Here is a 57,671-nt window from a genome sequence, read left to right on the forward strand (position 1 = left end):
CAAACAAAAGGGTCTGTGCACGGGTTATCACTATCACAAAAAGAAAAAATGAGAATGAGCTTTACAAGATAAACCCGGCCATCATTCAATGTATGGTTGGGTTTGCATGTGTACCATTGATTTAAAATGATGGAGGCGGTTACACCATGCAGATACAGGAGATATCGGTATGGAATCATGACGATTTAATGGCGATGTTGGCCGAGAGCTCCAGTGAGGGGTTCAGACATATCGAGCGATTAATCCATGAATATGAGACAGGAATAAATACATTCGAGCAAGAAGATGAAGCGCTTTTTGAATGCAGAATGCACGATAAGGTGGTTGGGATCTGCGGTCTTAACAGAGATCCTTATTCTGAAATGACGGATACCGGAAGAATTCGCAGGCTTTATGTGATGAGAGAATTTCGAAGACATGGGGTTGGGCGCAGGCTGATGGATGCGGTTATTCAAAAAGCGGAAAATCATTACGCTCGACTGGTTCTGTACACGGATCAACCGGTTGCTGGATCTTTTTATCGCGACTTGGGATTTAGAGAAGTGACGAGTATGGAGAAGATAACGCATGTACTGGAATTGGGGGAGAAGGAAGATGGATCATATTAAAGCGGTTATTTTTGATTTGGATAATACAATTCTGAACAGAACGATGACCTTTGACGGCTTCGCTCGGAGTTTGATTAAAACCTATTTTGCCCATCTTGAGTCCACGGAGGATATTCTCAAAAGAATCATTGAGCTCGATGAAGATGGTTATAAGGACAAACCCTTTCTGTTCAACGAGTTGTTGCATGAACTGCCTTGGGCAGAACATCCACCACATGCAGAACTGATGGAGTTCTATGGCAGAGAGTATGTGCGAAGTTCAGTTCTGATGGAACAGGCGCGAGAAGTGGTTCAGCATCTCCGGGGGAAATATCAAACCGGGTTAATCACCAATGGGCAGACCGATATTCAGTATGGAAAAATCGATCAACTCGGTATCCGGGAGGATTACGACCATATTATTGTTTCAGAAGAGGCAGGAGTCAAAAAGCCCGATCCACGTATATTTCAGCTTGCGCTTGATCATTTCGGCCTAAGCTCAGAGCAATGCATTTACATTGGCGATCATCCCGTAAACGATATTGAAGGAGCGGCAAGCGTAGGCATGAGCACCATCTGGATGAAGGTCAACCAGCCGTGGCAGGATCGCATTACGTCGGGTCCTTTACATACGATTAAACATCTAAGTGAGCTAAAGGAATTGCTGTAGAAGGCAGTTATATAGACAAGTAGATTACTATAATCACAGTCTGGAAAGCGAGGAACATACATATGGAGATTAGACAGATGGCTACAGCGTTTTTGAGCAATGGCTCAGACATGCTGATGATGAAGAAGGCGGGCAGCAGACTATTTGATTTTGAATTCTGGGGTGGCATTGGCGGACATCTGGAACAAGGGGAACTGAACGTACCCATGAGCGCCAGCTATCGGGAGATTGAAGAAGAGACCGGGTTCAAGCAAGAGGATGTCGAACACTTTCGGCTTCGATATATTCTGTTGGAAGTTAACGGTGGTGAGATTTGGCAGCAGTTTGTATATTTCGGAGAGACCAAGCATCGACATTTTGTGCCCTCGGATGAAGGCGAGTTATTCTGGATACCACTGGATGAGATGTTGGACTTACATTCGTCTATTCTGATCAAAGCAACGCTCAGGCACTATTTACAACATCCGGGAGCAGAGGACATCTGGATTGGAAACGTTCAGAGCGGAACAGACCTAAAGGGCACTCCACAGGTAATATGGAACAGAATGCAGGAAACGAAATCATTTGAGCCAAAGGGGGTTATCGATAATGTTGAAATATAGAACTGAAAGAAAAAAATGGAGATGGATAAATTACCTGTTGATCACTGTACTGATTGCTATAATTCTTCCGAGTAGTCATGTAGAGGCAGGCAGCAAGATTACAGTGAAAACGAAGGTCCAATATTACAAAGGACAGCCATACATACATCTAACAGGTGGAAATAAATCTGTGACGGATAAGCTGAACAAGACATTTAAACTCCACGCAGTGAAAGCAGCTCGCCTGGACAAAGAAGAAAAGAAATCAAACAAAAATTATTTCTACATTACCATGGCCAGTGTAAAATACAATGCCAAAGAAAAGTTATCTGTGGTATATGAAGATCATGTGTACACTGGCGGAGCACATGGAATGGATGCGACAAAATCATATAACTATGATTTAAGAACGGGGAAAGAACTGAAGCTAAGCGAGTATGTTAAAGACGATACTCAGATGGAGAAGGTAGAGAAATCAATCTCCAACAGTCTATTAGCCATGTATAATGCAGGAGTCTCTATTTTTGAAGAAAATATTTATGATTTTCAGCTTGATCAGACATCTCAATTCTTTTTATATGACAAAGGGATCGTCATCCGATTCCATCCGTATGAGGTTGCACCCTACGCTAAAGGGTTTGTAGATATCAAAGTCCCGTACAGTAAATTCAATCAATAGATTGTTTGCAATAAAAGGCATGATCCAGTTCAATGAGATCGTGTCTTTATCTATATATACAATCATTCAAAATACTCTAAATAATTTCAATAACTTCGGCTTCTATGTTTCTACATACCGTGTAAATAGCTTAACCCATTCCAAGAAGGAGGTTTTGTTATGAAACGTATGGAAACATGTTTCAGGCTGACCCTAGCAACGTGCACCTGCTATGGCAGCCTGAACGAGCGAGCCGGTTTAACTCTGCATAGGGCATAGGCGGTAGTTATGGGTTGTTGAAAGAAGATGATTTCATCAGACTACGCTGTAATAATTCGATCTTTCGTTTGTCTGTTCCGATGTTCTATCGCTTCCTCATAATCCCCGATCAGTGTATCAAAAATATGCTCCCACGACCGCTGCTCAGCCAGCTTTCTGCCTTCCAATCCCATCATTCGCAATTGGTTCACGTGATTTCCCCAGAGACATATCTCCCGAATTAGTGCATCAGCCTGGCCTGGCTCGAACAATACACCATTACGGTGGTGGGACACCAGATCCTTTACACCTCCGGCATTGGCCGCCACCACAGGAAGCCCTGAAGCCATCGCTTCCAGCACCACATTGCCAAATGTCTCCGTAGAGGAAGGAAACACAAACAGGTCCGCCGAAGCATACATAACAGCAAGTTCTTCTCCATGCATATAGCCTGTAAAGGTGACATTTGGTGGGGAGTGCAGACGCATTTTGGGAAGAGATGGGCCGTCACCAACGATAACCCAGTGTACACGGGACTGCATTTCCTGGGGCAACTGTTGCATCGTAGTCGTGAGCGTAGAGATATCTTTTTCCGGGGCAATGCGTCCAACGTAGAGTAGAATAAGGGGAGCGGTGATGTGGTATCGTTCACGGATATCCGGGCTGCGTTTATCAGGGGAGTACAGGTTGCAATCAATCCCGCGAGACCATAGCTTCAGACGCTGAATGCCTTGGACTTGAAGGGTGTTTAACGTTTCCTGTGATGGAGTTAGGGTTGCATCAGAGGCACGGTGGAACCACTGGATATACTTCCAATAGAGAGGAATCATACTTTTCAACCGGTAATATTCGAGATAACGATCGAAGTGGGTATGGTAGGAGACAACATGCGGAAGATGATGTTTGAGCGCATACCTCAGACCAAGCAGCCCCATATTAAAAGGCGTGGCGATATGCAGCAGATCGGGTTGAAAGGTCTGTAGCTGCTTGTGCGTGTCTGCTCTGTTGGGTAGAGCAATGCGGCATTCGGGATACAGAAAAAAAGGGATGTTGGCAACCGATCGGACTTGAGTCTCATGGCTTCCTTCAATGACGGAGTTCGGAGTAAACAGCAGATGTTCAATTCTTCTGCGGTTCAGATGGTTACTCAAGCGGTGGAGCGTGCCAGCAACACCATTGGTTTCCGGAAGATAGGTGTCTGTGAACAAGGCTAGGCGCATCATTACCCCTCCCAAGACTCGTGATGCCAAGATCATAACAGCGGAACATTTTCCAGAGGTCAAGTGCACGTTAACTTGACGATATTCCCTGTAAATTTGTTAAAAGGATAAACTATACAAACTTCCATAAGTTCAACTTGTATAGCGTATTCTGCTATGATGTAATAACGTGTCGGCGTATATATAGCCAGAGAGATACAGGAGGCAGAGAAAGATGAACAAGTTACAAGAAGAATTGCAGGAGTTGTTACCACTTGATCAGCTTGAAGAGATGTCAGGTGAAGAAGTGGTGGGGAGTATTGCCATGGACCTTTATCGGGCTGAATTTGCGACGATTCGAGAGAGTGGGTCGGAACTTCCGCAAGTATTGCGAGATATCATTCTAATCATTGATCTGGATACCGAGCTGTCCATGAACGGGATGACCGGTTTCCTTGAGAATGCCAGCGGACAGTATCTGGGTGAGACAATAGCAGCGATGGCGAGGACTGGCAATGACGCAGATGTCGTGATCCTGAAGAAAATAGAGCAGATGTTGTCCGAAAGCGGCGTAACGCACGGGCAATTACGAGATAATGTGAATGGACTGTCCGAAGATGACATCACGACAAGCCTGCAAACACACGGGGAACAGATTCATGAGGTATTACAGCAGATTGAACTGGAAGCCGCGAATTTGAGCATGCAATCGGATAACGAAGAAAGCTTTGACCTGCTGTATCAATATGTGGACGAAAATAAAGAACGTTTAAAACAGGAGATGCAGCACATCTTGTCTAATTGAATGGGAAGAGATCTTGTATAAAGAAATCCTTCACAACATTATTTGAGGAGGCAAAATGACAAGCATGAACAAACGATTAGCGACGGAATCCGTTCTGGTTACCCTGTTATTCATCATCGGTTTTGCAGTTTGGAATGTCGTTCAAGGCATGATTATGACTATGAATTACGTACCTGATCTGATGAACACCGCTTCTTCTGGTACCCCATTGCAATCCAAGGTTGCTTTTGGAACTATGGTTCGGTGGGATATAACATCCATGATCATGGCTGTTGCCGGATTCGTTTTGCTCGCCGCAGCATATTACGGGCTTCGATCAGGAATGCAGCGCTGGACACAGCGTTCCTGATGTTTTATCCGCTTAGAGTCCAGGTTCTGTACTTACTTAAGCTGCCTTTGCAGCGCACCATTGAAACTCATTTACAACTGCCCTGAGTCTATTAGACTCAGGGTTTTTACTATGGCTAATGTTTTTCCGCTTCGAAGGGGAAATTTTCTAGATCCAAGGTCCAGGCAGAATCCGTTACAATGATCTTGTAAGCGCTTATCGTTTTGGATAGAGAGAGGAGGAGAGACAGAGATCATGATTACAACCAATCAGATTTATCTCGATCAGACATTGCATAGCAAAGAGGACGTATTTGATTTTATATCTGCGGAGGCAGAGCGTTACAGCATCACTACAAACCGTGCACAACTTGCGGCTGATCTGTGGGAACGCGAACATGTCTACTCCACCGGACTTCAGGATCACTTTGCGATTCCCCATACCCAGAGTGAAGTTGTAACACGTCCGGCAGTGATGGTCATTCGATTACGGGAGCCCATAGATTGGGAATCTCATGACGGCAAGCCGGTAAAATATATTTTTGCCATCCTTGTGCCTAAAGGTCATGTAGATGTATCCCATCTGCAAATCATCTCTTCACTTGCCACCTTATTGCTGGAAGATTCATTCAAAGAGGCCATCGCAGAAGCGGTGCAGCCGGAAGATGTATATACGTTGCTTCATCAATATACGGAAGGACTGGTGTCATAATGAAAATCGTAGGTGTAACGTCATGTATTGCAGGTCTCGCTCATACTCCGATGGCGGCCAAAGCATTGGAGAAAGCAGCTCAGCAACTGGGATATGAGATCAAAGTGGAACAGCAGGGAGCCATGGGGCAAGTCAATAAGCTGACGGAAGAAGATATTGCTGCAGCGAATTTTGTCCTGATTGCAGCGGATCAAACGGTGAAGGACATGGATCGGTTTGGCGATAAAAAAGTCGTACGTGTCAAAATCGGTCATGCCGTAAGTCAGGCAGAAGCGGTATTAACCAAAGCCGTCGAGGCTGTGAACGCACAAGCTTAACCCCACCTTCCACATGAGGAGAGAGTACGATGAGAAAATGGTTTGGTGAAGCAAAAACACATCTAATGACAGGTATCTCCTATCTGCTGCCGGTCATTATCGCGGGTTCCCTGGTCGTTGCCATCTGTAAAATTATCGCACTATCAATGGGCATTACTGATCTTGATCCGTACAAAGATGGAAGCGGATTCTTGCATATTTTATACCTCGTACAAAATGTAGGATGGAGCGGCATCGGACTATTGACGATTGTCCTGTCCGGTTACATCGCGTACTCCATTGCCGACAAACCTGCGCTGGCCGCAGGTCTGATCGGCGGAGTGCTGGCACAGCAGACCAACGCCGGTTTCCTCGGCGCATTGATCTCAGGCTTCTTTGCCGGATATATCACCTTGTGGGTTAAAAACAAAGTCAAGATTACAGGTCCGGCCGCTGGCTCGGTACCGTTAATCATTTTACCGCTGATTACCGTCGGTTTAACCGGATTTCTAATGGCGGTCATTCTGGGTGGCCCGCTGGGCGCACTGAATGAGTATCTCATTGCCTGGGTTCAAAACATGAGCCAGAGCGGAACCAATACCGTTGTGCTTGCCATTATTCTGGGTGCGATGATTGGATTCGATCTCGGCGGACCCGTCAACAAAGCGGCATGGATGGCAGGTAACGCCCTGTTCCTGTCCGGTGTCTATCTGCCGAATATTTTTATCAATATTGCCATCTGCATTCCGCCGCTTGGTTATGGATTGGCGACATTGCTGATGAAGAAACGTTTTTCCAAAACCTATCAGGAAGCGGGAAAAGGTGCAGTGATTATGGGCGTGATCGGCATCACGGAAGGTGCTATCCCGTTCACACTGCGTAACCCTGCCAAGATGATTCTGGTCAACATGTTTGCCTGTGCAACGGGCGCTGCTCTGACCGCATTGCTGGGAGCACATATCATCATGCCACCGATCGGTGGGTTATATGGAGCTGTATCGGTAGGTACCCCAATCGCGTACCTTGCCGGAGGCATCGTCGGCGCACTGATTGTTGCGGGAGGCACCATGCTGGTGAACTTCCGTGATGAAGAAGAGAAACAGCCTGCCAAGACTCAGGAAGCTTCAGTGAAGAAAAACGGGGAAGAAATCGAACTCGTTTTTGACTAAAAGTACATGTTCAAAAAGATCGTTTTTCAGTATCGAGAAGATGGGATGAAGGTAGAAATGGAGTAGCGGAGCGTAGGGGAAGCTACGTGAGCAACTACAATGTTTCCGAAGGAAACATACTTCGTAAGCATCCACTTATTTCGGCTGAATTCCATATTCGATGCTGATGATGCCAACAGGCATCCCTCGTAATCAAAAGCGGACTTTTTTGAACAACCTTTAAAAAAGCATCTGGAGGGATAGAGAGATATGAGTGAGAGCAATCGTACCAAAGTACATGTAATTCCACATACGCATTGGGACCGGGAATGGTATTTTACGACCTCCCGTTCCAAAGTGTATCTTGCCAAACACGTCAAGGAAGTATTGAACGCACTGGAGAATATCGAAGGATTTCATTATTACCTGCTGGATGCACAGGGCTCGCTGCTGGATGATTACATCCGCTGGTGTCCAGAAGATGAGGAACGTATCCGCCAACTGGTTACAGCCAAACGACTGATGACTGGACCTTGGTATACACAGACGGATCAATTGGTGATTTCCAGTGAATCCATGGTCCGAAACCTGTATTATGGTATGAAAACGGCACAAAAGTACGGACATGCGATGAAGGTTGGTTATGTCCCGGATGCGTTTGGACAATCGGCACAGATGCCGCAGATCTATCGGGAGTTCGGCATCGAACGTTTCCTGTTCTGGAGAGGCGTATCAGATAATACGAATCCACATACCGAGTTTACGTGGGAAGGATCGGACGGTAGTCGTGTATTTGCTGTGCAGATGCCGTTCGGGTATTACTACGGCGGTAACATTCCGGAAAATGAAGAAGACCTGATCCCTTATCTGGAGAAACAGATTGGTGCGCTTGAACGGAAAGCCTCGACCAAGCATATCTATTTCCCCAATGGGTTTGATCAGGCACCTGTCCGGTTGAACCTGCCGGAGTTGATTAAACGTTTTAATGCGCTGGATACAAAACGCGAATATGTGATGAATGAACCGGAACGTTTTCTGGCGGAGATCGAAGCGGATAGTCAGGATCTGCCTGTACTTCGGGGTGAATTAATGGAAGCCAAGCACATGCGCATTCACAAATCCATTTTTTCCACCCGTGCGGATCTCAAGCAACAGAATAACCAGATTGAGAATCTGATTGCCAATACGCTCGAACCTGTGCTTGCCATTAGCCATTCTCTCGGGCATGATTACCCGCATCGCATTGTTGAGGACATCTGGAAGCTGTTGTTTGAGAATGCGGCACATGACAGCATCGGTGGCTGTAACAGCGATACAACGAATCAGGACGTTGCGTTCCGTTACAAACAGGCCTATGATATCGCACTGAATCTGCTTGACCTGCATATGCGGATGATTGCTTCAACGATACAGCAGGAGGAGACATTTGCGTTCACCCTGTTCAACACGCTACCGTATGTGCGAGGCGGGGTTACCGAGATCGAAGCTTATATTCCGGAAGAATCCTTTGTGATTCGGGATACGAAGGGACGCGAGCTAGCCTATACCATTTTGGAAAAAGTAGACCAGACCGATTATGTGCTTGGACAGCACATCGATCTCAATCCAAGTCGCAAAGTGCATCTGCCGGAACGGGTATATCGCGCGAAATTGCTGGTGGAACTGCAAGAGGTTCCGGCGATGGGCTACACCCAGATTATCTTTGATTTCAGTCAGGGTGCTGCACCCGTCATGGAGCGGCGTAACGGGGACACGATTGAAAATGAACATTTCACCATTGCGCTGCAAGCGAACGGCACCTTGCAAATTACAGACAAGCGATCAGGCCGAGTGTATGCGGATCAGATGGTCTTCGAAGATAATGGGGATGACGGAGATTCCTACAACTATTCTCCACCCGAGCGGGATCTAATTGTTTCTTCGGCAGGCAGCCAGATGAGTGCGACTACTACCCAAACGTCAGTATCCCAGACACTGTCCCTGCGTTTCACGCTGGATGTTCCCTACGATCTGGAAGAGCGGGCCGCAGGCATCACATCGGGTGCACTGCCAATGCAGGTGGAGATATCCCTTCGCAAAGGAGAGGAGCTGATCCGCTTCCACGTTCAGGTGCAGAATGAGGTGTTCAGCCACCGTCTACGTGTCCTATTTGATACAGGAATTGCTTCCGCCCTATCCATTGCAGATCAGCCTTTCGGTATCATAGCTCGTCCAACTTCATTGCCAGAAGTGGACGTATGGGAGCGCGAACAATGGCAGGAGAAACCGATCACCATTGAAGCGATGCAGAGTTATGCCGGGTTGAACAACGGTTCGCATGGTATGGCTGTGATGACGGAAGGTGTACGTGAGTATGAGATTATTGGCGAGCAAATGGATACCATTGCCCTGACCTTGTTCCGCACATTCGGTTTCATGGGTAAGGAAAACCTGTTGTATCGTCCTGGCCGGGCCTCCGGTGAGAAAATTGTAGCAACACCTGACGCGCAATTGCTCGGCGAGCACTCCGTTACCTTTGGCCTGCATATCCAGGCTTCCGGATTCGACGAAGCGAATGTAGCCCATGCTGCGCGTGAATATTTGACACCAATCAGCAGTTATCAGCTATGCGACTTTTTGAACGGTCGACTGATCTTTGCTTTCCGCGATGAGGAACGTGTTCTTGATACAGACTACAGCCTGATGTCGTTCAGCGACGATTCCAACGTGGTGTTAAGCAGCTTCAAGAAAGCAGAACAGAGTGAGGGTTACATTGTACGTGTCTTCAATCCGTATTTGTCACAGTCTGCTAACGTGAACATACACTTTAATCAGCCTGTACATGCAGAGCGTGTATCTCTTGGTGAACAACCACTAGAGCCTCAGCAGAAGTTAACCGATGGAGAAGAGGTCGTGCGTTTGCCAGAACTTGCTCATTGTAAATTGATGACTGTACTTGTATCGATATAAAGTGAGCTTTAGTTATACACAATCCTGATCAGAAGGGAGGTCGGATATCGGTATGATTTTTCCAACTAAACGGTTGAAAAAGCTGTTCCACCTCATTCATGCTGAAGGACAGGAACAGGCTTGGACGAGCCAAGCACTTGCAGACAAGCTGGAAGTTACGGTGCGTACCATTCGGGATGATCTGAAAAAGTTGGATCATATCCTTGCGGGGCATGGCGGGAGCCTGGAATCCAAGCGTGGGCGGGGTTATTCCATTCGTGTGCATGATGCGAAGCGGTATAATGAGCTGTTGGAGGAACGGAAGGATGATGGGCAAAAAGGTGCGCCAGTACCTGGATCGCCTGATGAGCGTATCCGTTATGAATTGTTCAAGCTGCTTGGTGAACCGGGTCATATCAAGATGGAAGACCTCGCTGATCAGCTGTTTATAAGCCGTGCAACAATGAACAATGATCTGAAAATCATTCGTCAGATTCTGGAGAACTACCAGCTTCGGCTTCAGATCAAGCCAGGACATGGTGTGAAGGTCGTCGGAGACGAGCAAAGGTTCCGTTATTGTCTTGCCGAGTACGCCGATGCGCGAGATGAAGAATTGGGACCGGAGGGAATGACTGCTGCACAGGAACGTTTGCTGTATCCAATCGAACCTGCGCACATCCGAGAGATCGTTATTCACCATGTAGGCCAACAGGATGTTCGTATTGCAGATGTGGCACTGAAAGATTTGATTACGCATCTGGCTGTTATGGTACTACGTATTAAGCAGGGATATGAACTGAAGCAATTCGAGAAAGTGGAGGCCAATGTTCAGGATCAGCAACTTGCACAGCAGATTATTCAGGACTTGGAGTCGTTATATTCCATTCATTGTCCAGTCGGAGAGCGAGATTATCTGCTGCTGCACATTGTTAGCAAAAAAATGACCGCTACCGATTGGAATGGACTTCGAAGTGACCCGTTATATCTTGCTGTACAGCAGATGCTGGGACATATCTATGATCGGTACACCTATGATCTGCGGGATGATGAACGGTTGCCGAATGATCTCTATGCCCATCTGAAGCCCATGATTACTAGATTGGAACATGGCATGAATATGCGGAATCCACTGCTGGGACATATACGTAAATATTATCCACTCGCCTATGAGATTACGATAAGTGCAGTGAAACAGCTACAGACATACGTACCTCATGAAATCAATGACAGTGAGATTGGTTACCTTGCTCTTCATATTGGTGCAGCATTGGAACGTAAATACCAGATTCCTCATCGCAAACGGAAATCCGTATTACTCGTCTGTGGGTCAGGATACGGCACAGCTCGTATTCTTGAATCCAGATTACGCTCTTTATTTGCCGAGCTGGAGGTATCTCGTGTAGTTTCGCTAAGAGAGTACGAGGAGATGGGGAGTGTGCCTGAAGATTTGGTCATTTCCACGATCCGTTTACGGGAGTCCAAAGGCAAACCGTCGGCTGTCATTGCTGCGATTCCATCGGAACGCGACATGGCAACGATCACTCATCTGGTGCGAACCAGTGATGAGCAGGAGGAAATGACGCTGCTGCGTTACTTTGATCCAGCGTTGTTCATGTTTCGGTCGGATCAGCCTGACAAAATGACACTTATGGCTGAAATGAGTGGAGCACTGTTGGAGAAGGGAATCGTGACGGAGCAGTTCTGGCCCGCTGTGCAGGAGCGGGAAAAGATGGCTTCAACGGCGCTTGGAAGAGGTATGGCGATTCCGCACCCCATGGAGCTGAGTTCAACCCGTACAACCGTATCGGTATGTCTGCTCGAGAAGCCGATACCGTGGGATGAAGAGAATGAAGTACATGCTGTATTTATGTTATCTATCTGCAAAGAGGATTACGAACAGGCAATGGGGATCTATGATCTGTTTGTAGAATTGATCCGGCAGGAGGAGCAGTTGGAAAGCCTGCGATCCTGTGACAGCTTCGATGCCTTTGCCCAACTTGTATGTGAAACGTTGAGTCTGAAAAGTACCGAAGTGTATTAATATATAGTTTACTAATTGATAATTACACGGACACTTCGAGTACAGAACAACCTTCCAATCGCTGTTATCCCCCAATTTTTTTGATTCCCTTATTAAAAAAAGGAAAAACCGTCCTTTATCAGATTTGTCTGATAGAGGACGGTTTTATTTTTTCACAGACTATAGATTAGATATGTTTGGATATGATCTCTTCCAGTCCTTGAGCGACAGAATGCGCCCCTCGCGCCAGATGTCTTTCATACAAATGCAGGCGGACAAAGCTCTCATCCGTACCCATGGCTTCGGAGAATATTCCACTGAGTCCACGAGCGCGGCGGTCGATCTGTAATAACAGCTCCAGCGAATCGCCCATGGGATAGAACAGCACTTCCAACTCATCCAGATGCCCACGGAACTTGTTTGTTGGTACAAATTCAAATTCCTGTACAAATGGCAGATTGCCACCCAGCTTTGGTGCGTAGTCATTGGTTACTTCACGCAGCTTGAAGCCAAGGATATCAATTGCATCGAGCACGATATTCATGTCTTTGCTAGGAACAACATGTAGTCTGTCCCGATCTGAGGGGTCCACGGCGCTTGAGATATCGAGGCCTGTCTCTACCCATACCTCTGCACGATGCAGTGTAATTGGCAGGTTTTCTGGGAGGTCAAATGAAAAGTCTTTCTCCAATTTGGCTCCAGGCTGTAATGTAAAACCTTCGGTGAGCAGATATTTGGCTATAACGGCTGTTTCTTTTACTTTACGATCATCGTGCTCCCGTATGTAATGGGTTTTGATTGAAAGATAGATTCGATCTACGTTCTGTTCCACATCTCCACCTTCAATGTACACAACCCCCGAGATGATTCCTCCAGGCGTGACCTCTGGTGTATGCAATTCCGTATTTACTTTGGCTGCTCCAACACCTACACTGGCTAACATTTTCTTAAAAAATGACATGCGCTCAACCTCCAGATTAGATGGTTTATTATATGGGATACATACGGCTTCGACCTTAATACGGAAGCTGGGAGAGAAGCGTTTCATATTTTAGTAAAGATATATCGCATATCCAAACAGGAGAATCGAAGTACCTATGTCGAATGTTTAAATAAAGGGAATTTTTGTCAGGAGGTGTAGTCGATTGAACACAGAATTTTCAGAACAGAAATATGGTGAAACGGGTGTCAAAACCAGCTTCGAGCAGATGGCGAACGGGGAACAGAAATATAAAATGATATCAGAAGATGGCAGTTATTATTGCAGAACCGTTGCTTCATCCCAGGGAGCTTGGCAAAACAGTCATGTACATGTCAATATAACAGAGTTTTATGTGGTGCAAACCGGATGGATTGCTTATGCCAGTTATGGAGATAATCATATGCTTTCCATCCGAGTGATGCGTGAAGGAGAGCACATCGTTTTCCAGCCGGGAGTCCACCATAATATATACATGTCTGCACATAGCGCGATACATACCATCAAGCATGGATTGAATACATCCAGTGATTGGACGGCATCACCTGAGTTGGATAGGTTAACTCAATCCTTAACAGAGAAGGAGCTGCTTCAGAAGTATGACTAACCAGACGGGAGGATCAGACAGATGCGTAAAAGTACAATATTTTGGATTACGGGAATAACGATAATCCTCTTGGTGACTCTGCTCATATACAGCTATGTTATTCCAAGTGTGAGTGCCCAGGATGTTGTGATGGCAGGCACAATCAGGCAGATTGATACGGATGTAGTTGAGGTAGAGTTAGAGATAACGCGAAAAAGAGAAGACAAGGATCAACATATGGTGTATCCCGTTGTCCCTGGATGGGAAGGGGTGACATTCGCTGAAGAACAAGATGATGCGTGGTACATGCCTTCGTCTGTTGGCAGCTCCTATCTTGATCAAGTCATTCTGGAAAAGTATCTGAAGGCGCAGGGGAAAACCATGAAATCAGCTGATAACCTGATAGGATTTGCGATACCTGATGAGATAGGAAGCTACAAGTTGCGGTTAACGCTCAGATCTATGGATGGAACGACTCAGCCGCTTGAAAATCCCATGGTGTATTATGTTCACAACGAGCATTTGTTAGGGAAGGATCTGAGTTGGGTTACGGGTGAGAATCTGGAGATCAATAAGGAGTAATCAGAATGATGAATGTATATGAATCGAATGAAATCACCGTACGTTTCTTGGACACAGAAGATGAACAACATCTGGTGAAGTGGCTGTCAGACCCGGAAGTTCTTCAATACTATGAAGGGCGTGATAGGCCGCATGATTTGGAGCAAGTGAGAGAACATTTTTACAATCAGAAAGATGATGCTACCCGCTGTATCGTTGAGTACGGAGGACATCCGATTGGATACATTCAGTTCTATGAGCTTGAGGAAGAAGAGCGAACGGAGTATGGTTATGGAGACACGGATGAGATCATCTATGGAACGGATCAGTTTATTGGTGAGGTAGACTACTGGAATAAAGGCATTGGTACACAGTTGATGCAATCCATGCTTGCTTATTTGATTAATGAAAAACAAGCTCATAAAGTGGTTATGGACCCTCAATCCTGGAACTTGCGAGCGATATCCTGTTATGAGAAATGTGGTTTCCAGAAGATTAAGCTGTTGGAGAAACATGAGCAGCATGAAGGACAGATGCGAGACTGTTGGCTTATGGAATATACCCTGTAGATCCTGTTTAAAGTTATTTTAAATCATACAAACAAGGAGGAATAATGGATGGATGAAAGATTTCCGATAGGACCATTTCTACACACGGGTGAAGTTACTTTGGCACAACGGGAGAAGTGGATTCAGGACGTTGCTGAGTTGCCTGAACGTGCACGAGAAGCGGTAAAGGGATTGAGTGAAGAGCAATTAAGTCTACCGTATCGAGAAGGTGGATGGATGCTCAAACAGGTCATTCACCACATGGCAGACAGCCATATGAACAGTATGATTCGTTTCAAGTTGGCCCTGACAGAGGATACACCAACGATTCGGCCTTATTATGAAGAGCGCTGGGCTGAATTGAGTGATTCAAGAGACCTGGATGTTGAATTCTCGCTTCAGATTCTGGATGCCCTCCATCGTCGTTGGGTGTTTCTGTTAAACGCGCTGACAGATGCAGATTATGCCAAACAATTTTATCATCCCTCATCGGAAGAAACGACAAGACTGGATTATAATCTGGGCATGTATGCTTGGCATGGCAAACACCATGTTGCTCACATCACATCGCTTCGGGATAGACTGGGAATATAGTTAGAAAAAATATCTTGTTGAGGAGAAATTATCAATGAGTGTACATATCAGACTATTAAATGAGAGCGATCCTGTAATCATATCAAAGGCGTTTCAGGAGCAGGGTTGGGGGAGATTTGCTGAGCAGTATCTTCATTACTTGGCTGAACAACGGAATGGGGAACGCGTAACGTTGGTAGCCGAGTTGAATGGAGAATTTGCGGGATACGTGAATGTATTGTGGTATTCCGGCTACCCGTCTTTTAGGGAACAAGCCATTCCCGAAATTAACGATTTTAATGTGCTGATGAAGTTCCAGCGCCAAGGTATTGGTTCACGGTTGATGGACCGAGCAGAGGAAGTTATTCTGGAACGAACGGATGTAGCAGGTATTGGTGTAGGTGGGTTTTCCGATTATGGCAAAGCGCAAGTTCTATATGCCCATCGCGGGTACATACCAGACGGTCACGGTGTACACAAACATGATCATTACATTCAGCCGGGTGAAGAAACGATTATGGACGACGATGTTGTACTTTATCTTACGAAGAAGTTAAAAGCCACGCAATAAGTCTAATGTTTACTTAGTACTTGCAAACAAAGATGATAAAAAAGCTGTCCCGCATGTTATACTCTATTGGAATTTGAGGAATGATAAGCAGGATGTTGAGAGATTAGATGATGATCAGAGGAGTGATTGATCCATGTTTAGCAAAGTCGGCCAGGTTATGTTGTATGTCAACAATCAAGATGAATCACTGGCATTTTGGACGGAAGTTGCGGGGTTCCATATTGTGGATGAAGTAAACCTTGACGAGGGTATGAGATGGATTGAGATTGCGCCTACCCCAAATTCGCAGACGAGCATTATTCTTCATGACAAGGAGTTTGTGGAGCGGATGTCGGCAGGTGTAAATCTGGGCACACCTTCGTTAATGTTCTTCACCGAAAATCTGGATCAGTTATATGCCGACTTGGCTGGTAAACATGTAACGGTTGGAGAAATTGTCGAGATGCCAACGGGGCGTGTCTTCAACTTTGCTGATAATGAAGGAAATTACTTTGCAGTCTTGGAACGGGCAAAGTAAGTTACAACACAAAACCCCAACCATTGCAAGCGATCGACATTCATGTCGGTCGTTTTTTTGATGGAAAAAAGCTTCTATTTTGGAGTAGATAACACAAGAAAAATAGAGAACTACTGGGTAAAAATGTTATAATAGAGTGTGGCTGATTTAATGAAAATGACGAGGAATGAATAGTCGGAAATGAAGGTTTGGATGGAGCATTGAAGGAGGAATGTGGTTGTGGAAAAGACGATTAAAAGTGTACAGGATCTATATGATATGCTCGATGCGGACTTCAGATCTGCCAAGCAATTTTGGGAACCTTTCTATGAGGATCGGAACAGACCAATCCCCTTTTTTCCAAACAAACCGGATGAGAATCTGGTAGCGCATGTGAACGAAGGTGTGCTGAGCGGCGGCAAGGCACTGGAACTGGGGTGTGGCCCGGGCAGAAATGCGTTGTATTTAACCCGCCAAGGATATCAGGTGGATGCTTATGATCTTTCGGAGACAGCTATTGCCTGGGCAAAAGAGAGGGCGGCAGAAGAGAAACTGGCCGTGCATTTTGAATGTCGATCTGTGTTCGAATTGGCACCAGAGCAAGAATATGATCTTGTCTACGACTCGGGTTGTCTGCACCATCTGTTGCCACATCAGCGTATTCCCTACATAGAGATGGTCCACAATGCACTCCGGCCTGGAGGATACTTTGGAATGACTTGTTTTGCTCCTGGTTTTGGCGATATTGGTGGGCCAGAGATCATCATGACTGATTGGCAGGTGTATCAAGAGAAGTCGATGCGCGGTGGTCTTGCGTTCACGGAGGAGAAGCTTCGCTACATGCTGGAAGATGGCTTTGAATGTGTGGAGTTCCGTGCAATGAAGGCGATGGAGCAGCATGAACCGTGTTTTGGTGTACCTTTTCTCTGGGCCACGTTGTGGAGAAAGAAAAACTCGTAAGAATAGTGAAATAAACATGCATTGAAAATAGAGGAGGAGTGGTATCGGAATGGGAACTGAAACAGGAAAAAGACACTTTATCATTACAGGCACCTCCAAAGGGATCGGTTTACAACTTGCAGAGTTATTATTGGCTAAGGGGGATTACCTTTACGGTATTTCACGCGGGGGTTCGGATCTGTTGGAATCAGGCGAGGAATGGAGCGGGCGTTACCACCATGTTCAGTATGATCTTGCCGACCTGAATGGGATCGATGATTTGATTACACGCATATTGGACCAAATACCTTCTCAGGAAGCTGGATTCATTGGACTCATTAATAATGCAGCGATGCTGGAGCCTCTAAAACCTATCCATCAGTGCAGTGCGGCAGAGATAAGTCAAAGTCTCAACATCAGCCTCGCAGCCCCAATGATATTAAGTTCCTCTTTTATTCAACAAACAAATCACCTGTCCGCCAGACGTAAAATTGTCAATCTCTCATCGGGTTCGGGAAGTTATCCCGCGCCTTCAATGGCAGTGTACTGTACATCGAAGGCAGGGATGAACATGTTCACCCAATGCGTATCTTTGGAACAGACGGGTCAACAGAACCCTGTTGAGATTATTGCTTTTGATCCGGGGATGGTTGATACGGAATTGCAGGCTGTTGCACGAGGCAAAAGTGCAGAGGAGTTCGCCCTTGCAGGTATGTTCAATCAAGTATATGAAGCAGGCCAATTAAGATCGCCACGAGACGTAGCGATGCAGTTGATCGAGCGGATGGACGCACAGAGTGATGCAAGCCATGTAATACACACTATTGAGAGCTAATAGGATATACGTATTTCGGCTTGTTATCTTTACGAAGTATGGATACCTTTTGATATAAGCCCAACTTCCTGTACACTGGAATCAGCGATCGGAAGAACGATTCGTAACGGTAAAGGTGATCCTGCAACAACGGAGTCTAATTACCTTATTCAACCTTAGAAGATCAGAAACGTGGTGAAGTCTCTTGTTTAAAATTATGCTCATTGAAGACGACGAGTCGTTATTCAGTGAAATCAAGGAACGATTGTCCCAATGGTCGTATGACGTGTATGGTGTGCAGGATTTTGGAAAGGTATTGCAGGAGTACAGCGTAATTCAGCCGCAACTGGTCATTATTGATATTCAGTTACCCCAATATGACGGGTTTCATTGGTGCCGGATAATTCGTTCGCACTCCAATGTGCCGATTATCTTTTTGTCCTCACGCGATCATCCTGCGGATATGGTTATGTCCATGCATTTGGGTGCAGACGATTTTATCCAGAAGCCTTTTCACTTCGATGTATTGATTGCCAAAGTCCAAGCGACATTGCGGAGGGTGTACAACTATAACACAGAGCATACTGAACTCCGAACCTGGCGTGGTGCTGCTATTGAATATGTGAAAAATACACTGACCTGCGGGGATGAATCTGTTCTGTTAACCAAAAATGAGATGTTCATTCTTAAAGTGCTGGTCGAGCACAAAAATCAGATTGTTACCCGTGAGGAACTCATCCGGAGCTTGTGGGATCATGAGCATTTCGTGAGTGACAATACGCTGACGGTTAACGTTAACCGGTTACGGAAGAAACTTGAACCCATCGGCTTGGAGCGGTACATTGAAACCAAAGTAGGTCAGGGGTACATGGCAACGGAAGAGGCAGAATCATGATCGTAAAGTACATACGAGAAAGGGCTAGTTGGTTATGGCTACTAGTAAGCATGCAACTTATTATTTTATTGGTGGCCTACCTGGACTCGTCCATTCCATTCCAATCTGTGGTGTATATCGTAGGACTGAATGTAGTGGTATGCCTTGTTTTTATCTGGGCGAGATACCTGAAAGAGACCCGTTTCTATAAAAAATTGAACACCTGGGATCATACCTATGATCTGGGAGAACTCGACATCGCCGAAAGTCCATATGAGCAGATTGTACATGAGGCCGTCAGTTCCCAGACACAACGGTATCGTAAGGAGTCGTCACATCATTTTATCGCTTTGGAACAGGAGAAGGACGAGATGTTGTCCTGGATTCATGAGGTGAAGACCCCACTGACTGCGTTGCAACTGATGATCGAGCGCTTGCCAGATGACAAGCTACAGAGCCAAATGACATATGAATGGTTACGAATTCATCAGTTGCTGGATCAGCAGCTTCATCAGAAGCGTATTCCGTTCATGCATAATGATCTGTTCATCGAAGAGACGGAACTTGAACCGGTATTGAATAGCGAGATACGAGCACTGAAATCGTGGTGTATTTCCAAAGGCATTGGCTTTGATATGTCTTTAATGGTATCGCGCGTGCTCACAGACAGCAAATGGTTAGGATTCATCCTCCGGCAGTTGTTGAGCAATGCGGTGAAATATAGTGATTCATCGGATATCCTCATTGAAAGTCGGGAACAGGATGGACACATCATACTCATGATTCAGGATCACGGGCGAGGGATTGAGACTCAAGATCTGCCGCGTATATTTGATAAAGGATTTACGTCCACCCGAGGCAGAATGGATGGGGCGGCTACCGGGATGGGACTATATTTGGTTCGTCAGGTGGTCCAGACGCTACATATGAGCATTCATGTAGAGTCTTCACTTGGTGAGGGCACAACCGTCACACTTACTTTTCCGCGAAAAAACGACATGGTGCATCTTGCAGGCGTGTGACAACAATGTCACATGCTTTTTGGTTTTGTTCGGTGAATCACACGATAACACTGCACATTCCGCCTATGATATAGACATGAGCATTTTGCAGAAGATCTAAGAGGAGTGAGTGGGATATGTGGATACTGGAAGCCAAAAAAATTCATAAAGTCTATGGGAATAAACTGAATAAACAGGAAGTGCTGAAGGGGATTGATCTTGGGGTAAGTAAGGGAGAGTTTGTTGGTATTATGGGGCCTTCGGGTTCGGGTAAAACGACGCTGCTTAATGTACTTTCCTCCATTGATCGGGTGAGTCAGGGCACGATTGATATTGAGGGCAAGGAATTCACCGGAATGAAGGAGAAACAGCTGGCTGAGTTCCGCAAACATCATCTGGGCTTTATTTTTCAGGAATACAATCTGCTGGATACCCTTACGGTGAAGGAAAATGTATTATTACCGCTCTCGATTACGAGCATTCCAAAGCAGGAGGCACACCGGAAGTTTGAACAGATCGCGCGTGAACTGGGAATCTACGAATTGAAAGACAAGTATCCATCTGAGATTTCAGGGGGGCAGAAGCAGCGGACTTCGGCAGCACGAGCATTTGTCCACGAGCCGAGTATCATTTTTGCGGATGAGCCGACAGGAGCGCTGGATTCCAAGTCCACTTCGGATCTGCTCGGCAAGTTAAGTGATATGAACAGCGCACGAAAGGCGACTATTATTATGGTTACCCATGATCCGGTTGCCGCAAGTTATTGCAGCCGAGTGATTTTTATACGAGACGGTCAGATCTACACCCAGTTGAATAAAGGAGACGAGTCACGGCAATCGTTTTTCAACGATATTATCAAAACCCAGGGCGTATTGGGTGGTGTGCAGCAATGAGCTTGAATTATATTATCTTCCGCAATCTCAGGAAAAATCTAAAGAATTATTATCTCTATGTATTTGCGCTTGTGTTCAGTGTGGCCTTGTATTTTTCCTTTGTAACGTTACAGTATGATCCTTCCATGGATGAGGTAGCAGCTTCAACGAAAGGTGCGGCGGCTATAGGCGCATCTTCGGTACTGTTAATCGTCATTGTCGGCATCTTTTTGCTCTATGCCAATACGATCTTTATCAAGCGGCGTAGCAAAGAAATTGGATTATTTCAATTGATCGGACTGACGAAAGGCAGAATTTTTGGTATTTTGAGTGCGGAGAACAGTATCCTTTATTTTGGCTCCATGGCCATTGGTGTGTTAATTGGGTTTCTTGCGTCCAAGCTGGTATTGATGATATTGTTCAAAATTCTCGGTGTGGACGCGATTACGAAATTGTATTTCTCTCCGATGGCACTGATGCAAACGGTGATTGTCTTTACGATGATATATCTACTCATCATGCTGATGAACTACACTTTTATCAAGAGACAGAGTATTCTCTCGCTCTTTCGGGTGTCGGCCACTACGGAGCAGCAGGTGCAGAAGATGTCTGTCGGACAGATGATTGTTGGCGTCTTGGGTATTGCTCTGATTGTGTATGGATACTTCATGTCTGCACGGCTGTTCAGTGGTGAGGCAATGGATATGCAGCAGTTGATGTATACGATGATCCTGATTCTCTTCTCGGTCATACTGGGGACATACCTGTTCTATAAGGGTTCGGTAAGTTTTATTTTTAATCTGATTCGCAAAAGCAAAAACGGCTACCTATCCATTCATGAGGTGTTATCGTTATCTTCAATCATGTTCCGCATGAAATCTAATGCATTGCTGCTCACGATTATTACAACCGTATCGGCACTTGCTATTGGCATGCTGTCACTCAGTTACATTTCGTATTATTCGGCAGAGGCTCAGGCGAAGGAAAGCTTGCCAGAGGATTTCTCTTTTGCTCAGGTAAATGTGAAAGATCGCTTTGTAGCCGAGTTGAAACACAAACAGATACCATATGAAGAGAAGCACAGAGAGCCTATTTATATTGAAATTGATGCTCACGAAGTGATGGATGAGTCCATGACGGAACAGTACCTGTTCAGTAGTGTGTTGAGTGACAACATGGTAGATAACATTGATTTGCAAGCGGGTGAAGTGGTCTTCATGGGATATGGAAATGCCCTTCAGCAGTTAATTTCCATTCAGGAGAAAGGTCCAATCGTCTTGAGCGGGTTGAAACATACGCTGGCACAACAACTGATCGGAACAACCAAACTTGGAGTTCTTCCCACGTATTATACTGGGGGCACGCCTGTAGCGGTGGTAGATGAGACGGTATACCAGCAGCTGCGGCAGGATCTCAATCCCAAGCTGCAAAAATCCGAGTGGGCTGATTACTATGGTGTACGTATTCTGAACGAGGAGCAGGCTGAAGATGCATATGCCGTATATAAGGAGCTGCAGTTGGAAGCACCGAGCTTCTCCCAGATTGAATTCAGAAATAACCAACGTAACAATATGGGACTAATTATGTTCATTGTTGGTTTCCTTGGTTTGACGTTCTTGATTACATCGGGATGTATCCTGTACTTTAAACAAATGAACGAGAGCGAAGAGGAGAAGGGTAATTATACCATTCTGCGAAAACTCGGATTTACGCAAGGCAATCTGTTGCGTGGCATTCAGATCAAGCAGTTGTTTAACTTCGGTATTCCACTCATCGTGGGATTGAGTCATAGTTACTTTGCCGTGAAATCAGGTTGGTTCTTCTTTGGTACGGAGCTGGCGACACCTACGGTCATTGTCATGATAGTCTATACATTGTTATATTCGATTTTTGGTCTGTTGTCTGTGTGGTACTATAAACGGGTGATTAAGGAAGCTTTATAGAATTAAGTCGAAATGATGATAGAGTCCATGCTTCTGATTCATGTATAACGGTGAAACGAGGGGAGTGGAGTAACGTGCCTGGAGTTCCATATGCCTCGAAGAAAGAATTAAGTGAGACGATTCGACGCACCTATGAATTGTTTGAGGGTGAATTCAATGACATCCATAACAGCGACAAAGATAAGTGGGTTGAAGGTGTAGATAAGACGCCTGCCCAGATGATCGCCTACCAGTTAGGATGGATGAACCTAGTGATGGATTGGGAAAGAGAAGAGCAGTTGGGACATGAATGTCATATGCCTGCACCAGGATATAAATGGAACCAATTGGGGCCGTTAAATGAATCATTTTACGAAAAGTATTCAGATTATACGCTGGAGGAGCTGCGCTCTTTGTTTCGGGAGACAGAGCAACAGTGGCAGAATTGGATTAACTCACTGAGTGAAGATGAATTATTTGTACAAGGGATGAGACAGTGGACGGGTACCAAGCCCGGATGGGCTATGGTGAAGTGGATCCAGATTAATTCGGTAGCCCCTTTTAAATCCTTTCGGACCCGGATACGTAAATGGAAAAAAGGTCAGTTAGCCAACATGGATGAGGGGAGTGGAGATATCTAATGAATCTGGCAAATAAAATCACATTGGCTAGAATCGCGTTGATTCCATTGTTTATGATCTGTTTTCTCAATCAGCAAAGCGTGATGATTGCACTAATTATATTTGTAGTAGCGGCAGGTACGGATAAATTAGATGGATATGTGGCGAGAAAATATAATCAGATCACGAATCTGGGGAAGTTGCTTGATCCACTGGCGGATAAACTGTTGATTGCAGTAGCGCTGGTCATGATGGTTCAGGAGAATATGATCAGTTCATGGATTGCTGTAATCATTATAGGACGTGAAATTGTCATTACAGCTTTACGAATGGTAGCCACAGAGCAGGGCATTGCTCTTGCAGCGGATCGATATGGAAAAATCAAAATGGTGCTTCAGGTGGCAGCGATCATTGCCATTTTGTTGAACAATGTTCCGTTTAGTTTGCTGACTGAGGTGCGGGTTGATGTGATTCTATTGTGGCTTGCGGCAGGCGTTACGCTGTTATCGGGATTAAATTATATTGTAGTAAACTATAAGTTGCTACACATAGGAAGATAGAAAGTGTCGATTGGATCATGGCTTTACAACCCAAATAAACCCTGTATTCAACGTGCAGGGTTTATTTGTCGTTTGTTTCTGTTCAAAAATATATGGGGCATAACCGAGGTTCCTTGTATACTTAGAGTAACTGAATGTACATATAATGAATCGGAAAAAAGTGCACCATGGTGCTGATTCGGGAGGATCTCATGCAACAGGAACATACCGCTGGTCTCCACGGGGACTGGCTTCAATTTATGATTTTAACAACCAAACTGGAACTGCCACCCTTGCCAGCAGATACAATGGACCGTCCACGGCTAAGTTTGCAACGCAAAGAATTGTTCCAATCCAAAGTCACTTTGTTGACTGCCCCGGCAGGTTCAGGGAAATCAACACTGTTAGGCAGCTGGGTGAGAAGTGAAGCTGTTCAAGCAGCCTGTTTTTGCCTGGATGATAAAGATCAGGACCCGCTTCAGTTTTGGCTCTACATTATTCATGCACTGGATCGAGTGATTAAGGAACTCTGCGGTGAGGTACTGCCACATTTTTTGCAACGGTACCCGATAGACCCCAGGTCAGCATTGATATTATTGTTGAACCGCGTTGCCAAGAATAATCAACATACGCTGCTCATTCTGGATGACTATCATGCAGTAACCCAGCCGGAGATTCATGAACAGATGCAATACTTTATTGAAAATCTTCCCCTATCCATTCATCTAGTCCTGTCTAGTCGTACATATCCTCCCTTCAAGCTTGAAAAGCTGCGTCTGAGAGGTGAATTGAAGCAATTTACGCTTCAGGAACTGGCATTTACGCCAGAAGAGGGCATTGAATTTTGCCAAGAGATTATCCAATTGGATATTGCCAGGGGAGATGCGCGTGGTTGGGTACAGCAGACGGAGGGTTGGGCTGCCGGATTGAAGCTGCTCGCTTTATCTCACGCATGGGGTGGCAACGCGTTGGTCAGCCCTATGAATTCGGTATCGTCACCTCTCTCACGTGAAGATCATGGACCAACTGGCGAGAGGACGATTTCGGATTACCTGCTTGAAGAGGTATTCCAGCGTCAGTCACCGGAAATGCAGCAATTTCTGCTCCGGACAGCGATCACGAGAAGAATGAACAGCAGTTTATGTCAAGTATTAAGCGATATGCAAGAAGCTCCACAATTGTTAAGGCAATTGGAGAAGGAACATCTTTTTCTTGTTCCACTTGATCGGGAAGCGCACTGGTATCGTTATCATCATTTGTTCTCTGCATTTCTAAAGCGTGAGCTGGATCGTTGTGGTACTGAACAAGTAAATGAATTACATGCTCTTGCTGCACTTTGGTATGAACAACAGGGATACCCGGCAGAAGCGTTGGATCATTATATTCTCGGTCAGCACATGCAGGATGCAGCGAGACTGCTGGAAGAGTTGTTTGCCCATTTTATTATGGGAGAGTGGTGGACGCTCCGGCGATACTTTGATGTTTTGCCACTGGAGATCGTGAAATCACGTCCCAAATTATATATGTCTTACTTGTTCCTTGCTGCACGTGAAATGCCTTATGGACAGATGGTAAAGCAGCTTGATGAACTGGAACAAGTGATCCGGGTGCATCTTCAAGGGCAGCTGGAACCTGAGATCATCGGGTATTTGTTGCAAGTTATATGTGTGATGCGAGCATACATGGCCTATTTGAATAGAGATTTAGATGGGTTGGCTCATTATTTGGTGTCCTACATCGATCAGGGCTATCCTGATGATATTGCCTTTCAGTATATGGACTATGATCGGAGAGAGAGCATGCGCCTGCGCAGCTTCCATGGCGTTAATGGCTACTTGAGGCGTGGGGAAGCTTGCTTCGGAGCGATTACGGAACGTTGGTATGCTGAACATGCCTATGTAACGTCCTACTATGGTGTTGGATATGGTGAGATTTTAATGGAGCAAAATCAAATTGCAGAAGCGGTCAGATATGCGGACCGAGCGCTTGAAGTGGCTTTGCAGATCAAGGTGGCTGCGTTGCTTGTTCCAGCTTATGTACTCAAAGCCAGACTTGAACTTACACTGGGTCGACCTGAAGAAGGCTTGAAACTGCTTCAGCAGGTCTCAGGATTATTATCTGTGAAGGATATGGAGTACTGGCAGCAAGCACTGGAAGCACATCAATACCGAATTTTAATTGAAATGAGTCCGGTGGAATCCGCCCACACCATTCTGGCTAAGCCTGCAAACGAAGGAGATGTGGCTGCTGAGATCAGCTGTGATCAGATTTTCCTTTCCATGGTTCGCATACGTGCGATGATCATCCTTGAGCAGTATGATTATGCACGAGAGGAACTGAGACGACTCCGTAAACAGGCTGAAGAACGGGACTTGCTTGCTGAACAGGTAGAGTGTGCTCTGTTAGAGTCAATCATGCTGCAAAAGCAGGGATTCACAGATGCCAGTGTTGTGGCGTTATCCCGTGCTCTGGTACTGGGAGGACCCGAAGGGTATATCCGTTCATTTGTTGTTGAAGGTGAACAGATGAAACAGTTGCTGAAGGACTATTTCTATCTGCGTCGTACAAAGGCGATACACGATGATGGTGTGAAAATGGCTTATGTGAAGCAGTTGTTATCTGCTTTTGCAAGAGACAAACGATTGAGAGGCCCCTCATCTGCAGGAGAGGCCAAGCTGGATACAAAGGAAGTGGGACTCAGCCCGATGGAGCAAAAAATATTCGGTCACATCGCTGAGGGCCTGACCAGCAAACAGATTGCTGCCGAGTTTGGCATCTCACCCGGAACTGTTAATACACACATTCGCCGAGTGTTTGCAAAGCTGGGTGCGAGTAGTCGTGCTCATGCTGTTCAAATCGCGGAGCAGCGGGGATTATTATAATTTTGTGAAACAGTGTCTACTCTTTTGTAGACTGTTTTCAAGCCAAGGTCTCTCCTACAATGAAGATAATTAAATAACTCCGAGGAGTCTTTGCTGACACCAGGGTTTATGTTCATGTGGGAGGTAGCGTTAAAAGATGTCAACACGAATATCCAAACGAAAAGTTCATACGAAAAATAAGATCCGTAAGGTCTCGCCTTATCTTGCAGCCCTTCTGTCTTTAGCCGTCATTTCTGTTCCCGGGACAGTGCATGCAGCGTCCGATGCAGTAAACATTCGTGACTTGCAGCAGGCAGCACCGTGGGCCAAGCAAGCCATTGAAAGGGCTGCCGAACAACAGATGATTCTGGCGGACAAAGCAGGAAATTTCAACCCGAGCGCAACGTTAACAAGAGGGGACCTTGCATACACGTTGGCTCAACTATTGGAATTGAACGTGCTGTCGTCCGTCCAACTTCCAGATCAGTTATTCAGGGATCTGAATCGTAACGCTGAGAATGGTTCCTATATTCGTGCACTTCAATTGGCTGGAATTATGAATGGTTATCCGGATGGTACGTTTCGTCCTGCTGGTCTGGTAACAAGGGAAGAGCTGGCAACAACGATTATTCGGGCTCTGAAGGCTAAAGGATATGATGAAACATTAAATTTGACCAAAGAGTTGTCATTTAAGGATACTTCCGAAATTAGTGCCTGGGCTTTGCCAAGTGTACAACAAGCTGTTGAGTTGGGAATTTTGAAAGGGGACAATGTAAACTTTGCGCCGAAGCGTTCTACTTCCAGACAGGAAATGGCCGTGATCGCATTACGTGCAACTGAAGTCATTCAAGCTCTTGATGAAGCTGCGAGTCAAGAGGGCGCCAATTCGGAATCCAAACCTGATGAGCCAGGAAAGGTAACCGAGGTACAGGGTACAACTTCAGGAGGCAATAACGCAGGGAACGGTACAGGAAACGCAAACGGTAATTCCGGGGCGGCACCAGGGAATGGAAATGGAAGCACCGGTGGTGGAGGTGGATCTGCGCCAACTACTCCGACGAATCCTTCCACTCCGTCCAATCCAGGTACGGGGAACAGGGCGCCACTGGTTATTAGTGGCGGTTTGCCTGATCAGGAACTTATACTAGATCATGCTGCATTGGACTTAAACGTCTCGACGTATTTTAGTGATCCAGATGGTGATGAATTACAATTCAGTGTCATAGCCGGAGATGAAACCATTGTTTCCTCCACTGTGGTAGAAAAAGTGATTCGACTTGTTCCACAGGCTGCTGGAGAAACAACGCTGACGATCAAAGCAGTTGATGTCCAGGGCGCAAGTGTTACGGCACAACTCGAGGTTAAGGTACAGGCCAATACGATAAGTCGCCAATTTCCTGATCCACATTTGGCTGGAGCTATTGCTTATTGGTTGCAAAAGGATGTGAATGATCCACTGACCAAAGATGAATTGGTGGAAGCACTCATTCAGACCAATGGAGGATTGTATGCGAGAAATGCGGGCATTTCCGATCTGACAGGAGTCGAGATATTCAAAGGATTGAATGTAACCGAAATTGATCTGTCCGGCAACGCCATAAGCAAAGCGGATGCCTCTGGATTCGATCGTTTGAATTGGCTTGATTTATCCGGTAACGAACTGACGCAAATTAATGTGACAGGACTGGACCAGCTGGAGTATCTGAATCTCGCGAATAATCGACTTCCTTTATTAGATGTGAGGGGACTAGATTCCTTGCAAAATCTAGATATATACAGTAATGAACTTGTTCATCTGCCAGCTGGAATTGCTGGACTGTCTGATCTGCAATACTTGGATGTGAGTAACAACTCCATCCCCCTGAGAGAAGAACCGGACTTCACGCTGCATCACACGTTGCTGCAACGTGTGTACATGTATGATTTTGATGATGCTCCCCCTGTACTGGTGGAGGCACCTGCGGGTAATATCGCTTATGTTCATGGAGATGAGATTGAGATCGACCTGTCCTTTATGTTTGAGGATGAAGATGACACTAGGTCAACTCTCACACTACTGGCTGACTCTCCTGATCCACAATTGGCAGATGTCAGAATGGATGGACAGAAACTATACGTTACTGCACTGGGGACGAGTAGTGAACCTATTCGGATTGAGGTGAAGGTTACGGACCCTCTGGGCAGAGTTGGTGTAGGTCACGTGTACGTGGATCTGAGAGAAATAGAGTAGCGTATTTTAAAACAGCATATGTGAACTAATGCAAGTTACATCAACGTGCCTTCCGCTATGAAGGTGCGTTGTTTTTATTTTGTAAGGGATAAATTTATGTTAAAATATGCAAGAAATGAATGAGGCTGTGAGTAATGACGATAGGGGGAGAAGAGGATGTCCGAAATAAATATCAATCCAAGTACTTTAGAAGATTCAGAGTATGTTCGCCAGCAATTAGTCGCATACAATGCGACCCATGTGAGCGAGGAATTAAGGCATCGGTACGAAGAATTGAATTTTAACATCAAAAATGAGGCTGGCGAAATTGTCGCAGGAGTGCTCAGTACACTTTGCTGGAATTGGGTAGAGCTTGATATCCTTTGGGTGGACTCCGATCAGCGGCATCGGGGATACGGATCCCAATTGCTGCTTGAGGTGGAGCGCATTGCGCGCGAGAAATCCTGTGATTTTATTATGTTGAATACATTCTCATACCAAGCACCGGAATTTTACAAGAAACATGGCTACCAATTGATTACAATGATCGAGAATGCACCGACTGGACACAGTCATTATTATTTTAAAAAGGTCCTCACTTAAGACAAAGCATGCGAAATAGGACAAAATCAGGAGGGTTATCATGGTTACCATTAAAGGAATCGAACTTGAAGATTTACCGGCACTAAGCCAGCTATACAATGAGTTGATGGGAATGCCTACCAATGAGCAGCAGATGAAAAAGATGTTTCATTACATACAGCAGAATGGTCATTATCATGTGCTTGGGGCATTTTACAATGGCAAATTGGTTGGGTCCGTTATGGGGGTTGAGTGTATGGATCTGGTGGGGCCATGCAAACCGTTCATGGTTGTGGAGAATGTGATTGTATCGGATCAGGTACGCAGACAGGGCATTGGGCAGAGGTTAATGCTCCAGATTGAGCGGATTGCAAAAGATCTGGGTTGTGGTTACATGATTCTGGTGTCTGGCGATCAGCGTAAGGAAGCACATATATTTTATGAGAAGTTGGGTTTCAAGGATGAGAAGGTTCAGGGTTACCGGAAGCATCTATAACAGACAGTTCAAGTGAAAATTTCTTACACAAGTGGAAGGATTACTTAAGGAACACGGCGAATAAGGCATAGTCTTAACAAAAGAAACGAATAAGAGGGAGGCACTCTCGTGCTCAAAAAATGGGCTAATGTTTTCATGATTCTAAGCCTGGTATTCACCGTATGTTCCCCAACCTCCTATGCTGCCGCCAAAACGGTTAAGGTAACCGTGACGCTGGTGAGCGCAGAGCTTGTCGAGAATAACTCTGTCGGTAATGAGTGGGCCATCGGAGCAAGTGTGAACGGCAAAGAACTGGAAGAGGGTTCATCAGTTACCTTAAACCTGAAATCCACAGGTACGTTGAAACTGGAGGCCATCGCCGAAGAACAGGACAAAATTCCCGATTACGGGGATAAAAGCACCAACGTCAAACTATCTTCGTTCTCCAAATCAACCAACAAGACACTTTCCGTGGTGGTGACCGAGAACAGAGGTCGGTATTCTGGTAACACAGCGACTTGGGCGTTCAAGTTTAAGATTAGCAAGAAGTAAATAGGAACCAACCGTGAGAAAAGGGAGCTGAGCTCTCTTTTTTTATGCGTAAACAATTGGTGATCTAAAGGAAGACGACGTTTCGAGCCACGTTGATCTTTGTTAAACTAATGAGAACAACAGTTTAGAAATAAAAGATGTATTTTCAAAAAGTACATAGGAGGTTAACACAATTATGCGTATCGTAGATAACATTAAAGTCTGGGGGGAGCCGCTGGAGAACGCCGTAAGTCAGGCGGTGACTTGCTCGCAATATGGAGATGTATTGGGTGTGGCTCTGATGGCCGACCATCACAAAGGTTACTCGCAACCCATCGGTGGTGTTGTCGCTTATCGGAATATGATCAGTCCGTCAGGTGTCGGATATGATATTGCCTGTGGCAACAAGGCTGTGCGTACAAATCTGATGTGGGAAGATATTCGGGATCAGATTGTAACGATCATGGATGACATCAATTCGACCATTTCTTTCGGCGTGGGTCGTAACAATCCAACACCCGTGGATCATGAGCTGTTCGACGACGCGAGCTGGAAGCTGTTTGATACCATTGAACCGGGATTACAACATAAGCTGAAGACACTTGCACGCAACCAACTCGGAACCGTAGGCAGTGGCAATCATTTCGTGGATATTTTTGTAGAAGAGGCAACGGGAAAGGTGTGGATCGCGAATCATTTTGGCAGCCGCGGGTTCGGTCATAAAGTGGCGAGTGGATTCCTTAACCTTGCTGCAGGACGTCAGTTCAGTGGCAAAGCTCCTGGCGAATCGATGGATCAACCGCCTACGTTGTTTGACCTGAACAGCGAAATGGGTGATATGTATTGGGATGGAATGACTTTGGCGGGCCGATACGCCTATGCAGGACGCGACTATGTTATTGAACAGGTGCTCGGTATTCTGGGGGCAAGTGCTGAATACGCCGTACATAACCATCACAACTTTGCCTGGAAGGAACAACACATGGGTGAAGAGGTAGTTGTGGTCCGCAAAGGTGCAACGCCACTTGCACCCGGGCAACTCGGTTTTGTCGGAGGCAGTATGGGTGATATCTCGGTAATTGTGGAAGGGATCCACAGCGAGGAGAACACCGAGTCATTCCGCAGCACCGTACATGGGGCAGGGCGCACGATGAGCCGAACCCAGGCGGCTGGCAAAATGAATTACAAGCTGCGCACACGCATGGGTGGCGAGATTAGCGAAGCACAGATGCATGAGGCGATTCGTGCCTATGGTGTCGAACTGCGGGGAGCGGGCACAGACGAAAGTCCGTTTGTGTATAAGAAACTGCAAGACGTACTGAACGCACATGCGAATACGTTGAAGATCAACCATGTGCTGCGTCCCGTTGGTGTCGCCATGGCCGGAGGTAATGAATTCGATCCGTACAAGGATTAGTCATATATGTTCAACTGAACATTTACACGATAACGGAGAGGGTAGAAATAACTTGAAGAAGCGGAGCGTTCGCCTAAAAGCTTTCTAAAAGAAAGTTACATCGGAAGCATCCGCTATCACCGGATTTCCCCTTTCCAAAAAAAGGAATAAAAAAATCTGGGGATAACAGCGATCGGAAAGTTATTCTGCCATCGGAGTGCCAGTGTAAATATTCATTAGTTGAACTATATATAGAGAGGGTGAACTTCATGAGAAATTGTGCGATATATAGCTCTCAGTTTGACCTGGATCAGCTGTTTGAAGTGATTCAATCCATTTATCCTGAGGGTACGATTGAACGCCGGGAAGAAAAGACCCATATTCAAGTGATTCAGAAAAAATGGCTCAGTAAAAAAACCAAAGGCTTTAATATCATGACCAGCCAGACACATCCTGAGGAATTTACGACAATGATTCAGGGGATGCTTGGATTTTTGAGTCAGATTAAAGGGCGCAATGCTTCGCTCCAGGAAAAGGTATTGATCAAGTGTTCCACATTGAACATGGTGGTTGGTATTGAGACGGAAGAGGACATATCGGAAGAATTCTTCGGCGAGTTATTGCGGTTGGCTGATGCGCTGGATGCCGTCATCTTCTGGGGAGGTGGATCCCTGCTGGATGCACAAGGCCAGCTATTGCTGGATGTGAATGGAGAATCTGAGGTAGAGGATTACACGGTGACAGCGCACACCAGTTTCCTTGACGGTAACAGCCCCCAGTCGGAGTCTGGCATTCAACGTAAAGCGCGTTCAGAGCAACGGTTGACTGAACAAGGCATTCCGTATAATGCGAACTTGCCTGCAAGGGCCGGAGACGAACACACCACGATTCGGAGTAAAGAGGAAGTCGCGCGCCGTGCGGTTGCCCTATGTCTTGCCGCGCTTAAAGGTGAGTGTCTGGGAGCCGGCGAAAGTGCGGATGATACCGCAGCACTGGTTCAGGAAGTGATCAACAAGTATGAGGCTGAATCCTTTTTCTCACCTATAGAGAAGAGGTTTATCGACCAGCACGGAGCAGAGCAGCAGGAGATCATCACCTTCTCTTGGGGATATGAAGCGTACCACGTGATGTTGTGGGCGCTTGGTTATGTGAAGGAACTGGGTGCACCAAAGGAGTTGTGTAACGTAGGGAAGGATGTCGGTTATTTGCAACAGAAGGATAGTTTTACCGACTTTTTCTCCGATGCATCTCTGCGCAGCAAGAGCGAGATTCTGGATGAAGCAGATCTGATCTACCGTTATAACTGGGTGTGCGTGGATAGTCGGGTGAATGACAAAACACCTCCCGCTGACCTGAATGGTGGAGTGGCTTATGAACGTCACCGTGCATTGAACTGGCTGATCTGTTATCTGGATCAGGAGTGGGATGATGTTCGTACAGATACGTAGAACGGGATGATGTGACGGCCTGATGTAATAAACAATAAACATTACACAACATACAACAAAGCAAACACCCCTATAGCCGCACGAATACGGTTAAAGGGGAGTTTGGCGTGCTGTTCTGTGTGGACATAAGCTTTATCCATATATGCTTTTATCCACTATGCCTGCCGAACTGTTCACGAATAACGACATCGGCAAGAATCAACTTTTTCTCGACGTTGCTCTCTGGATTCGCAATGCGCCATAACATCTGATCCACTGCACGCGCACCGAGCAACTCCTTGTTCACATTAACTGTAGCCAATAATGGGATGTTGTCGTATAGATTATCAAATCCCGTGACAAAACACTGATCGGGTACACGAATACCCATACTCTCAAGGGCTTCTATGGTGTATAGCCCATAGAAATCATTCGCACATACAAACACTTCAGGCAGGTTATCCTCACTGATCACCGAAGTGAACGTCTGGCGGAACTCATCCAATGCCTGATTACTCAGCTCGGGAATCTGATGTATTTCCATCCCATGGCCCATAAGCACAGAGGTGTATGCAATCCAGCGTTCATAGAAGCTATGAGCATCCCCGATATTGCCAACGAACTGGAATGTTTTGAAACCCTTGCGGAGCAGATAGAGCATGATCTCCCGCATGGATGCAAAGTTATCGGTGAATATGCTGTCACTGTGAAAAACAGGGTCCAGATGATCCACCATCACAACTGGAATACTAAGACGTTTGATTTCAAGAAGAATCGGGGTCGAAATAGAGCCAACGGTAATGATTCCACGAATGGCATCCGGGTTGAGCAGGGTGAATAGCTGGTCTGCTGAGGGTTCCGTTAAGGTCAGAATATTAATCCCTTTTTGGTTCAGCTTGGAAGAGATCCCGTTAAAGACGGGTCCCCAGTATACGGAGTCTTGATTTTGGTACCGAACATTGGGGAACAAAATCAAGATCGTTCCGCTTGAACGTGTGTTCTTTGGTTCCTGAAGTTCATGGTTGTTATACAGTTCACCAGACAACATGCTGTTATCTTTGAAATATCCAAGTTTGCCAGCGGCCTTAAGAATGACATCCCTCGTTTGATCGCTAACGCCCGATTTTCCAGACAAAGCTCGTGATACCGCGAATTTCGACAAACCCGTAAAATGTGCAATCTCCTGAATTGTTACCTTTGTCTTCATCATACCATCCTTACACTCGTAGTTCTGCCGTATTCCTTATTCGGAGCGATATCCAACTGTTCCTAGTATAACATGATGTATTTCTCTTAATCTAATAACGGACAGAGAATTCAAAATGTTAGTGATGCACAGTATTTTAGGATGAACGTTCAACGTGACGGTAAGCATATTTTCAGATAGAATGACGAATTTTGTCTGCTGAATTAGTATTTTGTTATTTTATAAAAATAACAAAATAAACAAAGTTGCAATCGTGGTTTTAATAAGTGTGTACTTAGAGTCCAGGATGTTGAATAAGCTTTAACACAGGCATATTACAGCTTAACCAGCATTTTATCAGAATAATTAGAAAATGTTAACAACAAAAATGTTGACGCTTACATTTTGCTGTGTTAAATTTTGTTTGTCAAAAACAAACAAGAAAATAACAAATGGTGGTGGTTGTTTATTTTCGATTGGTTGATGAATGGGGTTAATGATTTAGGGTGAACCATGATTGGTATACACATTCGGGGAGGTTGTTAAAATCATGATGAGAAGATGGAATGTTCTGCCTCTGATGTTATTGGCCGTGATGCTTTTTGTATCCGCTTGCAGTGGTGGGGGGACAGCGCAGACGGGGACCGAAGCAGAGGGAACAACAAACTCAGGTAACAGCACCGAAGTCGCTGAGACAGAGAAAGAGGGCGGAGCGGAAGAAGCTGTGGTTAATGTGCCTGATCTGGGTGGGCGTGTCATTAAGGTTGCGGCCTGGTGGGACTTGAAACCAGCGGGAGAGACGGCCTCCGATAAGGCCAGACTCGATAAAATTGCAGAGGTCGAGAAGAAATACAACGTAAAACTGGAGTTTGTTAACGTACCTTTTGAAGAATACATGAACAAATTCACAACGTCTGCACTGGCTGGCGAACCGTTCGCCGACATCGTTCAGATGGAGTACAAATCCGCACTACCCGCCATCCTCAAAGGGCAACTGTTGCCCATCTCCGAATTCACTACACCTGAGAATAACATCAACCAAGAGGCTAACCTGATTGCAAAATTTCCTGCCATTGCGGGCAACGAATACGCCTTCGAATCGCCAACCAGCATTGGTCTGGGACTTCACTATAACCGTGACTTGTTCAAAAAATTATCTTTGCCTGATCCTCAAGAACTTTATAACCAAGGTAAATGGGATTGGGATAAATTCATGGAACTTGCCAAACAGGCAACCAAAGATACCAATAACGACGGCAAAACTGACGTATACGGATTTTCTGGCTGGGCGCTTGATGTCGTTCGTCATTTTACCGCAGCCAATGGTGGAACAATCGTGGATGATACCAATAGCAAAGAAGGATTGTCCGATCCGAAAACGATTGAAGCCGCCGAATTCGTCAAACGCCTGTATAACGTGGAAAATGTCGTGAAGGTCAAAACTGGCGACAAAACCAATTGGGAGGAAAGCAATACGTTCAAAGATGGAGATGTAGCTCTGTTCACCGCTGCCGAATGGCAGTTGGGCGATCTCACCTTTGCTGTTGGTGTTGTGCCGATTCCGAACGGGCCACAGGGTAGCAAAGAGGTAACGTATGCAAACAACGCGGCATCAGCGAAGTTCATTCCAAAAGGTGTGGAGGATCCAAAGATCGTCTACCAAATCTATGAAGAGACCTTCGACATCCCGCAGATTGAAGAGTATCCAGGTCAAGATTATCTGGAGAGTCGTTATACCGACGAGAAGGATATCGCCATCATTCGCGAGCACATCGCCGGAACGGGCCGTATCTTGCTGGATGATGCCTACACAGGATACCCTTTCGGGGATTTTGTGAACGATATCATCAAAAACAATGCTTCCGTAACAGCGACAGCCGAGAAATACAAAGCACAGGCACAAGCGGCCATTGATAAACTCGGCAAACAATAATCGCACTTATCACCAGCAAACGATTCAGGCAGGGGCTCGTGTCGGCAAAGTTGGACGGAGCCCCTTTTCCTGAACCACCAAATCGGCATTGCTGGCATCAGCCTTGATGAGGAGGACTCGTAGGATGGCTGGAATTCTACAACGTAAGACATGGATATTGTCCACAGTAATCATCGTGGCGGCAGCCTGCATCATTCTATATGTAACTTCCGGCGCTGATGTGAAGAGTGCAGACATTCCACCTGGCAGTCTGCCTGCCATTGAAGTGGATGCAATCTTGCAGCAGACCCGCCAGAAGAAGGGATACGAACAGTATCGATCCGGAACGGATCAGGCTACACAGCCGAATGTGGACATCACCATTGAAGCAGGAGATTACATAAGAGCCGAAGGTGAAGACGTCCACAAACTGACTAATTATGAGGGTATGGACGGAGTATCTCTCCATACCGGAGAGACCGGACAAGTCGATTGGACCATTAATGTGCCGGAGACTGGGCTGTATAACCTGTCCGCCATCTATTATCCCGTTGAAGGCAAGAGTTCGGCCATTGAGCGTGCATTATACATTGATGGTGAACTTCCTTTTGCGGAAGCTGCCTATTTGCAGTTTGACCGGGTGTGGGCCAATGAGAAAGATGTCGTGGAGCAGGACAATCAAGGCAATGACCTACGACCGAGACAAGTGGAGCAACCACGCTGGATGGAAGAAACGTTTCAGGACTCCGACGGGTACGAACAGGCTCCATTCAAGTTTTATTTGGAAAAAGGGGAACACAAGCTAACGCTAAAATCATCGCGTGAACCCATGGTGATTCGGTCCATTCGTCTTTTCAATGAGAAGACAGCCGTTCCTTACGCGGAGACTGCGGGGGCACAACAGTCGGATCCCTCCGGGCAGCCGAAGGATGTACTTATTCGCATTGAAGGAGAAGCCGCGATTGCCAAATCTTCACCTACGTTATACCCGACGAGCGAAAGGTCAAGTTCTGCTGTATCTCCTTATAGCGCTTCCCAGGTACGCATCAATACGATTGGCGGGTTTAACTGGCGTTTGCCAGGGCAATGGATTGAATGGGAAGTGGATGTGCCCGAGAGCGGACTCTATCATATCGGATTTACCGCACAGCAGAATTTCGTCAAAGGTATCTATTCTACACGCAAACTGACCATTGACGGTGAAGTTCCCTTTGCAGAGATGGCGAAAGCACCTTTCCGTTACCAAAGCGACTATCGCATTGACGTCATGGGAGGCAAGGAAGCATACAAGTTTCAATTGGACAAAGGGAAACATGTGCTACGGCTGGAAAACAGCCTCGGTGACTTTGCACCCCTTATCCGCAATGTGGAGGACAGTCTGTACAACTTGAACTCCATGTACCGACGTATTCTGATGATTACAGGCACGAAGCCTGATGAATTCCGGGATTATCGGGTGGAGAAACAGATTCCGAACCTGCTGGAAGTGTTCAGCGGGGAAAGTAAACGACTCAAAGACGTGGCTGCACAGCTTCGTCTTCTGTCAGGACAGTCCAGCGATCAGGAAGCGCTGATCAAGACGATGGCGTTGCAACTGGACGAGATGATTGACAAGCCAGATACCATTCCAAGACGGCTTGCGGCATACAAAACCAACACAGGTGGTCTCGGCACATGGGTGCAACAGGCACGAGAGCAGCCTCTTGAGATTGACGCACTGTACGTCACTTCGATTGACCAAGATATTCCCGGAACAGGTATGGGGCCACTTGCCAAGCTGGGTCATGAAGCGAAGATATTCTATCATTCGTTCTTCATTGATTATAACCAGATCGGCAATGTAGCCACATCGGAAGATCAGCGTACGGTAACGGTCTGGATAGGTAGCGGACGTGACCAGGCGAATACGATGAAAGCGATGATTGACAAGACCTTCACACCAGACAGTGGCATTAACGTGAATCTGAAGCTGGTGAATATGGGAACCTTGTTGCCAGCGACTTTGTCTGGTGAAGGACCGGACGTAGCGATGCAGATTGGCAACGATCTGCCGGTGAACTTTGCGATGCGGAACTCGGCTGTAGATCTGACGCAATTCAGTGATTATAGCACTGTAGAACAGGAGTTCAGGGAAAGTGCGATCGTGCCGTATGCCTATGATTCAGGCGTATATGCCCTGCCGGAAACGCAAACCTTTAACATGCTGTTTTATCGTAAAGACGTGCTCGAAGAACTCGGACTTGAAGTGCCTCAGAACTGGGAGGATGTCGAAGCTCTGCTCGCGATTCTGAGCAAAAACCATATGGAATTCGGCATGCCGATTGTGACTCAGGCGAATATGCAGGGTGTTAATATCCCGCCGAACTCGCAGTATGCCACGATGTTGCTTCAGAACGGCGGCGCCTTCTATCGAAATGATGACAAGGAGTCGGATCTGGATTCCCGAATCGGGATCGAGACGTTCAAGCAGTGGACGGAGTTCTATACCGATTACAAGCTGGAGCGGGAATATGATTTTGCCAACCGTTTCCGGACAGGACAGATGCCTATTGGACTAACGGATTACACCATGTACAACCAGTTGTCCGTATTTGCACCGGAGATTCGGGGACTATGGGGATTCGTTCCTGTCCCGGGAACCGTTCAGGCGGATGGAACCTTGAATCGGGACGTACCGGGTGGAGGCAGCGCAGTCATGATGCTGGAGGGTGCCAAGGATCAGGACGCGGCGTGGGAGTTCATGAAGTGGTGGACCAGTACACCGATTCAGGCTGAATTCGGACGAGAGATGGAAGGACTGATGGGTGCCGCTGCCCGTTATCCAACGGCCAACATCAAGGCGCTGGATTCCCTGCCGTGGCCTGCGGAGGATTACGCCAATCTCAAGGCTCAATTCGAAACGGTGAAGGGCATTCCTGAAGTACCCGGTGGTTATTTTACAGGCCGCCATCTGTTCAATGCATTTTACAAAACCGTTGTTGGCCAAGTGGAAGCCAGGGAATCCATCATGGATTATACCCAATATATTCAGGACGAGATTCGCGTCAAACGTAATGAATTTGGTCTTCCGTAAGCAGAGGGAGGGTTAATCGTGCCACAAATATCACTCCGAGACGGACAAAACAGTCCTCCTGAGAAAGCGTCAAGGATGGGCATGAAATCGTGGTGGAGCTGGAAGCTCCAGGAAATGAAGGCCAGCAAACATTCCTATGTTCTGCTTGCACCTTATATGCTCCTGTTCCTCATGTTTACCGTGATTCCGGTTGTCATCTCGATCATACTCAGCTTCACCTACTTTAACATGCTGGAATTTCCACGTTTTATTGGCTGGCAGAACTACACTCGCCTGTTTCTGGAGGATGATGTATTCCTGATTGCGATCAAGAATACGCTGCTGTTTGCCATTATCACCGGACCGATCAGTTATATTGCCTGTTTTGTCTTCGCGTGGATCATTAATGAGTTAACACCGAAATGGAGAGCGTTCATGACGCTGATCTTCTACGCGCCCTCCATCTCGGGCAATGTGTATTTTATCTGGCTGATGATCTTCTCGGGAGATCGTTATGGCATTGCGAATGGGTTGTTGATCAAATGGGGCTTTCTGCTGGAGCCGATCCAATGGCTGAAGACAGAAGCCTACATTATGCCGATCCTCATTCTCGTGCAGCTGTGGCTGAGTCTCGGAACTGGATTTCTGGCGTTTATCGCTGGTTTGCAGACGGTGGACCGGACATTGTACGAAGCGGGAGCGGTGGATGGGATCAAAAATCGCTGGCAGGAACTATGGTACATTACCCTGCCTTCGATGCGCCCACAGCTCATGTTCGGCGCAGTCATTCAGCTGACAACCTCGTTTGCCGTGGCCGATGTGTCGATCGCACTGGCCGGGTTCCCAAGCGTGAACTATGCAGCAGAGACTGTGGTAACCCATTTGATCGACTTTGGTACTACGCGGTTTGAGATGGGATATGCATCAGCAATTGCCACCGTACTGTTCATGATTATGGTGGGCACCAACTTGCTGGTACAGAAACTGCTTCGAAGGGTGGGAGAATAGCTATGGCTGCAATTGCGACAGGCAAAAAGCGGGTGAATCGCTCGCTATCGGGAAGCCTCTCCCTGTTTGCCCTTCTGCTCGTATTTGGTGCCTTCATGGTGCTGCCGCTGATTTATGCAATCAACAATGCGTTCAAACCATTGGATGAGATTTTTACCTTTCCACCAACGCTGTTTGTCAAAAATCCTACATTCAGCAACTTTACGGATCTGCTGAATCTGCTGAGTGACTCATGGGTGCCGTTCTCACGTTATATATTCAACACGGTATTTATTACAGGCATCGGTATCGTAGGCCATGTACTGCTAGCTTCGGCAGCTGCCTACCCGCTTGCCAAACACAAGTTTCCGGGCAAAGTATTCATGTTCCAAGTGGTCGTACTGTCACTGATGTTCACACCTGCGGTAACGGCCATTCCGAACTATATGATCATGTCATGGCTCGGATGGATCGACACGTACTGGGCCGTCATTATTCCGGCATTTGCCTATTCACTCGGGTTGTATCTAATGAAACAGTTCATGGAGCAGATCCCGGATGCACTGCTGGAAGCAGCCAAGATTGATGGTGCCAGTGAATACCGGATCTTCTGGTCCATTGTCATGCCCAATGTGAAACCAGCCTGGCTTACATTGATCATTCTGCTGTTCCAGATGTTATGGGGCAGTGATGGCAATGGGTACATCTACAGCGAGCAGCTCAAGACCCTGCATTATGCAGCAGGGCAGATTATTCAGGGCGGAATATCCCGGGCAGGAGCGGGTGCTGCGGTAGCACTGATTTTGATGAGTGTGCCGATCACGCTATTTATTTTCTCTCAGAGCCGAATCATTGAGACGATGGCGAGTTCGGGCATGAAGGATTAAGGGGGAACGATATGGCACGCACAGTGAAAAGATGGCTTGTTCTCCTGGCGGCAGTATCTCTGCTGCTGGTGAATGCCGTGCCTGCGGCGGCCTCCCCGGCGCCGTATGAGAGTTATAACTACAACTACTGGAAAGAGGCTGTTCCTTCACCAGATGCCTATCTGCCCGAGCGTACTATATCAGGCCGTGACCTCGGCATTAGTGAGTTCAAAGACCCCGGTGATGTGAACGTTTCACCCTCCGGGTTGATCTACATTTTGGATAGCGGCAACAGCAGAATTGTCGTATTGGACCCCGACTTTAAGCTGCTGCGCGTCATTGATGAATTCATGATGGATGGCAGCAAGGAGACCTTTAATCTTCCAGGCGGATTGTTTGTGGATGAAGAAGAACGCATATATGTCGCCGATACGGGAAACAGTCGTGTGGTTGTCCTGGATGGAGAGGGGACGCTGATTCAAACCATTACGAAGCCAGAATCAGATATCCTGTCGACTCAATTCCAGTTCCAGCCTTTGAAGCTGACGGTTGACCATGTAGGCCGAGTGTACGTTGTGGCGCAGGGGGTCTACGAAGGGATTATGCAGTTTGACGAGAGTGGGAAATTTATCGGATACGTCGGTACGAACAAAGTGGAGCGGGACTACGGCGAATATATCTGGCGTATGTTGTCCACCAAAGCCCAACGCGCACAGATGGTCCTGTTTGTTCCAACGGAGTTCTCCAATGCGGATATCGACCACAAAGGATTTGTGTATGCAACGAATATTGATCCCGGCTCGAATGAACCGATCAAACGCCTCAACCCGTCTGGCGAAGATGTACTGAAACGGTTTGGTTATTACGATGTCAAAGGCGATATCCGGTTCCGCAACAATCCGGGTCCCTCCAAACTAATTGATGTAAAAGTGCTGGGCAACGGCATGTACAGTGTACTGGATGCGACACAGAACCGGGTGTTCACGTACGACGATGAAGGTCATCTGCTCTACATATATGGTGGCAAAGGAAATCAGGTGGGCACGCTCAAAACACCTGTCGCGATTGAACAATCGGGTGAGCATCACTTGGTTCTGGATCGGGGCAAGAACAACCTTGTCGTTTATGCGCCAACCCGTTTTGGTGCCCGTGTGAATGAAGCGGTGGTACTCCACTATCGGGGCGAGGACACGGAGGCCGTGAATATATGGAGAGAAGTGCTTAAGCTGAATGCTAACTATGACATCGCTTATATCGGTATCGGCAAGTCCTTATTAATGGAGAAGAAAAACGAGGAAGCGCTAGGTTACTTCGAACTTGGAATGGACCGCAAGAGTTATTCTGTCGCGTTCAAGAGGCATCGGCGGGAGATGATGAAGGAACATTTTGGTACATTCCTGACCGCTGCAATCGCGCTGATTGTCATTCTGATCCTGACCCGGGTAGCGGTTAAATGGAGACGGAGGAGGCAGGTTGATCGTGAAGCAGGATTTCATTAAGTTTCCGCTGCATCTCATTTTTCATCCCATTGATGCATTCTGGGACCTCAAGTCGGATAACCGGGGACGGCTTCTTGTTGCTTATGCAGCACTGGCGCTTACTATTGTCATGATGATTTTGCAAAAGCAGTACGCAGGATTCCTCGTCAATTACATCGACCCTCGCACGATTCACAGCATCATCGAGATCGCCACGGTTGCGGTACCTTTCTTTCTATGGTGCACGGCCAACTGGGCGGTAACGACCTTGATGGAAGGGGAAGGCAAGTTCAGGGAAATCGTTCTGGCGACAGGTTACTCGCTCATTCCGGTTATTCTGATCTATGCCCCAATGATCGTGATCAGCCGGTTCATGGTGCAGGAGGAGACTGCTTTTTATTATCTGTTCAATAGCATCGCGTTTTTCTGGTTTGTGTTGCTTCTGTTCATTGGCATGATGACGGTACACCAGTACACGGTGATTAAAACGATCATTACGATGGTGCTGACACTCATTGTGATGGGCATTATTGTATTCCTTGGCGCACTGGTCTTCAGCATGCTGCAACAGCTGTACGAATTCGGTTATAACATTTACCGCGAGTTGATTTTTCGGACCTAAAGGAGGCGGCATCCGTGAACAAAAGGCAACGATTATATACGGTGCTGGCTGGTGGTGCAGCTGTAATCATGATTGCAGCCGGGCTGCTGTATATAAACAACAGGGGGATTCCTGCCGTAGAAGCCGCGGCTTATCTGGATACGACAACCACAGCCATGTCCGTCATGGAGGACCCGTTGCAGTTCCTTAGTGACTCTTCGCAGGGTGTGCCTGGTATGCAACTGGTCGCTGAAGATCAGAGACTCGCCCTGTACTATAACGAGGAGACAACGGAAATTGCAGTACGTGACGGGAAAAGTGGAGAGATTTGGTATAGCAATCCGAAAGAACGGGCTGAGGATGGTCTTGCTTCTGCATATGAAAAAGAAGTGCTGTCCTCCCAGCTGAATGTGTCTTTCCGGGATGCGATGGGCACACTGGAGAACTTTCCGAATTTCAGTTCCAGTATCAGCAACAAACAATTCACAGTGGGTCAGATCGATCAAGGGATTCGGGTTAACTATACACTTGGTGATACATCACTTGGTATTGATGCACTACCGAAGTTGATCAGCAAACAGCGTCTGGAGGAGAAGGTTCTTTCCAAGCTGGATGCTACTGTCGCTAGATACACGTCTGCCCGTTATTATCCAACCAAGAGCAATCCGGATATTCTGGAACGGCTGGATGGACAGATTTCGAAGCAGCTAGTACTGAACAAGATGTTGGGTGCCTTTGAGACGGCGGGTTATACCGCGGACGATTTGGCTTTTGACAATCAGGAGAACGGGGTTGAAGGTGGGGGCGTATCCGATAAGCCCAGCTTTGTCATTTCAGTGGAATACCGACTGGAGCAGGGAGCACTTGTTGTGACCGTGCCTCTGAGCCAGATAGAGGAAAGTGGGCAATACCGCATTCGGAATATTGATTTGCTCGCTTATTTTGGTGCTGCGGATACAAAGGGTGAGGGCTATATGCTCGTGCCTGATGGTTCCGGCAGCCTGATCCATCTGAACAACGGGAAAACCCAAGAAGAGCAGTATGTACAGCGCGTCTATGGCACAGACCCAAATGATAATTCACTCAGTCGTCCTCAGGTTAGTGAATCCGCGTATATGCCTGTGTTTGGTCTGAAGAACGGGGAGAATGCCTGGTTTGCAGTCATTGAAAAAGGGGATGGCATTGCCAGTATCTCCGCGGATATTGGAGGCAGACAGAATAGCTACAACCATGTACACGCGACCTTCTCCCTGCGCGGAGAGGATGAGCTGGAGATGTATACCTCGCAGAAAATGCAGGAGATTCAGCTGCTTAGCGAGGAGCCTTTCCGTGGAGATATTCAGGTCCGCTATCATTTCCTTCATGGAGAAGATGCCAGTTACTCGGGCATGGCCCGCCTGTATCAGCAGCAGTTGATCGAGCAGGATGTACTGAAGCCGCTCGCAGAACAGACGGAGTTGCCGTTCTATGTGGATGTGCTTGGTGCAGTGGACAAAAAGGCTTCGTTCCTGAGTGTGCCTTATCGGACCACCTTAGCCATGACGACGTACGAACAGGCTACAGAAATGGCAGCAAAGCTACAGCAGGATGGTGTGAACCGCGTACAAATGCGGTATCAGGGATGGTTTGGAGGTGGCATCAGTCATCATACGCCAACCCAGGTGAAGTTGGACAGTGAAGTGGGCAGTCGTTCCGAATTGCAGGCGTTGTCCACCAAGCTGGAGCAGTCGGGTGGAGCTTTGTTCCCGGATGTGGCTTTCCAGCACATGTATCACGATGATATGCGCTTTGCTCCTTCCTCGGATGCAGCGCGGTTTGTCACAAAGGAGACAGCGGAACTGTATCCATACAATCCTGCCCTTAATCGCATGGATCAGAGTAAGGACAGCTATTATTTGCTCTCAGCGGCCAAGCTTCCTTATGTGGTGAATGAGTTTGCCGACAAGTACAATCAACTGGACCTCGGCGGATTATCCCTTCGTGATCTTGGGCAGGTCCTGACTTCCGATTATCGGGATAGTCGGGTGATTCATCGGGAGACGGCGAAGAACATTGTGAAGGAGCAACTTGGCAAGTTGGCAAAGTCCTATCCGAACATGATGATATCTGCCGCAAATAGCTACGCTTGGGGAAGTGCACAACATGTTGTGAATGCACCCGCAGGATCGAGTCGGTTCAATATTACCGATGAAGAAGTTCCTTTTTATGCGATGGTCATTCATGGATACATGAACTATGCGGCATCTCCAATGAACACGTCGGGGGATCAGGATCTCCGCAAACAGTTGCTGCGCAGTCTGGAGCTTGGGGCAGCTCCATATTTTCAATGGACCTATGAACCATCATCCAGGCTGAAGCTGACGAATTATGATTCGGCTTACGCAACGGAGTATGCATATTGGGTGGATGATGCCGTTGCCTTGTATAAGCAGGCCAATGAAGTGCTGGGAAATCTGGCGAATGAGCAGATTCTTAAGCATGAACGCATTCAGGATGGCGTTGTCCGGATCACCTATACTGGAGGTACATCCATCCTTGTGAATTACAATGCGGATGCAGTAACCGTGGATGGAACAACGGTTGGCGGGACGGACTATGTGGTGGGAGGAGTGAACCGATGAGAACCATTCGATTATCGCTGAAGTCACGGAGAGCGCTGCTTGGACTTGCATTCATTTCCCCGTGGCTGGTCGGTTTCGTCTTCCTCTTTGCCACACCACTCCTGCAATCGATTCGGTTCAGTCTGAGTAATCTATCCGTTGCTCCGGGCGGGTATGTTCTGGACTTCGTTGGATTTAAAAATTTCAAGGATGCGCTTCTGGTTGACGCTACATTCAACCGGATTCTGGTGGATTCAGTTGGAGCGATGGTACTGAACGTGCCGATGATTTTGTTCTTCAGTTTGTTCACGGCGACACTGCTTAACCAGAAGTTCAGAGGCAGAACAATGGCACGTGCAATCTTTTTCCTGCCGGTTATTCTGGCTTCCAGTGCAGTCGCAGCAGCTGAGTCTGCGGGATTAATCAATCTGATGGGGGATGCGAGTGCGGTGGATGCATCAGCCGATGGCGGTGCTTCGTTCAATGTGGTGTCCATTGTGCGGATGCTGGCGGATGTGGGATTGCCGATGGCCTATGTGGATTACATTGTAGAAGCCATCATGCGGATCTATGAGATTATTAGCAGCTCTGGCGTCCAGATTCTGATCTTCCTCGCTGCACTGCAATCGGTACCGGGATCGATGTATGAGGTTGCAAAGATCGAAGGGGCGACAGCTTATGAATCATTCTGGAAAATTACATTTCCCATGGTCAGTCCGTTGATTCTGACAAATGTCATCTACACGATCATTGATTCATTTGCCGGGAGTCCAGTCACACAGGCCATCTACCAAACCGCATTCAAAACCCAGAACTTTGGCTTAAGCTCGGCGATGTCCTGGCTGTACACACTGGTGATTGGTCTTGTATTGATCGTAGTGGGATGGGTCTTGTCACGGCGGGTTCACTACAACTGACGGTTAACATTAAGGGAGGCTTCAGATTATGGCTGCATCAGGGACAGATCGCATGGTGGTAGTTCCGAAGCAGAATTATCACATGCATCGGGTGCGAAACAAAACATCGGACCTTCTCTATTCCATATTCAGATATGCACTGGTCATCGGCATTTCATTTATTATTTTGTACCCGTTATTTCTCAAAGTGTCAGTTGCGTTTAAGGATAAACAGGATATCTACAATCCAACGATCTATATGATTCCCCAGCACTTTACATTGGATAATATCCGGCTAGCGGCGCAAGTGATGGATTACCTGCCTCTGCTGGCGAACACGTTATTGTTTGTTACCATCACAACGCTTCTGACAGCGATATCCTGTGCACTTGCCGGATATGGCTTTGCCCGGTTTTCGTTTCCGGGTAGTAATGTACTCTTCATCCTTGTGATTCTGACGATTCTGGTGCCGACAAGCACACTTATGGTGCCGATGTATCTGCATTTCCGCAGCTTTGACTTTCTGGGCATCATCCAGTTGTTCTCTGGAAAAAATGGCATCAATCTGCTGAATACGTATTGGCCTTCCATGATCACGGCTGCTACAGCGGGAGGGCTGAAGGCGGGGCTGTTCATCTATATTTTCCGTCAGTTCTTCAAGGGCATGCCAAAGGAAATCGAGGAGGCTGCATTGATTGACGGCGCAGGTGGATTCAAAACGTTTGCTCGAATCATGCTGCCCAATGCAATCTCGCCGCTGATTACGGTCATTCTGTTTTCGTTTGTATGGCAGTACAATGATACGTTTTATTCGGCGTTATTCATGAGTGAAAGTCCACTGATTTCACTGAAGGTGGCTTCTTTACCGGCTCAGGCGAACCAATTGATTCCGCAACTGATGGGCTTTGGTTCGAACTCGGGCATCAAGGCCGATCCGAATTATGTGGCGATGATTGTGGATACAGGCATTTTGCTGGCGATTGCACCGTTAATTATTTTGTATCTGTTTGTACAACGTTATTTCGTTGAGAGCATTGAACGTTCTGGTGTAGTGGGTTAACATGGTAAATCCAATTGGAGGTGTAGAGATGACAGTGCGTGAGATCAGCAGAGTTCCGGTGAATAAAGCAGCGACTCCCGAAGCAAAAGAACTGATGGCGTTCCTGGTAGAGCGTTATCAAAAAGGGATGTTGTCAGGCCAGCAGGATTATAGCAATCTAAACTGGATTAATGAAAATACAGGCCGGAAGCCAGCTGTGATTGGGTTTGATCTCATGGAATATTCGCCATCAAGAACAGAGCACGGTGCGGTCTCCCAAGAGATTCGGGATGCGATAGACTGGCACAAACAAGGCGGGATCGTGACACTATGCTGGCACTGGAACGCACCGACGGATCTGATCGATGAACCGGGTAAAGAGTGGTGGCGAGGGTTCTATACGGATGCTACCACCTATGATCTGGGTTCAGCGCTGGCGCATCCTGAATCGGAAGCATATCAGTTATTGATTCGGGATATCGATGTTATTGCTACACATTTGCAAGAGTTGAAGGATGCTGGTGTGCCTGTATTATTCAGACCACTTCATGAAGCAGAAGGTGGGTGGTTCTGGTGGGGAGCGAAAGGCCCCGAACCTGCCAAACAGTTATATTGTTTGTTGTATGATCGATTGGTTCAAGAACATCAGCTGCACAATCTTATCTGGGTCTGGAACTCGGAAAAACCGGAATGGTATCCGGGTGATGATATCGTGGATATTGTGAGTGTAGATGTATACCCGGAAGCGGGAGATCACTGCCCGCTGGCGGCACGTTACACCAACCTGCGAGAGCTTGTGAAGGATAGTAAAATCATTGCACTGGCCGAGAACGGCTCCATCCCTGACCCTAAGCAGATGAAGGAACAGGATGTACACTGGAGTTGGTTCTGTACCTGGACAGGTGGATTCCTGAGAGACGGGACGCATAATGAACTAACGTTTTTGAAGGAATTGTACCATAGCAAAGAGGTCATTACGCTCGATCAGTTACCGAAGTGGAGTTGGTTATAAGAATCCCACGTCCAACTTGAATTGGAATCAATGAAGCGTTAGTATTCGCTGTAAGAATTCATGCGAATACTAACGCTTCATTTGTTGGTAGCGCACATTAGTTAATGGAACCCATCACCCCTGAAACATTAGAAGTTGAACAACCATTTAGTTTGACGGGTGTAACATAGCTTGGATATTGGTATGTAAAGTCACGCTGGAAGTGAATAAAATATACGATTGATTCACTGTGCGGATCAGAATCCTCTCGCTTGTGCCATTGACTGGACCGATCCGAATGGCGGATGGTTCGCTTCCACCGTACGTATCATCCAGGGTGACCGATGTGATATGTGCGATAGGAATTTCAATTTTGGAGAACTGCCAGCGGATGACCAGTTGATCTTCTACTTTTTTCACGTTAACACCAAACATAATACGACCTCCCTTTAAGCCCTCTGAAGATAAATACTTTTTATTAGTCTACCACTTATTGGTTAATATTTCCTTAATAATAGTAAATTCCCCGAGCAATTGAAGTGCTCAAGTGTAACTTTATCTACGGGTAATATTTCGCTACAGATATTTCCATAAATGTTGGCATGATGTACACTATGACTAAAGAATCTGGATACGGAGAGATTTGTTGGAGGTGGAGATTCGTATGACAGATTTGAACGCGTATCATTATTTTGAAAAAAGTCTTGGTCCTTTCCGAAATCTCTCCAGCCTGTCTAATGAAGAAGCCGAAACAGTTGCCCAACAAATCCGTCATCAAGGCCGGAATTTTGCCAGTCAGCGATCAGCGGATTATATGACCATCCGAAGAGCGCTTGAACATAAAGCGTACGAGCAGTTTAAAGGCAAAGGCGGAACCCCCACTAATCCATATCCCCACTATATGACCCTCGGTGCATGTGAATGGCTGTCATCCTGGTATACCGAACCGGATCAAGTGATGATTCCGTGGGAAGATCTGTCTGCCGAAGTTGTGAGCTTCACGTATGGAGATCTCTTTCCAACCATGCGTTATCTGGATGATAAACCTTACCGTAAGCAGGTCTACACCAAAGATGAAATCCTGGAAGTTATTCAGGCCTATGGTTGGCCTCAAGAATGGAACCGTCAAGGTGATCAAGGTCCCGAACGATATATTGAAGTACAAGTGTGGGACGAGCGTATTATCAGACCTTATCGTTGAATCGAAGGGGTTTAGGGCACATTTCTACCGTTTCTAACAGGTGCAAAAAAGTGCAATTGCAGGAAATACGGGTGTTCGTTATAGTGAGTGAAAGCTTTGACCGGTCAGGAAGAATCTTCTTCAAGAGCCTGTCAAAGCCCCTTTTTTAATCGTTAATCCGATTAAGACTATAGGTTTAAGAGACTAAGGAGGATGGGAAAGCCTATGCAAAAAGTGGGGAAACGCAACACCCGTAATCTGGCCTGGATCATATCGGTTGTCATGGTCATGTCCGTGGTGCTTAGTGCATGCGGAAATAATGAAGAAGGACAGGTAAGTGGCGGCAGTGGCAATGCCGACGATCCGTTGGAAGTCAGCATTATGACCATCACGCCAAGTGCCGTCCCTGCTGCTGATGATAATGTAATCAAACGCGCCATTGAAGAAGCGACTAACTCCAAAATGAATATCCAGTGGGTCTCCAACAATATCTACGGTGATAAGCTCAATCTGACCCTGGCTTCCGGGGATATACCTGATCTCATCATGATTAATGATCCATTTGGAAGTACCTTCACCAAGATGGTCAAACAAGGTGCTTTTTGGGATATCACCCCTTATATCAAGGACTATTCGAACCTCAGCGGAGGCATTCCCGATATTGCTTGGGATACAACCAAGGCAGCAGATGGCAACAATTATGGTATCCCGCGGCCTCGCCCGGTCACTGGCGATTCTTTTTTCATCATCCGCAAGGATTGGCTTGACCGATTGAATTTGCAGGTGCCAGAGACCACGGATGAGTTGTTCAACGTGATGGAGGCTTTTGTGGAGCAGGACCCTGATGGTAACGGAACCAAAGATACTACCGCACTTGCCGCTTATATCAGTCCTGATGATCTCGGTTGGGGAGGTAATCTCGGCCCCGTACTCGGTGCCATTGAGAATTCTTTTATCGGAACCAATAGCAGTTGGAAATGGGATGAGTCGCAGGGGAAGCTGGTCTACAGGGAGCTGTTGCCCGAGGTGAAAGAATCCCTTCAATATCTAACTAAAGCCTATAGCAGCGGCATGATGCCGGAAGATCTGCTTTCGCTCAAGCTGACGCAGGCCAGAGAACTGTTCAAGCGCAACCAGGCGGGCATTATCGTGGACAAGACAGGTACAATGCGCAAAATCTATGCCGATGACCTGAAGAAGGTTGATCCCTCTTTCAAATATACGGATTTCTATCCTTTGACCAATCTGAATGGATATAATCCGAAGGGTTCGGGATACAACGGTATTCTGGCGATCCCAGCAAGTGTGCCGGAAGAGAAGATGAAACGAATTCTCCAACTCGTTGATACCTGGATGAATCCGGAAGTATTTGAAATTCAGCAGTTCGGGATTGAAGGTACGCATTATGAAGTGGTCGATGGCAAAAAGGTAGCAAATAGTGAAAAATTGACGGCGGATAACGCGTCGGATTTCAATCATATCGTTAACGTCATCGACCTGCCTTGGGATACCACGGGTGAAACGGATGAAGAGACACAGGCCAATGAACTGTTCAAAAAAGTGGAGGCAGAGCGAGACAAAACGAGCGTGGCGGATCTGGCCGCTGGCCTTCAATCCGAGACCGGGCAAAAGGTGCTGCCTGAACTTAACAAGAAGATCCAGGATCTGAAAGCAAAGATTATTCTGGGCCGGGAGCCAATTGAAGCTTGGGATGCCTTTGTGGAAACCCTGCGGAATGATCCGAATTTCCAGGCGATGAATGATGAGATGACTGAAGCCTACAAGAAAAGAAATGGACAGTGATCTGAGGGAAGGAGCTGCAAACCATGAGCACCCATGAGCAACGAATGAGTACGGTTAAGGGGAAGCAGACTTCATCCAAAAAGAAAGGGTTAAACCTGCTGTCCGCACTTCGGCGTGACCGGTCGTTATATTTGCTTGCACTGCCGGGCGTATTGTTCTTCCTCGTTTTCAAATACATCCCGATGTGGGGCATCATCATTGCATTTCAGGATTACTCGCCCTTTCGGGGGATTCAGGGCAGTGAGTGGGTGGGCTTGCAACACTTTACAGCACTCTTTGGTAATCCGGATTTTGCTTTGTTGTTCCGAAATACGCTGGCAATCAGCTTGCTCAATCTGATTTTGTTCTTTCCTTTTCCGATCCTGATTTCCCTGGGACTCAACGAACTGCGAAGTGTGGCGTATAAGAGACTGATTCAAACGATTATCTACATGCCGCATTTCCTCTCCTGGGTGATCATTGCCGGGTTAACACTGCTGCTGTTCGCCAAAGGAACGGGACTGATTAATGAGTTATTCGCTTTATGGGGATGGCCCCGCGTGGATATATTGACGAACCCGGACAGCTTCTGGATCATGGTCACCTTGCAAGCGATGTGGAAGGAAGCTGGTTGGGGCACGATTGTGTTCCTGGCCGCCATGGCGAGTGTGGATACTCAACTGTATGAGGCAGCACGCATGGATGGAGCGGGACGATTGCGCCAGATCTGGCATATTACGTTGCCTGCCATCCGCAGTGTCATCATCGTGCTCTTGATTTTAAGACTTGGAGACATCATGGAGGTGGGGTTTGAGCAAATCTTCCTTATGTACAACGGCGCTGTATCTGAAGTGGCCGAAGTGTTCGACACCTATGTATACCGCACAGGGATCGAGCAGGGCGATTTTAGCTACAGTACAGCGGTTGGACTGTTTAAATCCGTAATTGGTCTAGTGCTGGTCGTTGTCGCAAATCGTGTGGTTAAGCGCATGGGTCAGGAAGGCGTCTACTAGTTCGATCCGGCACCTATCCATACCCGGGCAGCCATTAATCAATGGAGAGGAGGTTTCGAATGCATCGCATGAAATGGAGTGAGCGGATTGGACAGTCCCTAAATGTGGTTACGCTTGGACTACTGGCTGTGGTTATGTTTTTCCCACTATATTATGTTTTCATCGTTTCATTCACGGACCCTGGAGAATATTTGCAAAAGAAAATCGTACTCTTCCCGGAACGCTGGTCTGTTGAAGCCTATACGTATTTGTTATCCACGCCTGCCTTTGCACGCTCGCTGGGGAACAGTGCATTTCTGGCAACCGTCGGCACGGTGTGCAGCCTGGCAGTATCATCCTCTCTGGCATATGCGCTGTCCCAGAAGCGATTCCACTTCAGAAAAATACTGATGTTCCTGATTGTACTAACCATCTTGTTTAGCCCGGGCATCATTCCAAATTATCTGCTGGTGCGGGAACTCGGGCTGATCAATAATATCTGGGCATTAATTCTGCCTGCGCTCGCCAATGGCTGGACGGTGTTGCTGATGAAAAATTTCTTCGACAGCCTGCCCGCAGAGATCAGCGAAGCGGCATCCATTGATGGCTGTAGTGCCATCCGAACCTGGTACACGATTGTGTTGCCCTTATCGATGCCTGCGCTTGCTGCTTTTGGATTGTTTTTCGCTGTAGGCTACTGGAATCAATTCTTCGCGGCACTGTTATACCTGAATGATTCTGCGAAATGGCCCATCCAAGTATTATTGCAAAACATGTTGCTGAACGCATCCAATATCGATCTGGTTGCGCCTGGACAGCAGGTGGAGACACCGCCGACAGAAATGTTGAAGATGGCCGCGATTATTGTAGCCATATTGCCAGTACTGGTGGTGTATCCATTCATTCAAAAGCATTTTGCCAAAGGAGCACTAATCGGCTCGGTCAAAGGATGAATCTGCATTCAGGAGGGTATTCCCGGGAAGGAGGTCCATACAGATGATATTCAAGCGCACAGCAGACCCATTACCCAAAGGGCGTTATTTCAGACGAAGCCTGATGATGATTCTGTTTATCGCCTGCATTCCGGGAGTCATTACAGGGGTGCTGCTGTATGGCTGGGTCACCGTCAAAATGGAAAAGATTTTGCAGCAAACCCATCTGCATCAGTTTGAACAACGTACCGTGTGGGTTGGCGATCAATTGGATGCGCTTGAATTGACCTTCTCGCAGTGGGCCTTCGATCCGGTTTTCGATAACCGTCTGAAAGAGCTCGATTTTGTATTCAAGTATAAACAGGTGCATGAACTGTACCGATTGCTGCTGATGATTCAGAATTCCAATACATTGATCGGCAAAGTTCAATTGTATCTGGGGGAACCCCGGGCCGTGAAGATGGATTCTGAACGGTATGATTTTATCAAAGACGCTGGGGAGATCGAGAAGTATGAACGGTTGACTCACCAGCCCCAGGCCACATATTGGTCACGCTCCATGGAGGGCACATCCATGATGATGGTGAATCGACTTCCGGGTGGAAGCGACGATGCACTGGGGGCACTAACGATCACGCTGGATAACAAGCAACTGGGTAACATGTTACAGACCTTGTCTCCGTATAATGGCGGGACGACATTCCTGCTGGATGAGCAGGGGAAGCCCATGCTTCCACAAGACCAGGCGCTTGGTGGATTACAGCATGCTGTCCGTGAACATCTGTTGAACCAGGAAGGGAATCTGTCTTCATTTCTAATGGAATATGAAGGACTGACCTACTCGGTTCAAACGGGCACCTTCCGCAGATTGGGTGCCGATTGGACTTATGTGTCCGCGGTTCCCCTCAATGAAATTGTAGCTCCAATTGTGTCTGTACCCCGAATCATTCTTCTCGTCAACGGATCTGGACTTTTGCTGGCTCTGATCCTGTCGTGGGTCGGTTCACTGCAACTATATAAACCGTTTACGAAATTACTGCGAATATTTACCGTGGCTTCTGTCCGCCCGAATGGGTCTGTACAACTGGATGAAATCAAGCATATTGAACAGCGCTGGATTGGCGTTAATGAGGAGAGAGAATCGTTGCAGCAACGGTTGGAAGAGCAACTTCCGCTCGCTCGGGAAAGCTTGCTGATTCAACTCACGCTGGGTCATCTGTTACTGTCATCCGACCATGAATGGAAGCAACGTCTGGCACAGCTGGGCTGGGTCCTTTGGGATGAGCGGTTCATCATCCTGTTTGCTCACATTCGTCCGAGTGCAGTTCTTCTATATGGGGCTAAGGAGCGAAATCAGAGTGAATCTCAGGAGTGGATCAGTTTTGCCGCAACCGATATTTTGAACAGGCAGTTGGTGGAACTTCCTTACCGGGCCGAAACGATTAATTACCATGACATGTCCATTGCGCTGTTGCTCGCTGTCCCTCCAGAGGTCCAGCCAGAGACGCCTGAATTCAGAGAAGAATTAACTCGGATGGCTCAGCATTGGCTGGAAGCCGTGCAGTCGGAATGGAACGTTCGTATGACAGTCTCGATCAGTAAACTCACATCAGATGCCTCCCACATTCCACAGCTGGTCAGAGAATCGAGGGCTGTGTTGAGGAAGAGGCAATTCTCTTCCAATGTGACCATCATTGATATGAATGAGGAGGCAGAGCAGGATGTGAATGAACATGGAGTATATCTGCTTGAGCTGGAGCAGGCCATCATCTCGGCATTGCGTAGTGGTGAACAGGAATCTGCCCTGGAACAGTTCAGCATATTTATTGGCACGTATGCTGGATCTGAAGTGCCGGAGAAGCATGTTCGTCAAGCTTTATTCCAACTGCTGGCACGCATACAACATACCCTTTTGCAATTAGGGGAAGATCCAGTCGAACTGTTTGGGGTAGGGATGTATGAAGAGGTGCTGCAACTGCATGACTTGGATGAATTGTTCCTGTGGTTCAGGGAACGGATTGTGCACGTATGTATAGAGGAATTCACAGGCAAGGAAGAGAAGCAGATACAGATGGCGGTTCATCAGATGAAGGAGCATGCGCAGCAACAGTATGCAGAAGCGTTATCGCTGGATGAATTGGCAGATCTTCACGGGATTCATTCTTACACATTAAGCCGGGCATTCAAGCAGGCATTTGGGCAGAATTTTGTGGACTATCTAACTGAGGTAAGGCTCCATCGGGCCAAAGAGCTGCTTGAATCAACAGACGTCAAGATCAGTGAAATTGCGGAGCAGGTGGGCTATCAGCCCAGTTACTTCAATCGTTTGTTCAAAAAAAGTGAGGGAACGACGCCAAGTCGTTACCGGGAAGACATTCACAAGCATACCGGGCACAATCGGGGTAACCGCTCCGTTTAAATCACGCCTTAGTTTTCAGCCCAAAGGAGAGTGAGATGTGACGTGTCACAGGACAAGCCAAATATTATTTTTCTCATGACAGATCAGCAACGATGGGACTGTATTGGAACGTTCAATGAACATATTCATACACCGAATCTGGATAAACTTGCAGCCGAGGGAATTACTTTCCGCGATGCGGTCTGCCAATCGCCAATGTGTGCGCCAAGTCGAAGCTCCATGATGATGGGGTATTATCCGTCACAGCTTGGGGTTCGAACGAATTATGGCGGATTGTTTGAGGAAGACAAGTTGCCCTCCGAACCTTTGCCGGAGTTGATGCACCGCGCAGGGTATCAGACAGCCGGATTTGGGAAAACGCATTGGAACCATAGTGATGGTGTAGATGAGCCTTCCACGCGAGGGTTCGAAGTAAGATCGATCGGTCTTTCCCGTCAAAGTGGTCATTATGAACAGGGAGCGACAATGATGGGTGACTCCCATCCCGAAGCACTGGAAGCATACCATGAGGAGACTAAGCATTTTGGTAGCGGTGAGGAAAATGTCAATGGTTATACAGGGCTTACGAGTCAGATTCCGATGAATCAGCATCGGGATGGGTGGGTAGCCGAGCAGGCGCTGCAGTTTTTGGATGAAGGGATCGACCCGGAGCGCCCATTATTTTTTTATCTGTCTTTCCTGAAGCCACATGCCGGGTTCAATGTACCCCAAGCATTTGAAGACCTGTACAGGCTGGAAGATATTCCGGATATCCCACAACCGCCGTGGGAGGATGAAATGCAGACTCACCTGGCAGCTTCCGATGAACTGAATTCGAATAGTCGACGGTCATACCTCGACAAGAAGAAGGTATGGGACCAGCGAAGTTTGGAGGAGCGGAGGAGGACTACGTTAAGATACTGGGCGAATTGCTCCTGGCTCGATCATTACTTTGGACTCGCTTTGGAGAAGTTGGAGAACCAGGGGAGGTTGGAGAACGCGCTGATTGTATTTGTCTCGGATCATGGAGAGATGCTGGGGGAACGACAGTTTCGCTTCACCAAATATAATCTGTATGACAGCAGCGTGAGGGTGCCACTTATCTTGTCTGGTACCCACATTGAGGAGCAGAAGCGCGGAACGATTGATCAGGGGCCTGCGGAGTTGGTGGACCTGGTGCCGACATTGACACGTGCAGCCGGACTTCAAGCGAA

Annotated in this window: 53 protein-coding genes (2 of these 53 only partly in view); 49 read left to right on the forward strand and 4 right to left on the reverse strand. The window is 46.9% G+C overall.

Annotation, left to right across the window (positions count from 1 at the left end; all coding sequences use genetic code 11):
- From MHI12_RS08105 to MHI12_RS08125, 5 genes are all read left to right on the forward strand, one after another.
- Positions 1 to 52: the end of a YHYH domain-containing protein gene (locus MHI12_RS08105; RefSeq protein WP_094030640.1), read on the forward strand. The gene continues 119 nt to the left of window position 1, outside the view; the window shows 52 of its 171 coding nt (coding positions 120-171); the start codon falls outside the window, past its left edge; it ends in the stop codon at positions 50 to 52.
- A gap of 94 nt (positions 53 to 146) precedes the next feature.
- Positions 147 to 608 (forward strand): GNAT family N-acetyltransferase, encoded by a 462-nt coding sequence (locus MHI12_RS08110; protein ID WP_405172088.1) that lies wholly within the window; start codon positions 147 to 149, stop codon positions 606 to 608.
- Complete coding sequence (locus MHI12_RS08115) at positions 595 to 1,257, forward strand: HAD family hydrolase (protein WP_405172089.1); 663 nt, start codon at positions 595 to 597, stop codon at positions 1,255 to 1,257. The genes MHI12_RS08110 and MHI12_RS08115 overlap by 14 nt, the downstream gene beginning before the upstream one ends.
- Before the next feature lie 62 nt (positions 1,258 to 1,319).
- Entirely contained in the window at positions 1,320 to 1,859 is a 540-nt protein-coding gene (locus MHI12_RS08120) for an NUDIX domain-containing protein (RefSeq protein ID WP_405172090.1), read from the forward strand.
- On the forward strand, positions 1,846 to 2,517 hold the full coding sequence (locus MHI12_RS08125) for a DUF3298 domain-containing protein (protein WP_405172091.1): 672 nt from the start codon (positions 1,846 to 1,848) through the stop codon (positions 2,515 to 2,517). Before MHI12_RS08120 ends, MHI12_RS08125 begins: the two co-directional genes overlap by 14 nt.
- 299 nt (positions 2,518 to 2,816) lie before the next feature.
- On the opposite strand, the gene MHI12_RS08130 is transcribed toward MHI12_RS08125, so the two are convergent.
- Positions 2,817 to 3,977: a glycosyltransferase family 4 protein gene (locus tag MHI12_RS08130; RefSeq protein WP_405172092.1), complete on the reverse strand. Its 1,161-nt coding sequence runs from the start codon at positions 3,975 to 3,977 to the stop codon at positions 2,817 to 2,819.
- Between the two features lie 211 nt (positions 3,978 to 4,188).
- Here MHI12_RS08130 and MHI12_RS08135 point away from each other — a divergent pair, with 211 nt between their 5' ends.
- The 7 genes from MHI12_RS08135 (at position 4,189) to MHI12_RS08165 (ending at position 12,210) form a co-directional block, all read left to right on the forward strand.
- Positions 4,189 to 4,758 (forward strand): hypothetical protein, encoded by a 570-nt coding sequence (locus MHI12_RS08135; protein WP_405172093.1) that lies wholly within the window; start codon positions 4,189 to 4,191, stop codon positions 4,756 to 4,758.
- A gap of 64 nt (positions 4,759 to 4,822) precedes the next feature.
- Entirely contained in the window at positions 4,823 to 5,107 is a 285-nt protein-coding gene (locus MHI12_RS08140) for a hypothetical protein (RefSeq protein WP_341006487.1), read from the forward strand.
- Positions 5,108 to 5,341: 234 nt separating this feature from the next.
- Positions 5,342 to 5,797: a PTS sugar transporter subunit IIA gene (locus MHI12_RS08145; RefSeq protein ID WP_405172094.1), complete on the forward strand. Its 456-nt coding sequence runs from the start codon at positions 5,342 to 5,344 to the stop codon at positions 5,795 to 5,797.
- Complete coding sequence (locus MHI12_RS08150) at positions 5,797 to 6,114, forward strand: PTS fructose transporter subunit IIB (protein WP_017689749.1); 318 nt, start codon at positions 5,797 to 5,799, stop codon at positions 6,112 to 6,114. Before MHI12_RS08145 ends, MHI12_RS08150 begins: the two co-directional genes overlap by 1 nt.
- A gap of 29 nt (positions 6,115 to 6,143) precedes the next feature.
- A complete protein-coding gene (locus tag MHI12_RS08155) occupies positions 6,144 to 7,262 on the forward strand; it encodes a PTS fructose transporter subunit IIC (RefSeq protein WP_036610325.1) in 1,119 nt (372 codons plus the stop codon).
- A 249-nt stretch (positions 7,263 to 7,511) separates the two neighbouring features.
- Entirely contained in the window at positions 7,512 to 10,190 is a 2,679-nt protein-coding gene (mngB, locus tag MHI12_RS08160) for a mannosylglycerate hydrolase (protein WP_405172095.1), read from the forward strand.
- Positions 10,191 to 10,242: 52 nt separating this feature from the next.
- Positions 10,243 to 12,210 carry a BglG family transcription antiterminator gene (locus MHI12_RS08165; RefSeq protein WP_405172096.1) on the forward strand — a complete coding sequence of 656 codons (1,968 nt, stop codon included), beginning with the start codon at positions 10,243 to 10,245 and terminating at the stop codon, positions 12,208 to 12,210.
- Between the two features lie 166 nt (positions 12,211 to 12,376).
- Here MHI12_RS08165 and MHI12_RS08170 read toward each other — a convergent pair whose 3' ends face one another.
- The gene (locus MHI12_RS08170) at positions 12,377 to 13,150 is read right to left on the reverse strand and encodes a sporulation protein (RefSeq protein ID WP_405172097.1); all 774 of its coding nucleotides are present in this window, start codon (positions 13,148 to 13,150) and stop codon (positions 12,377 to 12,379) included.
- A gap of 184 nt (positions 13,151 to 13,334) precedes the next feature.
- Here MHI12_RS08170 and MHI12_RS08175 point away from each other — a divergent pair, with 184 nt between their 5' ends.
- The 21 genes from MHI12_RS08175 to MHI12_RS08275 all read left to right on the forward strand — a co-directional run bounded on the left by MHI12_RS08175 (position 13,335) and on the right by MHI12_RS08275 (position 33,586).
- The gene (locus tag MHI12_RS08175; protein ID WP_405172098.1) at positions 13,335 to 13,775 is read left to right on the forward strand and encodes a hypothetical protein; all 441 of its coding nucleotides are present in this window, start codon (positions 13,335 to 13,337) and stop codon (positions 13,773 to 13,775) included.
- 21 nt (positions 13,776 to 13,796) lie between these two features.
- Complete coding sequence (locus MHI12_RS08180) at positions 13,797 to 14,336, forward strand: hypothetical protein (protein WP_405172099.1); 540 nt, start codon at positions 13,797 to 13,799, stop codon at positions 14,334 to 14,336.
- An 8-nt stretch (positions 14,337 to 14,344) separates the two neighbouring features.
- Positions 14,345 to 14,884 carry a GNAT family N-acetyltransferase gene (locus tag MHI12_RS08185; protein WP_405172958.1) on the forward strand — a complete coding sequence of 180 codons (540 nt, stop codon included), beginning with the start codon at positions 14,345 to 14,347 and terminating at the stop codon, positions 14,882 to 14,884.
- A gap of 48 nt (positions 14,885 to 14,932) precedes the next feature.
- Positions 14,933 to 15,457 carry a YfiT family bacillithiol transferase gene (locus MHI12_RS08190; RefSeq protein WP_405172100.1) on the forward strand — a complete coding sequence of 175 codons (525 nt, stop codon included), beginning with the start codon at positions 14,933 to 14,935 and terminating at the stop codon, positions 15,455 to 15,457.
- Between the two features lie 34 nt (positions 15,458 to 15,491).
- Positions 15,492 to 16,007, forward strand: a complete 516-nt coding sequence (locus MHI12_RS08195; protein ID WP_405172101.1) for a GNAT family N-acetyltransferase — start codon at positions 15,492 to 15,494, stop codon at positions 16,005 to 16,007.
- Positions 16,008 to 16,140: 133 nt separating this feature from the next.
- Positions 16,141 to 16,524, forward strand: a complete 384-nt coding sequence (locus tag MHI12_RS08200) for a VOC family protein (RefSeq protein WP_076318261.1) — start codon at positions 16,141 to 16,143, stop codon at positions 16,522 to 16,524.
- A gap of 258 nt (positions 16,525 to 16,782) precedes the next feature.
- The gene (locus tag MHI12_RS08205) at positions 16,783 to 17,463 is read left to right on the forward strand and encodes a class I SAM-dependent methyltransferase (protein ID WP_405172959.1); all 681 of its coding nucleotides are present in this window, start codon (positions 16,783 to 16,785) and stop codon (positions 17,461 to 17,463) included.
- 49 nt (positions 17,464 to 17,512) lie between these two features.
- Positions 17,513 to 18,277, forward strand: a complete 765-nt coding sequence (locus tag MHI12_RS08210) for an SDR family NAD(P)-dependent oxidoreductase (RefSeq protein ID WP_405172102.1) — start codon at positions 17,513 to 17,515, stop codon at positions 18,275 to 18,277.
- A gap of 184 nt (positions 18,278 to 18,461) precedes the next feature.
- Positions 18,462 to 19,151, forward strand: coding sequence for a response regulator transcription factor (locus tag MHI12_RS08215; protein WP_405172103.1), 690 nt, complete (start codon positions 18,462 to 18,464; stop codon positions 19,149 to 19,151).
- The gene (locus MHI12_RS08220) at positions 19,148 to 20,152 is read left to right on the forward strand and encodes a sensor histidine kinase (protein ID WP_405172104.1); all 1,005 of its coding nucleotides are present in this window, start codon (positions 19,148 to 19,150) and stop codon (positions 20,150 to 20,152) included. The genes MHI12_RS08215 and MHI12_RS08220 overlap by 4 nt, the downstream gene beginning before the upstream one ends.
- 116 nt (positions 20,153 to 20,268) lie before the next feature.
- Positions 20,269 to 21,024, forward strand: coding sequence for an ABC transporter ATP-binding protein (locus MHI12_RS08225; protein ID WP_405172105.1), 756 nt, complete (start codon positions 20,269 to 20,271; stop codon positions 21,022 to 21,024).
- The gene (locus MHI12_RS08230) at positions 21,021 to 22,946 is read left to right on the forward strand and encodes an FtsX-like permease family protein (RefSeq protein WP_405172106.1); all 1,926 of its coding nucleotides are present in this window, start codon (positions 21,021 to 21,023) and stop codon (positions 22,944 to 22,946) included. The genes MHI12_RS08225 and MHI12_RS08230 overlap by 4 nt, the downstream gene beginning before the upstream one ends.
- 74 nt (positions 22,947 to 23,020) lie before the next feature.
- The gene (locus MHI12_RS08235; RefSeq protein WP_405172107.1) at positions 23,021 to 23,566 is read left to right on the forward strand and encodes a ClbS/DfsB family four-helix bundle protein; all 546 of its coding nucleotides are present in this window, start codon (positions 23,021 to 23,023) and stop codon (positions 23,564 to 23,566) included.
- Positions 23,566 to 24,105, forward strand: coding sequence for a CDP-diacylglycerol--glycerol-3-phosphate 3-phosphatidyltransferase (gene pgsA, locus MHI12_RS08240; RefSeq protein ID WP_405172108.1), 540 nt, complete (start codon positions 23,566 to 23,568; stop codon positions 24,103 to 24,105). Before MHI12_RS08235 ends, pgsA begins: the two co-directional genes overlap by 1 nt.
- A 191-nt stretch (positions 24,106 to 24,296) precedes the next feature.
- Complete coding sequence (locus tag MHI12_RS08245; RefSeq protein WP_405172109.1) at positions 24,297 to 26,966, forward strand: LuxR C-terminal-related transcriptional regulator; 2,670 nt, start codon at positions 24,297 to 24,299, stop codon at positions 26,964 to 26,966.
- Positions 26,967 to 27,102: 136 nt separating this feature from the next.
- Positions 27,103 to 29,175, forward strand: a complete 2,073-nt coding sequence (locus MHI12_RS08250; RefSeq protein ID WP_405172110.1) for an S-layer homology domain-containing protein — start codon at positions 27,103 to 27,105, stop codon at positions 29,173 to 29,175.
- Positions 29,176 to 29,331: 156 nt separating this feature from the next.
- Complete coding sequence (locus MHI12_RS08255) at positions 29,332 to 29,757, forward strand: GNAT family N-acetyltransferase (RefSeq protein WP_405172111.1); 426 nt, start codon at positions 29,332 to 29,334, stop codon at positions 29,755 to 29,757.
- A 40-nt stretch (positions 29,758 to 29,797) separates the two neighbouring features.
- Positions 29,798 to 30,232: a GNAT family N-acetyltransferase gene (locus tag MHI12_RS08260; protein ID WP_307414364.1), complete on the forward strand. Its 435-nt coding sequence runs from the start codon at positions 29,798 to 29,800 to the stop codon at positions 30,230 to 30,232.
- 108 nt (positions 30,233 to 30,340) lie between these two features.
- Positions 30,341 to 30,763: a hypothetical protein gene (locus MHI12_RS08265; protein WP_405172112.1), complete on the forward strand. Its 423-nt coding sequence runs from the start codon at positions 30,341 to 30,343 to the stop codon at positions 30,761 to 30,763.
- A gap of 175 nt (positions 30,764 to 30,938) precedes the next feature.
- Positions 30,939 to 32,159, forward strand: a complete 1,221-nt coding sequence (locus MHI12_RS08270; protein ID WP_127544562.1) for an RtcB family protein — start codon at positions 30,939 to 30,941, stop codon at positions 32,157 to 32,159.
- A 248-nt stretch (positions 32,160 to 32,407) separates the two neighbouring features.
- Positions 32,408 to 33,586, forward strand: a complete 1,179-nt coding sequence (locus MHI12_RS08275; protein WP_405172113.1) for a DUF4272 domain-containing protein — start codon at positions 32,408 to 32,410, stop codon at positions 33,584 to 33,586.
- 148 nt (positions 33,587 to 33,734) lie between these two features.
- Here the strand turns inward: MHI12_RS08275 and MHI12_RS08280 are convergent, their stop codons facing one another.
- Positions 33,735 to 34,775: a LacI family DNA-binding transcriptional regulator gene (locus MHI12_RS08280; RefSeq protein WP_405172114.1), complete on the reverse strand. Its 1,041-nt coding sequence runs from the start codon at positions 34,773 to 34,775 to the stop codon at positions 33,735 to 33,737.
- A gap of 529 nt (positions 34,776 to 35,304) precedes the next feature.
- Here MHI12_RS08280 and MHI12_RS08285 point away from each other — a divergent pair.
- From MHI12_RS08285 to MHI12_RS08330, 10 genes are all read left to right on the forward strand, one after another.
- On the forward strand, positions 35,305 to 36,684 hold the full coding sequence (locus MHI12_RS08285) for an ABC transporter substrate-binding protein (RefSeq protein WP_405172960.1): 1,380 nt from the start codon (positions 35,305 to 35,307) through the stop codon (positions 36,682 to 36,684).
- 124 nt (positions 36,685 to 36,808) lie between these two features.
- Positions 36,809 to 39,736 (forward strand): extracellular solute-binding protein, encoded by a 2,928-nt coding sequence (locus MHI12_RS08290; protein WP_405172115.1) that lies wholly within the window; start codon positions 36,809 to 36,811, stop codon positions 39,734 to 39,736.
- Between the two features lie 75 nt (positions 39,737 to 39,811).
- The gene (locus MHI12_RS08295) at positions 39,812 to 40,723 is read left to right on the forward strand and encodes a carbohydrate ABC transporter permease (protein WP_047842211.1); all 912 of its coding nucleotides are present in this window, start codon (positions 39,812 to 39,814) and stop codon (positions 40,721 to 40,723) included.
- Between the two features lie 2 nt (positions 40,724 to 40,725).
- Positions 40,726 to 41,589, forward strand: coding sequence for a carbohydrate ABC transporter permease (locus tag MHI12_RS08300; RefSeq protein ID WP_017689719.1), 864 nt, complete (start codon positions 40,726 to 40,728; stop codon positions 41,587 to 41,589).
- Between the two features lie 11 nt (positions 41,590 to 41,600).
- Positions 41,601 to 43,067: a gluconolactonase gene (locus tag MHI12_RS08305; RefSeq protein ID WP_405172116.1), complete on the forward strand. Its 1,467-nt coding sequence runs from the start codon at positions 41,601 to 41,603 to the stop codon at positions 43,065 to 43,067.
- On the forward strand, positions 43,048 to 43,668 hold the full coding sequence (locus MHI12_RS08310; protein WP_405172117.1) for a YIP1 family protein: 621 nt from the start codon (positions 43,048 to 43,050) through the stop codon (positions 43,666 to 43,668). The genes MHI12_RS08305 and MHI12_RS08310 overlap by 20 nt, the downstream gene beginning before the upstream one ends.
- Before the next feature lie 14 nt (positions 43,669 to 43,682).
- The gene (locus tag MHI12_RS08315; protein ID WP_405172118.1) at positions 43,683 to 46,268 is read left to right on the forward strand and encodes a DUF5696 domain-containing protein; all 2,586 of its coding nucleotides are present in this window, start codon (positions 43,683 to 43,685) and stop codon (positions 46,266 to 46,268) included.
- Positions 46,265 to 47,164: a carbohydrate ABC transporter permease gene (locus MHI12_RS08320; protein WP_074094247.1), complete on the forward strand. Its 900-nt coding sequence runs from the start codon at positions 46,265 to 46,267 to the stop codon at positions 47,162 to 47,164. Before MHI12_RS08315 ends, MHI12_RS08320 begins: the two co-directional genes overlap by 4 nt.
- A 28-nt stretch (positions 47,165 to 47,192) precedes the next feature.
- Entirely contained in the window at positions 47,193 to 48,203 is a 1,011-nt protein-coding gene (locus tag MHI12_RS08325) for a carbohydrate ABC transporter permease (protein WP_084174508.1), read from the forward strand.
- A 28-nt stretch (positions 48,204 to 48,231) separates the two neighbouring features.
- Positions 48,232 to 49,194: a glycosyl hydrolase gene (locus tag MHI12_RS08330; protein WP_405172119.1), complete on the forward strand. Its 963-nt coding sequence runs from the start codon at positions 48,232 to 48,234 to the stop codon at positions 49,192 to 49,194.
- A gap of 147 nt (positions 49,195 to 49,341) precedes the next feature.
- On the opposite strand, the gene MHI12_RS08335 is transcribed toward MHI12_RS08330, so the two are convergent.
- Positions 49,342 to 49,608: a hypothetical protein gene (locus MHI12_RS08335; RefSeq protein ID WP_127544537.1), complete on the reverse strand. Its 267-nt coding sequence runs from the start codon at positions 49,606 to 49,608 to the stop codon at positions 49,342 to 49,344.
- Positions 49,609 to 49,837: 229 nt separating this feature from the next.
- Here MHI12_RS08335 and MHI12_RS08340 point away from each other — a divergent pair, with 229 nt between their 5' ends.
- The 6 genes from MHI12_RS08340 to MHI12_RS08365 all read left to right on the forward strand — a co-directional run.
- On the forward strand, positions 49,838 to 50,374 hold the full coding sequence (locus MHI12_RS08340; protein WP_405172120.1) for a hypothetical protein: 537 nt from the start codon (positions 49,838 to 49,840) through the stop codon (positions 50,372 to 50,374).
- A gap of 204 nt (positions 50,375 to 50,578) precedes the next feature.
- On the forward strand, positions 50,579 to 52,156 hold the full coding sequence (locus MHI12_RS08345; protein WP_405172121.1) for an extracellular solute-binding protein: 1,578 nt from the start codon (positions 50,579 to 50,581) through the stop codon (positions 52,154 to 52,156).
- A 23-nt stretch (positions 52,157 to 52,179) separates the two neighbouring features.
- A complete protein-coding gene (locus MHI12_RS08350) occupies positions 52,180 to 53,148 on the forward strand; it encodes an ABC transporter permease (protein ID WP_405172122.1) in 969 nt (322 codons plus the stop codon).
- 59 nt (positions 53,149 to 53,207) lie between these two features.
- Entirely contained in the window at positions 53,208 to 54,080 is an 873-nt protein-coding gene (locus tag MHI12_RS08355) for a carbohydrate ABC transporter permease (protein WP_405172123.1), read from the forward strand.
- Between the two features lie 43 nt (positions 54,081 to 54,123).
- Entirely contained in the window at positions 54,124 to 56,478 is a 2,355-nt protein-coding gene (locus MHI12_RS08360) for a helix-turn-helix domain-containing protein (protein ID WP_405172124.1), read from the forward strand.
- 42 nt (positions 56,479 to 56,520) lie between these two features.
- On the forward strand, positions 56,521 to 57,671 hold the 5' portion of the coding sequence (locus MHI12_RS08365; protein WP_405172125.1) for a sulfatase. Its footprint extends 367 nt past the window's final position; 1,151 of the gene's 1,518 nt are visible here — the first part of the coding sequence; its start codon is at positions 56,521 to 56,523; its stop codon lies beyond the right edge, outside the window.

Origin of the sequence: Paenibacillus sp. FSL H8-0280 (assembly GCF_045040665.1) — a bacterium.
GTDB lineage: Bacteria > Bacillota > Bacilli > Paenibacillales > Paenibacillaceae > Paenibacillus > Paenibacillus xylanexedens_A.

Excerpts from the sequence above, each read along its gene's own strand:
- MHI12_RS08125 (WP_405172091.1), top strand. The coding sequence starts at position 1,846 with ATGTTGAAATATAGAACTGAAAGAAAAAAATGGAGATGGATAAATTAC.
- MHI12_RS08205 (WP_405172959.1), top strand. The coding sequence starts at position 16,783 with ATGCTCGATGCGGACTTCAGATCTGCCAAGCAATTTTGGGAACCTTTC.
- MHI12_RS08305 (WP_405172116.1), top strand. The coding sequence starts at position 41,601 with ATGGCACGCACAGTGAAAAGATGGCTTGTTCTCCTGGCGGCAGTATCT.
- MHI12_RS08120 (WP_405172090.1), top strand. The coding sequence starts at position 1,320 with ATGGAGATTAGACAGATGGCTACAGCGTTTTTGAGCAATGGCTCAGAC.
- pgsA (WP_405172108.1), top strand. The coding sequence starts at position 23,566 with ATGAATCTGGCAAATAAAATCACATTGGCTAGAATCGCGTTGATTCCA.
- MHI12_RS08150 (WP_017689749.1), top strand. The coding sequence starts at position 5,797 with ATGAAAATCGTAGGTGTAACGTCATGTATTGCAGGTCTCGCTCATACT.
- MHI12_RS08360 (WP_405172124.1), top strand. The coding sequence starts at position 54,124 with ATGATATTCAAGCGCACAGCAGACCCATTACCCAAAGGGCGTTATTTC.
- MHI12_RS08245 (WP_405172109.1), top strand. The coding sequence starts at position 24,297 with ATGCAACAGGAACATACCGCTGGTCTCCACGGGGACTGGCTTCAATTT.
- MHI12_RS08285 (WP_405172960.1), top strand. The coding sequence starts at position 35,305 with ATGAGAAGATGGAATGTTCTGCCTCTGATGTTATTGGCCGTGATGCTT.
- MHI12_RS08355 (WP_405172123.1), top strand. The coding sequence starts at position 53,208 with ATGCATCGCATGAAATGGAGTGAGCGGATTGGACAGTCCCTAAATGTG.
- MHI12_RS08330 (WP_405172119.1), top strand. The coding sequence starts at position 48,232 with ATGACAGTGCGTGAGATCAGCAGAGTTCCGGTGAATAAAGCAGCGACT.
- MHI12_RS08270 (WP_127544562.1), top strand. The coding sequence starts at position 30,939 with ATGCGTATCGTAGATAACATTAAAGTCTGGGGGGAGCCGCTGGAGAAC.
- MHI12_RS08185 (WP_405172958.1), top strand. The coding sequence starts at position 14,345 with ATGAATGTATATGAATCGAATGAAATCACCGTACGTTTCTTGGACACA.
- MHI12_RS08290 (WP_405172115.1), top strand. The coding sequence starts at position 36,809 with ATGGCTGGAATTCTACAACGTAAGACATGGATATTGTCCACAGTAATC.
- MHI12_RS08230 (WP_405172106.1), top strand. The coding sequence starts at position 21,021 with ATGAGCTTGAATTATATTATCTTCCGCAATCTCAGGAAAAATCTAAAG.
- MHI12_RS08340 (WP_405172120.1), top strand. The coding sequence starts at position 49,838 with ATGACAGATTTGAACGCGTATCATTATTTTGAAAAAAGTCTTGGTCCT.
- mngB (WP_405172095.1), top strand. The coding sequence starts at position 7,512 with ATGAGTGAGAGCAATCGTACCAAAGTACATGTAATTCCACATACGCAT.
- MHI12_RS08295 (WP_047842211.1), top strand. The coding sequence starts at position 39,812 with ATGGGCATGAAATCGTGGTGGAGCTGGAAGCTCCAGGAAATGAAGGCC.
- MHI12_RS08335 (WP_127544537.1), bottom strand. The coding sequence starts at position 49,608 with ATGTTTGGTGTTAACGTGAAAAAAGTAGAAGATCAACTGGTCATCCGC.
- MHI12_RS08260 (WP_307414364.1), top strand. The coding sequence starts at position 29,798 with ATGGTTACCATTAAAGGAATCGAACTTGAAGATTTACCGGCACTAAGC.
- MHI12_RS08145 (WP_405172094.1), top strand. The coding sequence starts at position 5,342 with ATGATTACAACCAATCAGATTTATCTCGATCAGACATTGCATAGCAAA.
- MHI12_RS08165 (WP_405172096.1), top strand. The coding sequence starts at position 10,243 with ATGATTTTTCCAACTAAACGGTTGAAAAAGCTGTTCCACCTCATTCAT.
- MHI12_RS08275 (WP_405172113.1), top strand. The coding sequence starts at position 32,408 with ATGAGAAATTGTGCGATATATAGCTCTCAGTTTGACCTGGATCAGCTG.
- MHI12_RS08210 (WP_405172102.1), top strand. The coding sequence starts at position 17,513 with ATGGGAACTGAAACAGGAAAAAGACACTTTATCATTACAGGCACCTCC.
- MHI12_RS08300 (WP_017689719.1), top strand. The coding sequence starts at position 40,726 with ATGGCTGCAATTGCGACAGGCAAAAAGCGGGTGAATCGCTCGCTATCG.
- MHI12_RS08135 (WP_405172093.1), top strand. The coding sequence starts at position 4,189 with ATGAACAAGTTACAAGAAGAATTGCAGGAGTTGTTACCACTTGATCAG.
- MHI12_RS08345 (WP_405172121.1), top strand. The coding sequence starts at position 50,579 with ATGCAAAAAGTGGGGAAACGCAACACCCGTAATCTGGCCTGGATCATA.
- MHI12_RS08115 (WP_405172089.1), top strand. The coding sequence starts at position 595 with ATGGATCATATTAAAGCGGTTATTTTTGATTTGGATAATACAATTCTG.
- MHI12_RS08110 (WP_405172088.1), top strand. The coding sequence starts at position 147 with ATGCAGATACAGGAGATATCGGTATGGAATCATGACGATTTAATGGCG.
- MHI12_RS08155 (WP_036610325.1), top strand. The coding sequence starts at position 6,144 with ATGAGAAAATGGTTTGGTGAAGCAAAAACACATCTAATGACAGGTATC.
- MHI12_RS08350 (WP_405172122.1), top strand. The coding sequence starts at position 52,180 with ATGAGCACCCATGAGCAACGAATGAGTACGGTTAAGGGGAAGCAGACT.
- MHI12_RS08140 (WP_341006487.1), top strand. The coding sequence starts at position 4,823 with ATGAACAAACGATTAGCGACGGAATCCGTTCTGGTTACCCTGTTATTC.
- MHI12_RS08280 (WP_405172114.1), bottom strand. The coding sequence starts at position 34,775 with ATGATGAAGACAAAGGTAACAATTCAGGAGATTGCACATTTTACGGGT.
- MHI12_RS08225 (WP_405172105.1), top strand. The coding sequence starts at position 20,269 with ATGTGGATACTGGAAGCCAAAAAAATTCATAAAGTCTATGGGAATAAA.
- MHI12_RS08180 (WP_405172099.1), top strand. The coding sequence starts at position 13,797 with ATGCGTAAAAGTACAATATTTTGGATTACGGGAATAACGATAATCCTC.
- MHI12_RS08200 (WP_076318261.1), top strand. The coding sequence starts at position 16,141 with ATGTTTAGCAAAGTCGGCCAGGTTATGTTGTATGTCAACAATCAAGAT.
- MHI12_RS08190 (WP_405172100.1), top strand. The coding sequence starts at position 14,933 with ATGGATGAAAGATTTCCGATAGGACCATTTCTACACACGGGTGAAGTT.
- MHI12_RS08130 (WP_405172092.1), bottom strand. The coding sequence starts at position 3,977 with ATGATGCGCCTAGCCTTGTTCACAGACACCTATCTTCCGGAAACCAAT.
- MHI12_RS08325 (WP_084174508.1), top strand. The coding sequence starts at position 47,193 with ATGGCTGCATCAGGGACAGATCGCATGGTGGTAGTTCCGAAGCAGAAT.
- MHI12_RS08170 (WP_405172097.1), bottom strand. The coding sequence starts at position 13,150 with ATGTCATTTTTTAAGAAAATGTTAGCCAGTGTAGGTGTTGGAGCAGCC.
- MHI12_RS08255 (WP_405172111.1), top strand. The coding sequence starts at position 29,332 with ATGTCCGAAATAAATATCAATCCAAGTACTTTAGAAGATTCAGAGTAT.
- MHI12_RS08250 (WP_405172110.1), top strand. The coding sequence starts at position 27,103 with ATGTCAACACGAATATCCAAACGAAAAGTTCATACGAAAAATAAGATC.
- MHI12_RS08220 (WP_405172104.1), top strand. The coding sequence starts at position 19,148 with ATGATCGTAAAGTACATACGAGAAAGGGCTAGTTGGTTATGGCTACTA.
- MHI12_RS08320 (WP_074094247.1), top strand. The coding sequence starts at position 46,265 with ATGAGAACCATTCGATTATCGCTGAAGTCACGGAGAGCGCTGCTTGGA.
- MHI12_RS08195 (WP_405172101.1), top strand. The coding sequence starts at position 15,492 with ATGAGTGTACATATCAGACTATTAAATGAGAGCGATCCTGTAATCATA.